Origin of the sequence: Enterobacter asburiae, from assembly GCA_011754535.1 — a bacterium.
Classification (GTDB): Bacteria; Pseudomonadota; Gammaproteobacteria; order Enterobacterales; family Enterobacteriaceae; genus Enterobacter; species Enterobacter cloacae_N.
Map to the genome: position 1 here is coordinate 1,554,341 of JAAQVN010000001.1, position 57,671 is coordinate 1,612,011.

Here is a 57,671-nt window from a genome sequence, read left to right on the forward strand (position 1 = left end):
GTCGCCGCAGATGGATGTGGAAAACGCCCGGGCGCAGCTGGGCAACCTCGAAGCGCAGTTACCGCAGTATCAGGCGCAGGAGCGCCAGGCGATGAACGGCCTGGCGATCCTGCTCGGCAAGCCGCCGGGAGCGCTGGATGCGGAACTGCAAAGCGTGCAGCCAATGCCCGCGCTGCCGGATATCGTGCAAACGGGTATTCCGTCCACGCTGGCGCGCCGCCGTCCGGACGTGCGCGAAGCGGAGGCGAACCTTCACGCCGCGACGGCGCAAATCGGCGTCTCGGTGGCGGAGCTTTTCCCGAGCTTTACGCTCTCCGGGCAGTTTGGCCTGCGCAACAGCGAAAGCAACTGGCTGACCGACTGGAGCAGCCACTTCTACAGCTTTGGGCCGCAGGTCTCCATTCCCATTTTCCAGGGCGGGCGGCTGGTCTCCAGCATCAAGGTGGCGCGCGCGCAGCAGGGGGCGGCGGTGCTGGACTATCGCCAGACGGTCCTGACCGCGCTCGGGGATGTCGAAAACGCGCTGGTGAGCTATCGCACCGACCAGCAGCGTGAAGCGGGTCTTGCAAAAACCATCGACGCCCTGAAAAACGCCTTTGATTTAGCGAGCGATAGCTACCGGCAGGGGATCGCCAGCTTTATCGACGTGCTGGACGCCCAGCGACAGCTGGCGCAGGCCGAGCAGCAGCGCGCTCAGGCGCAGGTGCAGAGTGCGCTCGATCTGGTGGCGCTCTACAAGGCGCTCGGCGGCGGCTGGGAGCCCTATCAGCAGGTGCAGCTCCCGGATTACAGCGTCTTTGGTGACGCCCCGCGCGGATAAATTCAGAGGATTGGGCAAGAAACGGACAGGAACGCCACATTCGCGATGACTGAGGGGCGGGTATAACTATCGGGTACCCAATCGACATGCGAGGATTAACTTATGCGTTATCAAAAACTGGGCAACACCGGACTGTTTGTTTCTGAACTGTGCCTCGGCACCATGACCTTCGGCGGTGAAGGCGGCATGTGGGGAAAAATTGGCCAGCTGCAGCAGAGCGAAGCCGAACAGCTGGTGGGGCGCGCGCTGGACGCGGGTATCAACTTTATCGATACCGCCGACGTCTATTCGGAAGGGCGCTCGGAGGCGATCCTCGGGCAGGCGCTGAAAAACCTCAACGTCCCGCGCGAGAATGTGGTGGTTGCCACCAAGGTGTTCGGCGAAACGGGCACCGCGGGGGTGAACTCGCGCGGCAGCTCGCGCTATCACATCATCAGCAGCGTGAAGGAGAGCCTGCGCCGCATGCAGCTGGATCATATCGATCTCTACCAGCTTCACGGCTTTGACCCCGCAACGCCGATTGAAGAGACGCTCTATGCGCTGGATAACCTGGTGCAGCACGGTCACGTGCGCTACATCGGCGTCTCGAACTGGGCGGCGTGGCAGATAGCCAAAGCGCTCGGGATTTCCGAGCGTCTGGGGCTGGCGCGTTTTGCGTCATTGCAGGCCTACTACACCATCGCCGGGCGCGATCTTGAGCGCGAGCTGGTACCGATGATGCAGAGCGAAGGCGTCGGGCTGATGGTCTGGAGCCCGCTGGCGGGTGGCCTGCTGAGCGGAAAATATGGCCGCGACGGGACGAGCGAAACCGGAGGCCGCCGTCTGGAGTTCGACTTCCCGCCGGTGAATAAAGACCGCGCCTTCGACTGCGTGGACGTGATGCGCACGATTGCCGAAAGCAAGGGCGTCTCCGTCGCGCAAATCGCCCTGGCGTGGCTGCTGCATCAGAAAGTCGTGACCAGCGTGATTATTGGTGCGAAACGTGTCGATCAGCTGGACGACAACATCGCCGCGACTGGGATCCGCTTAAGCGAAGACGAGCTTAAGCAGCTTGATGCGGTGAGCGCGCTGCCGCGCGAATACCCGGGCTGGATGCTGGAGCGCCAGGGCGAATATCGTCGTAACCAGCTCGCGCAGCAGTAACCTTCCTTTTCCCCGGTGACGCTTCGCTTACCGGGGCTTTTTTTCCGCATCGCTCACAAAAAATGATCCTCCTCTTTGATCGCCATTTTATCTTCGACTATATGACTAGTCATGAATATTTAAATGACTAGTCATATAGGGAGAGAGAGCATGAACAAATCGCTGCCGGCCAATTTTTTATGGGGCAACTCGGTATCCAGCATGCAGACGGAAGGGGCCTGGAACGAGGGCGGGAAGGGCATGTCGGTGTACGACATTCGCGAAGCCGGGGAAAACATCTCCGACTGGAAAGTGGCGACCGATTCGTACCATCGCTACCGGGAAGATTTTGACCTGATGCAGGATCTGGGCATGAACTGCTACCGCTTCCAGATCTCCTGGAGCCGCGTGTGTCCGCAGGGTGACGGCGCGTTCAACGACGAAGGCATCGCGTTTTACGACCGCTTTATTGACGATCTGATCGCCCGCGGCATCGAGCCGATGATCTGCCTGTACCACTTCGATATGCCGCTGGCGCTGGCGCAGGAGTACAACGGCTTCAACGACCGCCGCGTGATGGACGCCTTTATCCGCTACGGCAAAAAGATGATCGACTGCTTCGGCGACCGGGTGAAGTACTGGCTGACCTTCAACGAGCAGAACATCTTCCATATGCCGGAAGCCTTCCGCATTTCCGGCTACATGAAAGGCGAGAAAACCTTGCGCGAGCTCTACGAGTTGCAGCATCACACCATGGTGGCGCACATGGCGCTGACCGAGTATCTGCACCAGACCAAACCGGGCAAGCTAATGGGCGGCATGCTGGCGCACCAGCTGATCTACCCGGCCACCTGCAAACCGCGCGATATCTTCTGCGCCCAGCAGTACGACGAGTTCCTCAACCAGAACCTGCTGCGCGTCTTTGCCGGGCAGGGCTACAGCCCGGCGGTGATGGCGGTGGTGGAGCAGGAGGGTTTTGGTGATATCTATCGCGCCGAGGATTTAGCACTTCTCGCGCGTACCAGAAACGACTATATGGCCTTCAGCTACTACGCCAGCAAAACGCTGGACAGCGATGCGATCCCGGAAGGCACGCCGGTGAACTATTACCTCCTGCACGGCGAGAAAAACAACCCGTACCTGAAGGCCACCGAGTGGAACTGGCAGATCGATCCGCTGGGCTTTCGCACCATCATCACCCGCTACGCCAACGACTGGCGGATGCCGGTATTCCCGATCGAGAACGGTATCGGGGTGATTGAGTCCTGGGACGGCGTGAACCCGATCGAGGACACCTACCGCATCGACTACCACCGGGCGCATATCGACGCGATGAAGGCGGCGATGTTCGAGGACGGGGCGGAGGTGATCGGTTACCTCGGCTGGGGCTTAATCGACATTCTCAGCTCCCAGGGCGACATGCGTAAGCGCTACGGCGTGGTCTACGTCAACCGGGAAAACCACGACCTGAAAGACCTGAAACGCGTGCCGAAGAAGAGCTACGCGTGGTTAAAACAGGTTATTCATACCAACGGACGCGAGATGTAAGCCGTACGCTGCCGGGCCGTTTTTGTGACTGATTGATGGGAACTATCCGCTATGTCTGAAGCAAAAATAACACCGCACATGCAGTCCTTTGTCGATAAATTTGTTGAGTTCTCGGCGCGCCTGGCAAACCAGGTGCACCTGCGCTCCCTGCGCGACGCCTTCGCCACGGTGATGCCCATTTTCATCCTCGCCGGTCTGGCGGTGCTGGTGAACAACGTGGTGTTTCCGTGGATTTTTCACGGCGAGACGCTCGTGCAGTTTAAGGTGTGGGGCGAGGCGATTATCAACGGCACGCTGAACATCGCCGCGCTGCTGCTGGCCCCGATGATTGCCTGGTCGCTGGCGCGCAACAAAGATTTCGACAATCCGGTCTCGGCAGTGGTTATCGCCGTCAGCAGCTTCATCATCATGATGCCGATGCGCCTGCAGCTTACGCCCGTCGGTAGCGACGCCGTGGTGAACGTCACCCAGGTACTGACGTTCGCCAACATTGGCTCAACCGGGATTTTCGCCGGGGTGCTGATTGGGCTGCTCTCAACGGAACTGTTTATCGCTATTTCGCGCCTGAAGGCGTTGCACATTTCGCTGGGTGAGAACGTGCCGCCGGCGGTGAGCAAATCCTTTACCGCGCTGATCCCAACCATTCTTACATTGTCGGTGTTCGCCGTGCTGGCGGCGCTGCTGGCAAACGTTCTGCACACGGACCTGATCCATCTCATTACGACCTTTATCCAGCAGCCACTGCGGCTGATCAACACCAGCCTGCCGGGGACGATTTTCATCTACAGCTTCGGTAACTTTCTGTTCACCCTCGGTATTCATCAGTCAGTCGTTAACAGCGTGGTGCTGGAGCCGTTCCTGCTGATCAACACCAACGAGAACATGCTGGCCTTCGCCAACGGTCAACCCATCCCGCATATCATCAACAACATTTTCGTGCCGACGTTTGGCATGGTGGGCGGCACGGGCAGCACCATCTCGCTACTGATCGCCATCTTTATCTTCTCCCGACAAAAGTCGGCGAAGCAGGTGGCGCGTCTGTCGCTGGCACCGGGTCTGTTCAACATCAACGAGCCGGTGATTTTCGGCCTGCCGATCGTGTTTAACCTGCCGCTGATGATCCCGTTTGTGCTGCTGCCCGCCATCGGCATTTACTTCGCCTGGCTCTGTACCACGCTGGGATTAATGTCGCGCTGCGTGGTGATGATCCCGTGGACCACTCCGCCAATTCTCAGCGCCTGGCTGGCGACGGCGGGGGACTGGCGCGCAGTGGTGGTGCAGTTGGCAATCATCGTATTTGGTGTATTCTTCTACCTGCCTTTCCTCAAGATTGCCGAGAGAGTGGCGATGAAAAACAGCGGGATAGAAAACTAACTGAAAGGAAGGACGATGGCGGCGAAGTACATCACCATAGCGCGGGAAATTAAAAAACGCATCATCAGCCAGCAGTACGCCGCCAATGAACCGCTGCCGGACCAGTTTGCGCTGGCGGCGGAGTTCAGCACCAGCCGGATGACCATTCAGCAGGCGATGCGCCAGCTGATCGTCGAAGGTCTGGTCTATACCCGCCAGGGACAGGGAACGTTTATCCGCAAAAATTTCCTTCAACTCTCGCAGTGGGATCTCTCCGGCAGCGACTACTTCGGCGCCACCAAAACCTGGGAACATCTGGGGACGGTGACCAGCCAGGTGGTGCACTTCGAACTGCGCTTCCCGAACGAGAAAGAGCAGGCGTCGCTGATGATTAACGCCGATGCGCCTGTCTATGACTTTACCCGCCTGCGCTTACTAAACGGTGAACCCATGTCGCTGGATTCCACGGTAATGCCGATGAATCTGGTGCCCGGCCTGACGAAAAGCCATCTTGAAGGTTCGGTGTTCCAGTACGTTCAGGAGACGCTGGGGCTGAAAATTATGGGATCGTACCGGGTGGTGAGGGCGCTAAAGCCAAACGCGCTGGACAGAGAGCATCTGGTCTGCGAGCAGACCGATCCGGTGCTGGAAGTGGAGCAGGTGATTTATCTGGAGGACGGCACAGCGCTGGAGTATGCCCACTGCCACTATCGCTACGACCACGGCGGGATCGTGATCGTGAATAACGGGTAAAAAAAAGCGGGCATCGAAGCCCGCTTTTTTAATTTTTCTCTGTTAATTCAAACGAACCGGCATACCGGAGCGGTTTTGAATCGCCTGGTCGACGATGGTGGTTTCCACGTCAGGCTGAGAGGTCACGGACTGCACCGCGCTGTTCAGCGTAATCGGTACGATTTCGTTGTTATTAATCTGGTCTTCGCTGGTGGACAGCGGGTTGTGCACTTCAATGTAGCGGCTGCCGTCTGGCTCAGAGGTCGCTTTCACCGGTTCGTTGATGAACTGAACGCGCGTGCCGACCGGCACGTTTTCAAACAGGAACTTAATGTCGTCGTTACGCAGGCGCACGCAGCCGTGGCTTACGCGCAGGCCGATACCGAAGTTGGCGTTGGTGCCGTGGATAGCGTACAGGCGGCCAATGTACAGCGCGTACAGACCCATTGGGTTATCCGGGCCGGCTGGCACAACGGCGGGCAGCGGTTCGCCCGCAGCGATGTATTCCGCGTGCATTTTGGCGGTTGGGGTCCAGGTTGGGCCCGCTTTCTTACGCTCGACTTTGGTGGTCCAGTTCAGCGGGGTGTCTTTGCCCAGTTGGCCGATACCGATTGGCAGCACGATAACGGTGTTGGTGCCTTTCGGGTAGTAATACAGACGCATTTCGGCGCTGTTGATTACGATACCTTCATGAACGGTATCCGGCAGGATCAGCTGCTGAGGAATATTCAGCACGGTACCCGCTTTTGGCAGATACGGGTCAACGCCCGGGTTCGCTTCCAGCATGTTAGACAGGCCCAACTGGTACTGTGCGGCGAAATACTCCAGCGGCTGAGTGTTACCCTCAGGTACCGTCACTACCTGATTTTGACCCACCAGACGGCTTCCGTCGGTCGGCAGGGGATACGTTACCGCAGACGCGGTCTTACAAAAACCTACTACGGCTAACGCCGCCGCAAAAAGCGTTGTTAATTTCATGTTCATGTTGTGCGAGGTATCTAAGCCATTCTGGCGATGAGTTGATAAGTCTGAATCTGTGATGGGAGCGCATTATATGTGCATTCCCGCTAACAGGGAATTCAGATGTGTACGAAATCACATTTTTTTCGATTTTGTTAAAGTTTAGTGGATTGCCGCAACACGGGATCTCAATTCGGAATTGTGGCATAATGCCGTGTTTATCACACTTTTCGCAGGAATCTCCCCGTGTTAGTTACCAGCAACGTCACTATGCAGTTTGGCAGTAAGCCGCTGTTCGAAAACATTTCCGTCAAATTTGGCGGCGGCAACCGTTACGGCCTGATTGGCGCCAACGGTAGCGGAAAATCCACCTTCATGAAGATCCTCGGCGGCGATCTGGAGCCAACGCTCGGCAACGTGTCGCTCGACCCTAACGAGCGCATCGGTAAGCTGCGTCAGGATCAGTTCGCCTTTGAAGAGTTCACCGTGCTGGACACCGTGATCATGGGGCACGCGGAGCTGTGGGAAGTGAAGCAGGAGCGCGATCGCATCTACGCGCTGGCCGAAATGAGCGAAGAAGACGGCTATAAAGTGGCCGATCTGGAAACGCAGTACGGCGAAATGGACGGTTATTCTGCGGAAGCGCGTGCGGGCGAGCTGCTGCTGGGCGTAGGCATTCCGGTTGAACAGCATTACGGTCCGATGAGCGAAGTCGCCCCAGGCTGGAAGCTGCGCGTGCTGCTGGCACAGGCGCTGTTCTCTAACCCGGACATCCTGCTGCTCGACGAACCGACGAACAACCTGGACATCGACACCATCCGCTGGCTGGAGCAGACGCTGAACGACCGCGACAGCACTATGATCATCATCTCGCATGACCGTCACTTCCTGAACATGGTCTGTACGCACATGGCGGATCTGGACTACGGTGAGCTGCGCGTTTACCCGGGCAACTACGACGAGTACATGACGGCGGCCACCCAGGCGCGTGAGCGTCTGCTGGCGGACAACGCCAAGAAGAAAGCGCAGATTGCGGACCTGCAGTCCTTCGTCAGCCGCTTCAGTGCCAACGCCTCTAAGTCGCGTCAGGCGACCTCACGTGCGCGTCAGATTGATAAAATCAAGCTGGAAGAAGTTAAAGCCTCCAGTCGTCAGAACCCGTTCATCCGCTTCGAGCAGGACAAGAAGCTGTTCCGTAACGCGCTGGAAGTGGAAGCCCTTACCAAAGGCTTTGATGAAGGCCCGCTGTTTAAAAACTTCAACCTGCTGCTGGAAGTGGGCGAGAAGATTGCCATCCTCGGCGCCAACGGCGTGGGTAAATCCACACTGCTGAAAACCCTGGTCGGCGAACTGCAGCCGGACAACGGCACCGTGAAATGGTCCGAGAACGCGCAGATTGGCTACTACGCGCAGGACCATGAGTACGAGTTCGAAAACGACCTCACCGTCTTCGACTGGATGAGCCAGTGGAAGCAGGAAGGCGACGACGAGCAGGCGGTGCGCAGCATTCTGGGGCGTCTGCTGTTCAGCCAGGACGACATCAAAAAGCCGGCCAAAGTGCTCTCCGGTGGCGAGAAAGGCCGCATGCTGTTCGGCAAGCTGATGATGGAAAAACCGAATATCCTGGTGATGGACGAACCGACTAACCACCTGGATATGGAATCTATCGAATCGCTGAACATGGCGCTGGAGATGTATCAGGGCACCCTGATCTTCGTCTCTCACGACCGTGAGTTCGTCAGCTCGCTGGCGACCCGCGTGATCGAAATTACGCCAGAGCGCGTGGTGGACTTCACCGGTAATTACGAAGATTACCTGCGCAGTAAAGGTATCGAGAGTTAAAAAAATAGCCGGGTAGCGGCTTCGCCTTACCCGGCCTACGTTCTATTCCCTCTCCCTGTGGGAGAGGGTTAGGGTGAGGGCATCAGGCCGCACTACACCACCCACTCGCCCCCTTCAACCCCGTTCACGAGCAGCTTACGTTTTTCCCCTACAGGCAACGACACCTTCAGCGCTTTCCACGCCGGACGATAATCCCCGCGCGCGTTGATCTTCAGGTTGATGGTTGCGCCATCGCACACCATTTCCCATTCCACCCATAGCGCATTGCCGTTCTGATAGCCCCAGCTTTCGCCGTCGTCTTCAAACAGCAGCCCGGAGGTGGTGCCGACACCCTTCACCGGGAACAGCTGCAGCTCGCGGGTGCTGTCTTCATCCGCGCTCACGTGACGGATGCGCTCACTGAGCGACAGACCGGCCCCGGCGCGCACCAGCAGCGGCAGTTTTTCCAGCGGCGCGTCGAGAACGATCGACTGGCCGCCCGCATACCACGCGTGGGTGTAAAAATCGTACCAGCCGGTGGCGTTATCCGGGAGCCAGACGCGGCGCTCGCGCTGCCCGGCTTCGACCACGCTGGCGACCAGCAGATCGCGGCCCAGCAGGAAGTCATCGCACTCTACGAAGGTCTGCACATCGTGCTCGTGGTCGAGGAAGGTCGGGCGCAGCATCGGCTCGTCGTCGGCGTGCGCCTGCCAGAGCAGGGTGTAGAGGTACGGGAGCAGGCGGTAGCGCAGCTCAATCGCGCCGCGAATAGCAGGAGTCACGCCTGGATACATCCACGGCTCGTTCACCGTGTGGTCATCGTTCCATGAGTGAATGGTAAAGCGCGGATGCATCACGCCGTTCTGCACCCAGCGCACGAACAGTTCGGCGTCCGGCTTATCCCCGGAGAAACCACCCACGTCGTGGCCGACGTTGAACAGCCCGGACAGGCTCATGCCCAGCCCCATGCGGATGTTATAGCGCAGGGTGTCCCAGTTGGTGCGGTTATCGCCGCTCCAGGTCTGAACGTAGCGCTGCATCCCGGCGCAGCCGGAGCGGGAGATGAGATACGGACGTTTCTCCGGCGCAAAGCGCTGCTGCGCTTCCAGCGAGGCGCGCATCATCAGCAGCGGCATTACCGGGCGAATGTGCTTGATGGCGATCTCCTTGCCGAAGCCAAAGCAGCGCGCTTCCCCGTCCCACACTTCATATTCGTTGTTGTCGTTCCAGGTGGAGTCGATGCCCATCTCCAGCAGTTGGGTAGTGACGCCGTTCTGCCACCACTTCACCGTCTGCGGGTTGGTAAAGTCGAGGTGCGAGCCTTCGTCATCCCAGAAGCTTGAACGTTCTGGTGCATCAGTTTCTGAATCACGAATGAACAGGCCGCTCTCCGCCACTTCGTTATAGCGCGGATGGTCCTGCAGCAGGCACGGCTTGATGTTGGCCGCAAGCTTCAGCCCCGCGTCGTGGAAGGCCTGACTCATCACCTTCGGCTGCGGCACCTTGTCATAGTTCCAGTTGAAGACGTAGCGCTTGCCGTTGATGGAGGTATAGCCGGAGGAGAGCTGGAACGAGTCGCACGGAATGGCGTGCTCTTCGCACAGGCGGATAAAGTTCATCAGCTGGTTCTGGGCGTCCGGCGCGTCGGTGTAGTGCATGGTTGAGCCGCTGTAGCCCAGGCTCCATTTTGGCCCAAACAGCGTTTTCCCGGTCAGGCGCACGAAGGCTTTGGTGACGTCCAGCACGCGCCTGCCGGTAAAAATGTAGTAATCGATATCGCCCGCTTCCGCCTGCCAGCGGCGGTAGGCAGTGTGGTAGTTGTCGATCTCGTTGCCCAGATCCAGCCAGCAGCTGCTCAGGTTGTCGTAGAACAGGCCGTAGCTCACGTCGTCGCGGCGGGCGATAGTGAACGGAATATGCTTGTAGAGCGGGTCGGTGCTGGTCGCGTTGTACCCCATTGCATCGAGGTTGCGCATCTCATAGCGCTTGCCGTTGCGCTGCAGATCGCCCGCTTTCTCGCCCAGGCCGTAGAAACGCTCGTCCTTGCGACGGCTGAGGTAGTGCGCCACGCCGTCGCCGTGGGCGTTCAGCAGGTAGGCGCTGGTCGGACGGTCATTAACCAGCGGCTGCCATTCGCCCGCCTCATTGCGGTAGTGCCACTCCATCCATAGCGGCTGGTGGACGGTCACGCGCAGCTGCTCCGTTGCCACCGTAACGGCATCATCCTGCTGCGTCAGCGTCCAGGCCGGGCAGGAGAAACCGCTTATATCGTCACGACGACGGCCTTCCCACGGCACGTCTTTTTCCGGCGCGATGCTCCAGGTGCGGTCCAGCGCCAGCTCGCCTTTGCGCTTAATCAGCACGCGGAACAGGTTCTCTTCCAGAACATACAGGCACAGGCGGTGCTGGTTATCGACCAGCAATTCCAGATGGTTTGCCGACTGCTTATCTACGGTCCAGTTTTTCAGGGTTTTCATATGCAATACATCCACTATCAGGCGCGCTTGGCGCGACGTTCAGCAATAAATGCTACCAGGAAGACAGCGCCAATCAGGTCAAAGAAGCCCATGGCAATAAAGAGCGGGTTAAAGCCGATTTTGTCGGCGGTCACACCGATTAACAGCGAGAACAGGAAGCTGGCGATCCACGCCGCCGAGCCGCGCATGCCGTTGACGGTCGCCATCTGGCCTTTGTCGAACGACTCCACGACCAGGGCGCTCAGCATGCAGGAGATGATCTGGTGCCCGAAGCCGCCGATGGAGATCAGCACGATGGTGATATACGGGTCGCGGGTAATGGCGACGATGGCCAGCGAGATCATCAGGAACGCGCCGGTGACGGAGCTTGCCACCACCGAGTTTACGCGGGAGCAGCCGAACCAGCGGGTGTAGAGGCGCGTCAGGTAGCCGCTCGCCACGCTGCCGAGGTCAGCGGCGAGGAAGGGCAGCCAGGCAAACATCGCAATCTGCTTCAGATCCATGCCGTGCTCTTTGGCGAGGTACAGCGGCACCCAGAAGCTCAGCACGGCCCAGGCCGGTTCCGCCATAAAGGCCGGAATGGCGATACCGTAGAAGCGTTTGTTTTTCGAGACGGTTTTCAGCGCGGTCAGAAACGGCAGTTTCACCGCGGGCGGTTCGTTATCCTGCTTGATAAACGCCAGCTCGTCCTTGCTCAGGTTCGGGTGCTGCTCCGGGTTGTGGTAAAACGCCCACCACAGGATCACCCACAGCAGCGCCAGCACGCCGGTAAACATAAACGCGCCCTGCCAGCCGAACGAGGCGTGAGCAAAGTAGATGATAGGCGGAGCCAGCATCGCGCCGATGGAGAAGCCCACGCCCGCCCAGCCGGCGGCAACGGGGCGCTCTGATTTCGGGAACCATTCGCCGATGGTTTTGGCGTTCGCCGGGGTGGCGGCGGCCTCAGAGGCCCCCATAAAGAAGCGCAGAATCGCCAGGTGCAGCCAGCTTCCGGCGCCTGCGTGGAATATACACATCAGCGCCCAGATCCCGGCGCAGACCATAAAGCCAATCTTCAGGCCGATAACGTCAATCAGCCAGCCGCACAGGGGCTGGAAAATGGTGTAGGCGATCTGGAACGCGCCGACGATCCAGGAGTACTGCTCGGTGGTGATCCCCAGGCTCTCTTTCAGTTCCGGGGCGAGGATCCCGAGCGAGTTACGGGTGATGTAGTTAACGGTGACGCCAAGTAAGAACAGCACCAGTACGTACCAGCGCAGGTTCTTGATGACGCGACGGGTTTTGCTTGTCGCAACGGTGTTATTGATGTCCTGACTCATTTTACTCTCCACAAGACGGACGGTAGGGGGACGGAGGTTCAGGTGTCACACAGATTTTTATGCCTTTGATTTCTATCCGTTTAAACTGCTTAAGTTGCTATACAACTAGTATGGAAGTTGTGTGACAGGTTCACCTTAAGGGAGAAAATGAGAGGGCAAAAGTGGATTTTGTGCAAAATTTCTCATAACTAACGAAAACACTCTGGCATGATGGCGTTCATGGCAGTTTTTGCCTGACGGATACGCTATGAAAATTTTTTCATTTCGCAAATGGAGCCAGATCACAAAATGGACAAAAGGCTAAAAATCACCGAAATCGCGGCCCGCACGCAGCTCTCCATCAGCACGGTTTCCCGCGTGCTGGCGGGTAAAGCGAATACCAGCGAAAAGGCGCGCGCAAAGGTACTGGCGTGCGCGCGGGAGCTGGGGGTGATGGACGGCATGGCGGCAGGGCGTTTGCTGCTTAACAGCCTGGTGGTTTTTGCCCCGCAGCGGGCGTTTGACGAGCGGTCCGACATCTTTTATTACCGCGTGATCCAGAGCGTGAGCAAAGGGCTTGCCTCGCACGAGGTCCGGCTGCGCTACTGCGCGCTGGAGGAGAACGACAGCGACGCCCAGCTGTTTCTGGCGCGCATGAACGAGCCGGATACCCAGGCGGCCATTCTTCTCGGCATCGACGATCCGCATATTCACGACCTGGCGGTGGACGTGGGGAGACCCTGCGTGCTGATTAACTGCCGGGACCGCCGCATGCGCCTGCCTGCCGTCGCCCCGGATCACCGCACCATTGGTGAGCGGGCGGCGGAGTACCTGTTCGAGATGGGGCACCGCGAGGTGATGAACGTGCTGTGCCTGCGCCGCTACACCATGGAGCTGCGCCTGGCGGGGATCCGCGACGCGTGGCAGTCTCATAACCTGAAATTCAACGATAAACGCGATCTGCTGGTGGTGCCAAGCTTCAGCGCCAGAGAGACGGAGCAGCTGGTGAGCGAGTGGCTTAACCAGCAGAAGGGAAAAGACCTGCCGACGGCGTTTCTGGTCGGCGGCGACTTTATGGCGGCGGGCACCATCAGCGCATTACAAAACCACGGTCTGCGCGTGCCGCAGGACGTGTCGGTGATGAGCATCGACGGATTTAATCTGGCGGCAATCCAGGACGTGCCGCTGACGGCGGTGCATGTGCCCCGCGACGAGCTGGGAACCGAAGCGGTGCATATGCTCCAGCAGCGGCTGATGCGTCCGGACGCGCCGGTGGGAACGCTGTTGCTTAATGGAACCCTGACCGTGCGGGAATCGGTACGGCGGATACGTCAGGGGAAACGACGCACCGCCGTGGAGCGAGAAGGGCTTTACGACAGTTAAGCCATGCCCAGCGCGCGCTTGCCGTGGATGTTGAGATCGTTCACGGTAAAGCGGTCCTGCCAGCTTTTTTCATAATCCTCGCGCGGGAAGTCTCCCGGCGACGCGCCGGTTTCCAGCGCTTCCTTGACCTTTTTCGCGTAAGCGAGGTTTTTCTCGCACATCGGCGCGGCAGGGATGTACATCACGTTGCCCCAGCCCTGCTGATTTTCCACCGGCGCGACGGAGTGGATCACATCGCAGTGCCACCATACGGAATCGCCCGCCTCGAGTGCCGGAATGCTGCTTAATGCCTCGATGAGCAGCGGGTGCCACTTCTCGGAAACCGGCAGCACGCGCCCTGGTGCCACGCCGCACAGCTCGTCTTCCGGCACGTCGTCCAGCAGTGGACGCAGCAGAATGTACGCCATCGCCTCCGGAATTGGCACCACGTGCAGCAGTCCCTGACCGGGGATCATGTCCGACAGCGCCGTCCAGCCCTGGAAGGTGCGGAACACCGAGCATTTGGTGGTGTTATCGACGGTGTACTCTTCCACTTCGGTACGGTGCGCGGCGTTCCACGGATCGTACTTATCGACGTTGCCGTCAAACACGCGGGCAAACACCTGTTGATAAGCCGGAAGCAGCCAGCGCTCCAGCGCGCCGGAGTCGGTATGCGCGCCCAGCCCTTTCGAGGTGGTTCCCGGCGGACGGCGGCGAATACGGTCCGGGTAAATCACGCTCACGTCCGGGTCGAACCACTGCTTGCCGTTGCTCTCGAAAGTCCATAAACGGTTCAGGAACGACTGCACCTGCGCCATCTCTTCGCTCTGGCGCGCCTGCATCTGCGCCTGCGACCAGTAAATCGGGTAAATCTCCGGGCGGGAGGCCGTTAAGGTGCCGAAGAAGTTATCGCCTGGCCCTTTGTACACGTCGTCAAATTTGTTCAGATCGAGATAGTCGAGCATCGACCGATCCCACGCCAGCGCCTGCTCGCGCGGGAAATGACCTTTAATCACCGCGCAGCCGCGGCGCTTAACGGCCTCGCGCTGTGCGTCGGTAATCGTGCCGTTTTTCACGTCCGCAAACGGGATCTCCGGCCAGACGGTTTCGCCTTTGTTCTTAAGGGCGTTGATCTCCGCCACGCGGGTGGCAATTTTATCGCTGAGCTTATTAAACACCGCCTGCACGTCGCCGATCTGCGCGCGCAGCTCACGTTTCAACTGACGGATTGCCGCTTTGTGATCCGCCGGCAAAGTTTCACTGGTAAAGGTCATAACCGCCTCGCATCTTTCATTCGAAAGTAAAAATATCTACAAGTGATACTTTAAGTTAAAAATAAGTTAATGCAAGTTTAAAAACTTGACGCAAGCCACAGGACGGAAAAAGAGTGAGAGGCCGGAGCGAGGCTCCGGCGAGGAGAGGATCAGGCGTCGAACGGGGAATGGTTGTCGAGCACGGCCTGAATGACGTTCAGCGCGCCCTGAAGGTTGTTGTCGTCGGTGCTGTAGCGGCTGATTTCTTTGATGCTCTCTGCCGCGTTGCCCATCGCAAAAGAGTATTTCACCAGCTTCAGCATCTCGGCATCGTTGCCGCTGTCGCCAATGCCGACGCACTCCTGCGGGGAGATTTTCCAGCGTTTCAGCAGGCGGCTGATGCCGTTGGCCTTGTGCAGGCCGGGGATAATCAAATCCACAAAGCCAAAGCCGCTGGTGACCGGCTTCATAATGCCGTCCAGGGAGACGTGCAGTTTATCCACCAGAGTTGGGATATCGCTGTCCGGCAGGTTCAGGGAGAATTTAAACAGCACGTCGTCAATTTCGCGGTAATCGCTGATGCGCTTTAAGCGGTGGTAGTGCTTTGACATCAGCGCCACGAAGGCGTCCGGGGCCTGATCGCTGACGTAGGCGCTCTCCAGACCGCAGGCCACGAAGTTCAGCCCTTTGTCTTTCAGTAGTTCGCCAATGACGATCTGCGACTCATGGCGGGTCAGTTCGCCGTGGAAAACCTGTTCGCCGTGGTCGAACACCAGCGCGCCGTTTTCCGCCACGAAGGAGATCTGGTCTTTCAGTTCGGGGAAGAAGGAGATGAGCTGGTAATACTGATTGCCGCTGGCGACAACGAATTCGATGTCGCGGGATTTAAGCTGCTCAAACTGTGCCTGGAAGCGGTCACGATCGTACTGCTTGGCATCATCAAGGAAAGTTCCGTCCATATCGGTGACGATAACTTTAACGGTCATACTGTGCTCCTGGGTCACTGCGTTTTGAAACATTCTAATAACAAGGTGACGGGGAGCACAAATTTAATTTCATTCGAAAGTAAAAGCAAAACGGCAACCAGGATTGCCGTTTTGAGTGTTTTCTCCCTCTCCCCGTGGGAGAGGGGCGGGGTGAGGGCACCAGCGTGCGCATTTCCCCTTAAGGGATACACCGTTACAGCGTATGCTCAGTACGCGCAATAATATCGTCCTGCGCATCCGGCGACAGGGCGGTGAAGAATGCCGAGTAGCCCGCGACGCGCACCACCAGATCACGATACTGGTCCGGGTGTTTCTTCGCTTCCAGCAGCGTTTCGCGCGAGACGATGTTGTACTGAATATGCCAGCCCTTATGCACCTCGAAGAAGGTGCGCAGCAGCACCATTAGCTTCTGGCGATCGCTGTCGTTTTCCAGCGTCGACGGGTTCAGTTTCTGGTTCAGCAGTACGCCGCCAAGAATCGCTTCCGTCGGCAGTTTACCCACCGAGCCGATCACCGCCGTCGGGCCGAGGTGGTCCGTACCGGAAGCCGGGCTTGCCCCTTCCGCCAGCGGGGTGTGCGCCTTACGTCCGTCCGGGGTCGCCATCGTTGCCGCGCCAAACGGCACGTTGGCGGAGATGGACGACGTTCCCGCGTAGTAGTTACCGCCAATCGGGCCGCGGCCATGGCGCGGGTTGTGGTACTGCTTCAGCTCTTCGATGTAGGTCTGATAGGCGCGCGTCAGCAGCATGTCCACGCTGTCGTCGTCGTTGCCGTATTTCGGCGCGCCGTTGATCAGGCGCTGGCGCAGCTGCTCGTGAGTCAGCCCGTCGAAGTCATCCGCCAGGGCGGCCGCCAGCTGCTGCTGACCGATAGTGCCCTGTTCGAACACCAGCTTCTTGACCGCTGCCAGGCTGTTGCCGAGGTTGGCGATGCCCACCTGCAGGCCGGAAACCCAGTCATACTTCGCGCCGCCCTGCTTGATGCTTTTCGCGCGCTCGATGCAGTCGTCCACCAGCGCCGAGCAGAGAATATCGTGGACGTTCTCTTCCAGCATGGTGTCCACCACGTACTCAATCTCGATGGATTTGCGGGTGTAGTAGCGGATCTGGTTGTCCCATGCCGCCATCACCTCCTCGAAGTTGTCGAAGTTACCGGCGGAGAGCGCTTTCTCCTGCGGCAGGAACACCTTGCCGCTGGTGGCGTCGCGGCCGCCTTCCAGCGCGGCGAGCATCACGCGGGCGAAGTTGATAAAGCTCATGCCGGTGCAGCGGTAGCCCCACTTGCCGCCCACCGCGGTTTCGATGCAGCCGATGGCCGCGTAGTCGTAGGCGTCGTCGCGTTCAACGCCGAGCTTGATGAATTCCGGGATTACGATTTCATCGTTGTTGAACGCCGGCATCCCGAAGCCGCAGCGGATCACCTGCACGCAGGCGTCGAGGAAGTCGTTGCTCATCCCCGCGTGGTAGCGCACGCTCAGGTTAGGCTGGGTGGAGCGCAGGCGACCGCAGGATTCCAGAATCGCGTAGGAGAGCGGGTTGACCGCGTCCATCGGCTCACCGTTGACCAGCTTCTGGCCGCCAATGGTGACGTTCTGGTACAGCGGGCTACCGGCGGAAGCTTTCGAGTGCGAGCCGGAGCGGATTTTGTTCACTTCCAGCAGCTTCAGCCAGCAGCTGTGCAGCAGCTCGATGGCGTGCTCGCGGTCCAGGCTCTGGTCCAGCTCCACGTCGCGGCGGTAGTACGGATAGAGATATTGATCCATTCGGGCAAATGACACCGAGTGACCGTTAGATTCAATCTGCAGGATCAGCTGAATGAAGTAGCACAGCTGCAGCGCCTGCCAGAAGGTTTTTGGCGGCTCGTGAGAAATCACGTCGCAGTTTTCCGCCATCGCCAGTAGCTCGTCGCGGCGGCTTTCGCTGGTTTCCGCAGACGCCATCTCACGCGCCAGATCGGCGAAGCGTTTGATGTGCAGGCTGACGGCTTCCAGCACGATATCAATCGCCTTCAGGAACTGGTCGCCGTGCAGGTCTTCCAGCACCGTCAGGTTGATGCGCGAGCGGCGCTCAGCCACTTTGGCGCGCAGGCCGTCGAGACCTTTTTCCAGCACCAGCGGGAAGTTCACCGCCAGGTGCGCGTCGCCGGAGGTCATGTTGCCTTCGGCTTTGATAATGCCGGTTTCCAGCAGGCCTTTCTGCTCGTCGGTGAACATGCCGTAGCAGCGATCCTGCACCGTCTGGCCGCGCCACCACGGGCAGATTTCATGCAGTACGCGCTTGTTCTCTTCGCTCACTGCAAAGCCCGCGCCCGGGCGGTCCGCCAGATCGTCAATCTCTTTCTCAATCCAGGAGACGGTGTATTCCGGGAAAATAGGCGCGGCGCGCACTTCGCTTGCCTGGTTACCGATAATCAGCTCATCGTGTTTGATCCAGATGGTGCGTTCAGCCAGGTGATGCGCCAGCGCGAGGGCGCGGCGTACCGGGATCGGCTTGTCCATGTGCTGCTGGTACATCTCGGTGTAATGCTGTGCGCGCTCGGTGCAGACCGGCGGCTTAACGATATGCACCAGCGCCATTTTATGCGCTTTAATGCGCTCGCTGAGGGTGTTGAGATTCAGGGTGGTCATAGTTTTATCCTCGTAAGGTCGCGGTTAACCCTTTCTGGCAGGCGTACTGCTGCGCGAAGTCCAGCAGGGCAGGGTTATCCAGCGGTTTGTCAGGGGCAGAGTAGGGTTGGCCGAGCAGGCTGTATTTGTTCATGCCCAGCGTGTGATACGGCAGAAAATGAATATCTTCGACGCCAAGTTCATCGGCGGCGAAATTGGTAATGGCGGTAATGGACGCTTCATCCGCGTTGAAGCCCTGGATCAGCGGCACGCGAATGGTGATCTTTTTCCCGGCAGCCGCGAGGCGCTTCAGGTTATCCAGGATCCGTTTGGCCGAGCCGTCGGTCCACTGTTTAAACACTTCGCTATCCACATGCTTCAGGTCGGCGAGGAACAGATCGACGTACGGTAATGACGGCTCAATATAGTGCCACGGCACGTGAAGGCAGGTTTCGACAGCGGTGTGGATACCCTGTTCGTGGCTGGCCTTAAACAGGGCGTGCGCCAGCTCCGGGTTCATAAATGGTTCGCCGCCGGAGAGGGTGATCCCGCCGCCGCTGCGGTCGTAGAAAGGCTTATCGCGCAGTACGGTCGCCATGATCTCCTCGACCTGCTGTTCTTCACCGCAGACGGTCAGCGCCTGCGTCGGGCAGCAGTCGGTAAGGGCGTTGAGTGTGGCGTCATCAAGCTTTTCGCGATGGATGACCAGCCCGTTCAGCGCGCGTTCGATGCAGCCCGGTGCCGCCTGCTGGCACAGGTCGCAGCCTTCCAGGCACAGACGCGAATCAAATAGCACGTCCCGGCTGCGGGAGCGGCTTTCCGGGTTCTGGCACCAGCGACAGCCCAGCGAGCAGCCTTTCAGGAACACCACGGTTCGAATACCGGGGCCGTCGTGGGTAGAGTAACGCTGAATATTGAAGATCATGATTTCGCCTCTCATCTTGCATATGAAGATTAAATGACTTTCGAATGAAAGTTATCTTGATGCAGGTCAACTCTTGAGCAGGTTTTGTCGTGATAGGGTAAGTGCAGGCTAATTTTGAGGGTGACACCATGGAACTTTATCTCGACACATCTGACGTTGCGGCAGTCAAAAAGCTGGCGCGTATCTTCCCGCTGGCGGGCGTGACCACCAACCCAAGCATTGTGGCGGCAGGTAAAACGCCGCTCGACGAGCTGCTGCCCGCGCTGCATGACGCGCTGGGTGGTAAAGGGCGCCTGTTCGCCCAAGTGATGGCGACCACCGCCGAAGGGATGGTGGAGGACGCGCGCAAGCTGCGGGCCATCATTAACGACCTGGTGGTGAAAGTGCCGGTGACCGCGGAAGGGCTGGCGGCGATCAAGATGCTGAAAGCGGAAGGGATCCCGACGCTGGGCACCGCGGTATACGGCGCCGCGCAGGGAATGATGTCCGCGCTGGCGGGGGCGGAGTATGTGGCCCCTTACGTCAACCGCGTGGACGCGCAGGGCGGGGATGGGATCCAGACGGTGATTGAGCTGCAGCAGCTGCTGACGCTGCACGCCCCGCAGTCAAAGGTGCTGGCCGCGAGCTTCAAAACGCCGCGTCAGGCGCTGGACTGCCTGCTGGCAGGGTGTGAGTCCATCACGCTGCCGCTGGACGTGGCGCAGCAGTTTATTACGTCTCCGGCTGTGGATGCGGCGATTGTGAAGTTTGAGCAGGACTGGCAGGGGGCGTTTGGACGGACATCGATCTGACGCGGCTGCCGGGTGGCGCTGACGCTTACCCGGCCTACGTTCGAGCCGTTGTAGGTCGGGTAAGGCGAAGCCGCCACCCGACTTTTTTACTGGCTACACACCTCACACCCCGGGTTACGCATCAGCTTCATCTCGCGGAACTGGCAGGTCATCGCGTCATACATCACGATTTTCCCCGCGGCAGGCGTGCCGTAGCGCGCCAGCACTTTGATCGCTTCCATTGCCTGCAGCGAACCAATAACGCCAACGAGCGGCGCCATCACGCCCGCCTCGACGCAGGTTAGCGCGTTCTCACCGAACAGACGGCTCAGGCAGCGGTAGCAGGGTTCACCTTCGGCGTACGTGAAGACGCTGATTTGCCCCTCCATACGGATGGCCGCGCCGGAAACCAGCGGTGTTTTATGGGCAAAACAGCCCGCATTCAGCTGGTTACGAATAGCCACGTTGTCGGTGCAGTCCAGCACCAGATCGTGCTGCGCAATCTGCGCCGACAGTGCATCGTCATCCAGCATTGCGTCAATCAGGGTGAATTCACATTTAGGGTTAATGCGCGCCAGCGCCGCTCTGGCGGATTCCACTTTCGGCTGGCCCACCGTCGCGTCGCTGTGCAGCGTCTGGCGCTGCAGGTTGGACACCGACACGGTATCGAAATCCAGCAGCGTCATCCTGCCAACGCCCGCTGCGGCAAGGTACTGCGCGGCGGCGCAGCCCAGCCCGCCGAGACCGACGACCAGCACATTGGCTGCCTTGAGCGCTTCCTGGCCCTCAAAGTCAAACCCGCGCAGCACGATCTGGCGGTTGTAGCGCATCATCTCCTGGTCGCTCAGCTCCACCGTCATGTCAGCCTCCGAACAGGTGGTTAAAGCGCTCGACCTCGACCCATTCGCCGGCTTCCACGTTGCCGCGTTCGCGCTCCAGCACGATGAAGCAGTTGCCCAGACTGAAGGAGCTAAAAATGTGCGAGCCCTGATGTCCGGTTGTGCTCACTTCAAGCTCACCGTCCGCGTTGCGCGTCAGAATGCCGCGCTGGAAATCGAGACGGCCCGGCGATTTTTTCAGACGCGTGGCGGCACGCACGCGCAGGCGTTCCGGCAGCGGGCTGGCTTTGTTGCCGGAAAGCTTCGCCAGCAGCGGGATCGCCAACTGGTAGAAGGTCAGCGCGGCAGAGACCGGGTTACCCGGCAGGCCGCAGAACCAGCTGTGCGGAAGCTTGCCAAAGGCGAACGGTTTGCCCGGCTTGATCGCCAGCTTCCAGAAGGCGATTTCGCCCAGCTCTTCAAGAAGGGTTTTAGTGTAATCCGCTTCGCCAACCGATACGCCGCCGGAGCTGATGACCACATCGGCGGCGTTATCCGCCTCGATAAACGCGGCGCGCAGTTTTTCCGGATCGTCAGGAATAATGCCGAGGTTAATCACCTCGCAGCCCAGCTGCTCCAGCATCAGGTGCACCGCCAGACGGTTGGTATCGTAAATCTGACCGTCCTGCAGCGGCTGGCCCGGAAGCTGCAGCTCGTCGCCGGTAGAGAAAACGGCAACGCGCACTTTCCGGACAACGTCAATTTCCGCGATGCCGAGCGACGCCAGCACCGGCAGTTCACCTGCCGTCAGCTTCTGCCCCTCGGCAAAGACCGTTGCGCCAAGGGTGATGTCCTCGCCGGTACGGCGGATGTTCTGTCCCGCTTTGACGCTCGCGGTAAAACGCACCCCGTCGTCGGTCTGCTCGGTCTCTTCCTGCATCACCACGGCGTCGCAGCCAGCCGGAACCGGCGCGCCGGTCATGATGCGTACGCAGGTGCCCGCAGGCCACTCACCGCTAAACGGCTGGCCCGCAAAGGCTTTACCCGCCACCGGCAGGGCGTTACCCGTCCGGAGATCCGCCATGCGTACCGCGTAACCGTCCATCGCGGAGTTATCGAACCCCGGTACGTTAAGCGGAGAGACGATATCGCGCGCGGCAATGCGGCCAAAACAGTGCACAAGCGGCAGCGTTTCGACATCGTGCAGGGGAGTAATGCGGTCAAGCATCTGCGTGAGTGCCGTCTCAAGCGGCATCAGTCCGGCGGTAAAATCCATGGTGGGCTCCTGCGGAGTAACAACGAAAGCGCTCATTATGGCAGAAAAGTGCGGCTAACTGTATGACCCGATGGGTGTACGCTTTACATCACTGTTGCGTCTTTCTATATTCAAAAATCATCTGAAGTTTCATCGACGATAATGATATTTATAGAAAAAGCCGCAAATCAGGCTAACGGGTGATGCGAATGGTTAATGCGGTAATCGCAATTCATGGTGGCGCCGGGGCAATCACCCGTGCACAGCTCAGCCCCGAGCAGGAAAAGCGCTACATTGACGCGCTGTACGCCATTGTGGAAACGGGCCAGCAAATGCTGGAAGCGGGCGAGAGCGCGCTGGATGTGGTCACCGAGGCGGTGCGCCTGCTGGAAGAGTGTCCGCTCTTTAATGCCGGAATCGGTTCGGTCTTTACCCGGGATGAAACCCACGAGCTGGATGCCTGCGTGATGGACGGCGTCACCCTGAAGGCGGGCGCCGTGGCGGGTGTGAGCCATCTGCGAAATCCGGTGCTGGCGGCGCGACTGGTGATGGAGGAGAGCCCGCACGTTTTGCTGGCGGGCGCCGGGGCGGAGAAATTTGCCTTTGAGCACGGCATGGAACCGGTATCGCCGGATCTGTTTTCCACGGAAGAACGCTATCAGCAGCTGCTGGAAGCCCGAACGGCGGGCATGACGCAGCTTGACCATAGTGCGCCGCTTGATGAAACAACCAAAATGGGCACGGTCGGCGCGGTGGCGCTGGATAAGGCCGGAAACCTCGCGGCGGCGACGTCAACGGGCGGGATGACCAATAAGCTGCCCGGACGCGTCGGCGACAGCCCGCTGCCGGGCGCCGGCTGCTATGCCAATAACGCCACGGCGGCGGTGTCGTGTACCGGCACCGGGGATGTGTTTATTCGCGCCCTGGCGGCCTACGACATCACCGCGCTGATGGATTACGGCGGCTTAAGCCTGAGCGAAGCCTGCGAGCGCGTGGTGATGGAGAAACTGCCTGCCCTGGGCGGCGTCGGCGGGCTCATTGCCGTGGATCGTGAGGGCAACGTGGCTCTGCCGTTTAACAGCGAAGGGATGTATCGCGCCTGGGGTTACGCCGGTGATGAGCCGAGCACGGGCATCTATCGTGAATAAGGGGGCAGCGCGTGCCGCACAGTGAAGAGTTGGACAATCGTCAGGTACTGGCTGTCCATCAGCTGAATATTGCGTTTCAGGAGGAGCGGCAGTTCATCCCCGCAGTACAGAATTTATCGTTTTCGCTGAATCGCGGCGAAACGCTGGCGATTGTCGGCGAGTCTGGTTCCGGTAAGTCGGTTACCGCACTGGCATTGATGCGCCTGCTGGAGCAAACGGGCGGGCAAATATCCAGCGAAAAGCTACTCCTGCGCCGCCGCAATCGTCAGGTTATTGACTTAAACGATCTGAGCGCCTCACAGATGCAGGGCGTGCGCGGGGCGGATATCGCCATGATCTTCCAGGAGCCAATGACCTCGCTCAACCCGGTTTTCCCGGTCGGGGAGCAAATTGCCGAGTCCATCCGGCTGCATCAGGGTCTGAGCGGCGATGAGGCGCTGAAAGAGGCCCGACGGATGCTGGAGCTGGTGCGCATTCCGGAGGCGCAGGCCATTCTGGGGCGCTACCCACATCAGCTCTCCGGCGGCATGCGCCAGCGGGTGATGATTGCCATGGCGCTCTCCTGCCGTCCGGCGGTGCTGATTGCCGATGAACCGACGACGGCGCTGGACGTGACGATTCAGGCGCAGATCCTGCAGCTCATCAAAGTGCTGCAGCAGGAGATGGAGATGGGGGTGATCTTTATCACTCACGATATGGGCGTGGTCGCCGATATTGCCGATCGGGTGCTGGTCATGCACAAGGGCAGCGCGGTGGAAACCGGCCCGGTCGAGCAGATCTTTCACGCGCCGGTTCATCCTTATACCAAAGCGCTGCTGGCGGCGGTACCGCGCCTGGGGGCGATGAACGGCAGCGATTTGCCGCGCCGCTTCCCCCTGATTTCTCTCGAGGCGTCTGAGCCGCAGGAGGATGAGCGCGAGCAGGACACCGTGGTGCCGGGCAAGCCGATACTCGAAGTGCGCGATCTGGTGACCCGCTTTCCGCTGCGCAGCGGCGTGTTGAACCGCGTAAAGCGCGAAGTGCACGCGGTGGAAAACGTCAGTTTCGATCTCTGGCCGGGCGAAACGCTGGCGCTGGTGGGGGAGTCCGGCTGCGGGAAATCCACCACCGGGCGGGCGCTGCTCAGGCTCGTGGAGACGCAGGAGGGGACGATAACCTTTAACGGTGAACGTATCGACACCCTGCCAGATAACAAATTACAGGCAGTCCGCCGGGATATTCAGTTTATCTTCCAGGATCCGTATGCCTCTCTCGACCCGCGCCATACGGTGGGCTATTCGATCATGGAGCCGCTGCGGGTACATAACCTGCTCGACGGCGAGGCGGCACAGCGCCGCGTGGCCTGGCTGCTGGAGCGCGTCGGCCTGAAGCCGGAACACGCCTGGCGTTATCCGCACGAGTTTTCCGGCGGACAGCGGCAGCGTATCTGCATCGCCCGCGCGCTGGCGCTGAACCCGAAGGTGGTGATTGCCGATGAGTCCGTCTCGGCGCTGGATGTTTCCATTAGGGCGCAAATTATCAACCTGTTGCTGGATTTACAGCGGGATATGGGAATTGCCTTCCTGTTTATCTCGCACGATATGGCGGTGGTAGAACGCATCAGCCACCGTGTGGCGGTGATGTTTATGGGGCAAATAGTCGAGATTGGGCCGCGAAGGGCGGTGTTTGAAAACCCGCAGCATCCGTATACCCGCAAGCTTATCGCGGCGGTCCCGGTTGCCGATCCGGCGCACCGTCACGGCCAGCGCGTGCTGCTGCAGGATGAAATGCCGAGCAACATACGTAAACGCGGCGAGGCCGTGGAGCGCGTGACGCTGCGCGAGGTCGGTTCTGGCCACTTCGTGGCTCCCCCGCGTCAGGACAATGCATTTTCGCGGTTATAACTTACAACAGGCAGGAGAACACAATGGTTACTTTTGTAGCGCGTAGATGGTTGTTAGCCGCGAGCGTGACGGCAGCCCTGGCCGCTGCCCCCGCGTTCGCCGCCAAAGATGTGGTGGTCGCCGTCGGCTCCAACTTCACCACGCTCGATCCGTACGACGCCAACGACACGCTCTCTCAGGCGGTGGCAAAATCGTTCTATCAGGGCCTGTTTGGCCTGGATAAAGAGATGAAGCTTAAAAACGTGCTGGCGGAGGGATACACCGTGTCCGAAGACGGGCTGGTTTATACCATCAAGCTCAGAACCGGCGTGAAGTTCCAGGACGGGACAGATTTCAATGCGGAGGCGGTGAAGGTTAACCTCGATCGCGCCAGCAATCCGGAAAATAGCCTCAAGCGCTATAACCTGTATAAAAATATCGCCAGCACCGAGGTGGTCGACCCGGCGACGGTAAAAATCACCCTGAAAGAGCCGTTCTCCGCGTTTATCAATATTCTGGCGCATCCGGCAACGGCGATGATTTCCCCTGCCGCGCTGAAAAAATACGGCAAGGAGATCGGCTTCCATCCTGTTGGCACTGGTCCTTACGAATTGCTCACCTGGAACCAGACCGATTTTGTGAAGGTGAAGAAATTCGCGGGATACTGGCAGAAAGGGCTGCCGAAGCTGGACACCATCACCTGGCGTCCGGTGGTGGACAACAACACCCGCGCGGCGATGCTGCAAACCGGCGAGGCGCAGTTTGCCTTCCCGATCCCGTACGAGCAGGCCGCCATTCTGCAGAAAAACAGCAAGCTGGAGCTGGTTGCCAGCCCGTCGATCATGCAGCGCTACATCAGCATGAACGTCACGCAAAAGCCATTCGATAATCCGAAGGTGCGTGAGGCCATCAACTATGCCATTAACCGGCAGGCGCTGGTGAAGGTCGCTTTTGCCGGCTATGCCACCCCGGCGACCGGCGTGCTGCCGCCGGCTATCGCCTATGCGCAAAGCTATCAGCCGTGGCCGTACGATCCGGCAAAAGCGCGCGAGTTGCTGAAAGAGGCGGGCTTCCCGAACGGTTTCAGCACCACGCTGTGGTCGTCGCATAATCACAGTACTGCCCAGAAGGTGCTGCAGTTTACCCAGCAGCAGCTGGCGCAGGTGGGGATTAAGGCGCAGGTCACCGCGATGGATGCCGGGCAGCGTGCGGCAGAAGTGGAGGGGAAAGGGCAGAAAGAGAGCGGCGTGCGGATGTTCTACACCGGCTGGTCAGCCTCGACCGGTGAAGCCGACTGGGCGCTGTCGCCGCTGTTTGCCTCGCAGAACTGGCCGCCAACCTTGTTCAACACCGCGTTTTACAGCAATCCGCAGGTGGACAAAGACCTGGCCGATGCCCTGAAAACCACCAAACCGGAAGAGAAAGCGCGCCTCTACAAAGACGCGCAGGATATTATCTGGAAAGAGTCGCCGTGGGTGCCGCTGGTGGTGGAGAAACTGGTGTCAGCTCATAACAAAGCGTTGACCGGGTTCTACATCATGCCGGACACGGGCTTTAGCTTTGACGATGCGGATTTAAAATAAACCTCATGCTGAACTATGTTTGTAAACGCCTGCTGGGGCTTATCCCGACGCTGCTGATTGTGGCGGTGCTGGTGTTTCTGTTTGTCCATATGCTGCCGGGCGATCCGGCGCGTCTGGTTGCCGGGCCTGAAGCGGATGCCACCGTCATTGACCTGGTGCGTAAACAGCTTGGCCTCGACCAGCCGCTGTATATGCAGTTCATCCATTATATCTGCAACGTTCTGCAGGGCGATTTTGGTATCTCGATGGTGTCGCGCCGTCCGGTGTCGGAGGAGATTGCCAGCCGCTTTATGCCGACGTTCTGGTTAACGATAGCCAGCATGAGCTGGGCGGTGGTGTTTGGGCTTGGCGCCGGGATTGTCGCGGCCGTCTGGCGCAACCGCTGGCCGGACAAGCTCGGCATGGCGCTGGCGGTGACCGGCATCTCCTTCCCGGCGTTCGCGCTGGGGATGCTGCTGATGCAGATCTTCTCCGTCGAGTTGGGCTGGCTACCGACCGTCGGGGCCGATACCTGGAAGCATTATATTCTGCCCTCCATGACGCTGGGCGCGGCCGTGTCGGCAGTGATGGCCCGCTTTACCCGCGCCTCGTTCGTGGACGTGCTTAGCGAAGATTATATTCGCACTGCGAGGGCGAAAGGGGTCAGCGAGAAGTGGGTCATTCTCAAGCACGGGTTCCGCAATGCGATGATCCCGGTGGTGACGATGATGGGGCTGCAGTTTGGCTTCCTGCTGGGTGGCTCTATCGTCGTGGAAAAGGTCTTCAACTGGCCGGGGCTGGGACGTCTGCTGGTCGATTCCGTCGAGATGCGCGACTACCCGGTGATTCAGGCGGAAGTCCTGCTTTTCTCGCTGGAGTTTATTCTTATCAACTTAGTGGTGGACGTGCTCTACGCCGCCATTAACCCGGCCATCAGGTACAAGTAAGATGCGATTGTTGAACTGGCGGCGTCAGGCCGTTTTGAGCGCGATGCCGGGGCTGAAACCGGAGCATGTCCGCACGCCGTGGTCCGAATTCTGGCGGCGTTTTCGCCGTCAGCCGGTCGCGATGGCGGCGGGGCTGTTTGTGCTGCTGCTGATTGCGGTGGCGATCGTTGCGCCCTGGGTGGCGCCGTTTGATGCGGAGAACTATTTTGACTACGACCGTCTGAACGACGGCCCCTCGATGCTGCACTGGTTCGGCGTGGACTCCCTCGGTCGCGATATCTTCAGCCGCGTGCTGGTGGGGGCGCAGATTTCTCTCGCCGCCGGAGTGTTCGCGGTGCTGATCGGCGCGGCCATCGGGACCGTGCTGGGGCTTGTCGCCGGGTATTACGAAGGCTGGTGGGACCGCATCATCATGCGCATCTGCGACGTGCTGTTTGCCTTCCCCGGCATTCTGCTGGCGATTGCCGTGGTGGCTATCATGGGCAGTGGTATGGCGAACGTGATTATCGCCGTCGCGGTCTTTTCGATACCGGCCTTTGCCCGCCTGGTGCGCGGCAACACGCTGGTGCTGAAACAGCAAACCTTTATCGAATCCGCCCGCAGCATGGGGGCAAGCGACGCTACCATCCTCTTTAGCCATATTCTGCCGGGCACGGTATCGTCCATCGTGGTCTATTTCACCATGCGTATCGGGGTGTCGATTATCTCGGCGGCCAGCCTGTCGTTTTTAGGGTTAGGGGCTCAGCCACCGACGCCGGAGTGGGGCGCGATGCTGAACGAGGCGAGGGCGGATATGGTGATTGCGCCGCACGTGGCGATCTTCCCGAGTCTGGCGATTTTCCTGACCGTGCTGGCGTTTAATCTGCTGGGGGACGGGCTGCGCGACGCGCTGGATCCGAGGATTAAGGGGTAGTGCAGTAAAATGTGCCGGGTGGCGGCTACGCCTTACCCGGCCTACAACAGAGGGAGGGAGATTAAACCCGGCTACCCCACAGGTCATACTCATCCGCGTTTTCAACCTTCACGCGAATAATATCGCCCGGCTTAACGTTGGTTTCGCCATTCAGGTACACCGCGCCGTCGATTTCAGGGGCGTCCGCCATGCTGCGGCCAATCGCGCCTTCTTCGTCCACTTCGTCGATGATGACCATAATTTCGCGGCCCACTTTTTCCTGCAGACGCTCGGCAGAGATCTGCTGTTGCAGCTGCATGAAGCGGTTCCAGCGCTCTTCTTTCACCTCTTCCGGCACCTGGTCCGCCAGCTCGTTGGCGGTTGCGCCTTCTACCGGGCTGTATTTGAAGCAGCCGACGCGGTCAAGACGCGCTTCTTTCAGGAAGTCGAGCAGCATCTGGAAGTCTTCTTCGGTTTCACCCGGGAAGCCGACGATGAAGGTGGAGCGCAGGGTCAATTCCGGGCAGATTTCACGCCACTGCTTGATGCGCGCCAGCTGGCGGTCAACCGAGCCAGGGCGCTTCATCAGCTTCAGGATACGCGGACTGGCGTGCTGCAGCGGGATATCCAGGTATGGCAGGATTTTGCCTTCCGCCATCAGCGGGATCACGTCGTCAACGTGCGGGTACGGGTAGACGTAGTGCAGACGCGTCCAGATACCCAGTTTAGACAGCTGCTCGCACAGGCCCACCATGCTGGTTTTCACCGGCTCGCCGTTGTGGAACCCGGAGCGGTGCTTAACGTCCACGCCGTACGCGGAGGTGTCCTGGGAAATCACCAGCAGCTCCTTCACGCCCGCGTCGGCCAGGCGTTTCGCTTCCGCCAGCACTTCGCCAATCGGACGGCTCACCAGATCGCCACGCATGGACGGGATAATGCAGAAGGTGCAGCGATGGTTGCAGCCTTCGGAAATTTTTAAGTAAGCGTAGTGGCGCGGCGTCAGCTTCACGCCCTGTTCCGGCACCAGGCTCAGGAACGGGTTGTGCTTGGGTTTTGGCACGTAGTGATGAACATGTTGCAGCACCTGCTCGTAGCTGTGCGGGCCGGTGATCTCCAGCACCTTCGGGTGCACTTCGCGGATCTGGTCTTCTTTCGCACCCAGACAGCCGGTCACGATCACTTTGCCGTTTTCGGTCAGGGCTTCACCGATGGCTTCCAGTGACTCCTGCACCGCGCTGTCGATAAAGCCACAGGTGTTCACGATCACCATATCGGCGTTGTCGTAGCTTGGCACCACGTCATAGCCTTCGGTGCGCAGTTCGGTCAGGATGCGTTCGGAATCCACCAGGTTTTTCGGGCAGCCCAGGGAGACGAAGCCGATTTTCGGCTGGTGCGTAACATTACTCATAGGTTAAAAATTCATCAATTATGGAGTTATCAGGGCGGGATTTTACAGCGTATCGCGTGGGATTTATACACTCTTTGCAAGCGGGATGGGCCGGGTAGAGGTTGTAACATTGTAAATAATGTTAATTGGTTAAGAATAATTGATCTCAGGCATTAAACTGTACAAAAAATGAACTTATTCTGAATATGCAACATGGCTGACAGAGGAGGAAATAGCATGTCCGTTGACAGACTGAAACGCGATCTGCTTAACAAGCTGATCAACGCCCGAATCGACCTGGCCGCCTATCTGCAGCTCAGGAAGGCAAAGGGCTATATGTCAGTCAGCGAAAGCGAACATCTGCGTGATAACCTGTTTGAACTGTGTAATTTCATGCGTGAAAAAGCACCGACCCTGAAGGCGGAATACGATGAATGCGAGCTAATGGCGCTGCGCCGTGCCGCTGAGGTGCTCTCCATTGCAGGGGTATGTTTGATGAACGGACGCCACGACTGCCCGAATTTTATTGCTGTTAACGCGGAGAAGCTTGAAAACTGCCTGACAACGCTCTCTCTTTGCATCATGTGCCTGAATAAGCACGAGACGCTTTCACAGCACTGAGCCCGGGGGGAGACAACTCCCCCCATCTGATTAAGCTTTTGTAAAAGTGGTAACGCGCCCGGAGGTAATGGCTAATCTTTATGCCATATGCCGAAAAAGGAGCGCGTTATGCCTCGATCCTCGTTGATTTTCCTGCCTGCGTTATTCATTCCGTTTTCGCTTATTGCCGCGCCAGAGGCGGTGAAGGTTGAGGTGCTGCAAAACCGACTCGATCACCCGTGGTCGATGGCGTTCCTGCCGGGCAATAACGGTTTACTGGTCACCCTTAAGGGCGGGCAGCTCAAGCGCTGGCAGGCCGGGAAAGGGCTTTCCGATCCCATTGTCGGCGTGCCGAAGGTGTGGGCGAACGGCCAGGGAGGACTGCTGGACGTGGTGCTGGCGCCGGATTTTGAAAAGTCGCGTCGCGTCTGGCTGAGCTATGCCGAAGCCGGGCAGGACGGCAAGGCCGGAACGGCGGTGGGCTATGGCCGCCTGAGCGACGATTTTTCCCGCATCGAGGGATTTCAGGTGGTGTTCCGCCAGATGCCGAAACTCTCTACCGGAAACCATTTTGGCGGGCGACTGGTGTTCGACGGAAAAGGGTATCTCTTTATCGGACTCGGCGAGAACAACCAGCGCCCGACGGCGCAGGATCTGGACAAGCTGCAGGGTAAAGTGGTGCGCCTCACCGAAGACGGCAAAGTGCCGCCGGATAACCCGTTTGTGAATACCTCCGGCGCGCGGCCTGAAATCTGGTCTTATGGTATTCGCAACCCGCAGGGAATGGCGATGAACCCGTGGAGCGACACGCTGTGGCTGAACGAGCACGGCCCGCGCGGCGGGGATGAAATCAACATCCCGGAGAAGGGCAAAAATTACGGCTGGCCGCTGGCGACGCACGGCATCAACTACAGCGGGCTGAAAATCCCGGAGGCCAAAGGCGAGCACGTTGAGGGCGCGGAGAAGCCACTGTTTGTCTGGAAAGTGTCACCCGCCGTCAGCGGCATGGCGTTCTACAACAGCGACGTGTTCCCGCAGTGGAAAAACAAGCTGTTTATCGGCGCACTGAAGGAGAAGGACGTTATCGTGCTGAGCGTAGACGGCAACAGGGTCACGGAGGACGGTCGGATCCTGGGCGACCGGGATAAGCGTATTCGCGATGTGCGGGTGGGGCCGGACGGGTATCTGTATGTACTGACGGATGAAACGGACGGGCAGCTGTTGAAAGTCAGCCCGTCCGGAGCGTAATCAGGTGACCGGGATCATCACCACGTTACGGTATGCCGGGCGATCGCTCAGCTGTTTAAGCCAGCGCTCAAGGTGCGGGCGCGGGGTCCACTTCAGACCGAGGTTGGTCAGGTTCCACACGAACGGCGCAACGGCAATATCACCCACGCCGAACGCCTCACCGGAGAACCAGGCGTGGTTCGCCAGTTCGTCATCCATCATGGCAAACAGGTTTTCGCAGGCATCCTGCGCGGCATGAATAGCAGGGTAGTCGCGCTCGGCTTCAGGGGTCCTCACCAGCCCCATCAGGATCACGCGGTGAACGGGGGAGAGCGTCTGGTTTGCCCAGTCCATCCACTTCTCACCCTGGGCGCGCTGCGCCGGGTTTTCAACCCACAGGCGGCCAAGACCGTACTGGGCGGCGAGGTAACGCACAATGGTGTTGGACTCCCAAAGCGTCGCGTCTGTTTCGTCATCCCGCAGCAGCGGCACCAGGCCGTTCGGGTTCATGGCCAGATAGTCGGCCTCTTTGTTCACGCCGAACGACATGCCAGCCATGATTTGATTAAACGGTAAATCCAGCTCTTCCAGCGTCCAGAGCACTTTCTTAACGTTGGTCGAATTGTTCCTGCCCCACAGCGTAATCATATTTTCTCCTGATGAGATGTGAATCCGGGTCGGCTTTTCGCCATGGTGAGATAAACCTAACAATTACGCAACAGAAGACAAAAAAATCGCCTGAATCAAAGCGTAAATGAATGTTATTGCATAAACTTTAATAACTTTACCCTCGTTGGGTTTCTTTAACCGTTTTAGTGCGCTATTACTCATCGCTTCTTGCGACACGGTGATGTGACGTAATTTTTGAATGGACACTCGGGTGGCATTTATGACGCGAAAAATGACTTCTCTGCGCAGCCTGGCGGCAGGCTCTGCGCTCCTTTTCCTGTTTGCACCAACGCTCTACGCGGCTGAACAGGCTGCGCCCGAAGCGCCGCCTGTGGACGCGCGCGCCTGGATCCTGATGGACTACTCCAGCGGTAAAGTGCTGGCGGAAGGCAATGCCGATGAGAAACTCGATCCGGCGAGCCTGACCAAAATCATGACCAGCTATGTCGTCGGGCAGGCGTTAAAAGCGGGCAAGATCAAGCTGGACGATATGGTTACCATCGGGAAGGATGCCTGGGCGACCGGTAACCCGGCGCTGCGCGGCTCGTCGGTGATGTTCCTGAAGCCTGGCGATCAGGTCTCCGTCTCCGATCTGAATAAAGGGGTAATCATTCAGTCGGGAAATGATGCGTGCATCGCGCTGGCCGATTACGTTGCCGGCAGCCAGGATTCTTTCATTGGTTTGATGAATGGCTACGCGCAGAAGCTCGGCTTAACCAACACCACCTTCAAAACGGTTCACGGTCTGGATGCGCCGGGACAATTCAGTACCGCGCGCGACATGGCGCTGCTGGGGAAAGCGCTGATCCACGACGTGCCGGATGAATATGCCATCCACAAAGAGAAAGAGTTTACCTTCAACAAAATTCGCCAGCCGAACCGCAACCGTCTGCTGTGGAGCAGCAACGTCAACGTGGACGGAATGAAGACCGGCACTACGGCCGGTGCGGGCTATAACCTGGTGGCCTCCGCGACGCAGGGCGATATGCGTCTGATCTCGGTGGTGCTGGGCACCAAAACCGACCGCATCCGCTTTAATGAATCAGAAAAACTGCTGACCTGGGGCTTCCGCTTCTATGAAACCGTGACGCCGATTAAACCGGATGCCACGTTCGTCAGCCAGCGCGTCTGGTTTGGTGACAAGAGCGAGGTGAATCTGGGGGCAGGTGAGGCCGGTTCCGTGACCATTCCGCGCGGCCAGCTGAAAAACCTGAAGGCCAGCTATACCCTGACTGACCCGCAGCTCACCGCGCCGCTGAAAAAAGGCCAGGTGGTCGGGACGATTGATTTCCAGCTAAACGGCAAGTCGATTGAACAGCGTCCGCTGATTGTGATGGAAGCGGTAGAAGAGGGCGGTTTCTTTAGCCGGATGTGGGATTTCGTGATGATGAAATTCCACGGGTGGTTTGGCAGCTGGTTTAGTTAAATCTTGTGGGTTTTCTCCCTCTCCCTTTGGGAGAGGGCCGGGGTGAGGGCGTCAGGCCGCACCCCTCTTAATACATCAACTTCACCTGCTGCGCCTTTGCATGGGCTACAATCTCGTCGTCCGGGCGGCAATCGCTGACGATGGCGTCAAACTGCGCCAGCTCGCCCATTCTTGCCGAACGCACCTTGCCAAACTTACTGTGATCGACCACCAGCACATGGTACTGCGCGGCGCTTAACGCCCAGTGCTTCACCGGCAGCTCTTCCAGATTAAAGCAGGTTGCACCCTGGCGCACGTTCACGCCTGCGGCAGAATAAAACGCGATGTCCGGGCATAAATTGCTGAGCGTGTCCTGCAGGTTAAGCGGCTTGAAGATGGCGTTGCTGGCGTGAAACTCGCCGCCGCAGAGGATTACCCTGCACTCGGGTTTCTCCTGAAGCGCCAGAAAGGTGTTGAGGGAGTAGCACACGGCGGTAAAAGGAATGCTGCTGTCGATGGCTTCGATAATCCACGGCGTGGTCGTTCCGCAGTCAAAAAACAGCGTCTGGTGCGGCTGTACCAGCGTGGCCGCAAGGCGCGCGGCTTTGCGTTTCTCGTCCACCAGCCGCGTCTTCTGGTCGCTGATCAGATAATGGCTGGCGCTACGCGGCTCAAGCACAATATACCCGCCCAGCAGCACCACGGGAGCGCTGTCGCTGTTCAGATCCCGACGAATGGTCATCTCTGAGACGCCGAGGAGGTTGGCGGCTTCCTTAAGATGCAGCTTATCGCTGCGCTTCAGCGCCTGTAGCAGCTGAGCAATGCGGTCATCGCGACGTGTTTCCATAGTTCCTCGGGATAAAAAAAGTGAACCCCCGCAGGGCGGGGGTTCAAGTGTAACCTGTCAGGTTGGGGTTAGTCACGTATCCAGCCTTTGCGGATCGGGATAGCGAAAATGGCACGATAGAGTGAAGACAGCGTGCGGTAGAGCGCTTCACCGAAGAGGCTCCACAGGATAGCCGCGCTCACGCAGCCAATCAGCCCGACCAGGAAACCGCCCACCATATCGAGCGGCCAGTGAACGCCCAGGTAAACGCGAGACCAGGCGATTGCCAGGGCCGCCACCATCAGGACTGCACCAGACCACAGGCGATGCCAGAACAGGAAAGCCAGCGCGAAGGTGAAGATAACCGTACCGTGATCGCTCGGGAAGGAGTCATCCGGCGCGTGGTGCAGGAAGGTATAGCCGATGCGATCGACAAACGGACGATCGTGCGGGAACGCGTGGCCGAGAATATAGCTGACCAGTACGCTTACTCCGAGTGCCATCGCCACTTTAATCACCAGCTGGCGCTGCGCCTTGACCTGGCTGCGGGGCCCCCACAGCCAGAGAATGGCTGCCAGCGCAGGCACAATACTGATAAGGTCTTTCGCCAGAAAGGTGGCAAAATCGATCATCCACTCTGGCGAGGCCGGGGTGGCGTTGATCAGATAAAACAGCTGATAATTCAGATTCTCTAGCATAGCGTTATCACTCTTTTGCAAACCGGGTGGAAACCAGCCCGTAGACTGCCACCTGGGAAAACCAGACCCACCACCCGGCCCACAGGTTGTGAGAGAAAAAATGTGCCCCGCGCATGACCTGGCCGAAGCCCATCGCCAGACCGAGCAGCACGCCGAGGGCAACAAAACTCCAGGCGAGACGCGGACGCTTGCGCCAGAAGGCAAAAAACAGCCCCATCACCATAAAGCCGCTGGAGGAATGACCTCCTGGGAAACAGCGCCCCGGACCGCTGTCTGCCGGAACGGAACTGAACAGAGGATAAGACACGGCCTTACCGCCATATTCCACCAGATCCCACGGACAGCTATGGTGGCTCATGCTTTTCAGCACGCCGACCACCAGCGCGCCAAGCCCCATCAGCAGCGCAGCGGTGACCAGCCTTGCATTACGTTTATAAGCGCCGTAAAACAGCGCCATGGCGCCTAAGGCGATCGCAATGTACTTCGCCAGACGATGGTTCAGCAGATCCAGCAGGTGGTCTTTTTGCAGCGGGAAAGTCTGTGTCGCCGCGTCATACCAAAAGCCGGTGATCCATCTGTCGAACGCTTCATTGCGCGATAGCCACGTAAACACCACGGCAAGGACTATCAGCACTAAAAGCTGATAACCATAAAAGCGGGGCGGTAAGCGGTAAAGTCGTTTTGTCTTATTTGTCTGTAAGTTAGACAATTCTGAACGGCTGGAGGTGAGTGCCATAATATGAGGTCGTTGACGAATAATCGGGCTATCATAAATCTGTCAACTTAAGGAAACCTTAAACGAAGACGATATGTGCTTTATTTCTGTTTATCCTCGATAAATTACTATCTCGGGCTGCGGCATTTCATTACACTCGTCGCGATTTTGTCATCATAAAGAGATTGCATGTTAAACCGTTCTACTTCTGGTTCACGTCTGGGTCGTCAGGCGTTGCTTTTCCCCCTGTGTCTGGTGCTCTACGAATTCTCTACCTATATCGGCAACGATATGATCCAGCCCGGTATGCTGGCCGTTGTGGAGCAGTACAACGCGGGAATTGAGTGGGTGCCGACCTCCATGACCGCCTACCTGGCCGGCGGCATGTTTTTACAGTGGCTGTTAGGCCCGCTGTCGGATCGTATTGGCCGCCGCCCGGTCATGCTGACGGGTGTGGTGTGGTTTATCGTCACCTGTCTTGCTACGCTGCTGGCACAAAACATTGAGCAATTTACCCTGCTGCGCTTCCTGCAGGGGGTCAGCCTGTGCTTTATCGGCGCCGTGGGGTATGCCGCCATTCAGGAGTCGTTTGAAGAGGCGGTGTGTATCAAAATTACCGCGCTGATGGCGAACGTGGCGCTGATCGCCCCCTTACTCGGGCCGCTGGTGGGGGCCGCATGGGTGCACGTTGCACCGTGGGAAGGGATGTTTGTGCTCTTTGCCGTTCTCGCCGCTATTGCGTTCTTCGGCCTGCACCGTGCGATGCCGGAAACGGCTACCCGTCTGGGCGAAAAACTCTCGCTGAAAGAGCTGGGCCGGGATTACAAAGCAGTGCTGAAAAATGGCCGCTTTGTGGCGGGGGCGCTGGCGACCGGATTCGTTAGCCTGCCGCTGCTGGCGTGGATCGCGCAGTCACCGGTGATAATCATCAGCGGTGAAAAACTCAGCAGTTACGAGTACGGCCTGCTGCAGGTGCCGATCTTTGGCGCGCTGATTATCGGTAACCTGGTACTGGCCCGTCTAACGTCTCGCCGCACCGTGCGTTCCCTGATTATTATGGGCGGCTGGCCGATTGCGGCAGGTCTGATTCTTGCTGCGGTGGCGACCGTCGCGTCATCCCACGCGTACTTGTGGATGACGGCGGGGCTGAGTATTTATGCTTTCGGGATTGGCGTGGCGAACGCCGGCCTGGTGCGCCTGACGCTGTTTGCGAGCGAGATGAGTAAAGGCACGGTGTCCGCGGCGATGGGGATGCTGCAGATGCTGATTTTTACCGTCGGTATCGAAGTGAGCAAGCATGCCTACGCCCTGGGCGGCAACGGTCTGTTCAGCCTGTTTAACCTCGCCAACGGCGCGCTGTGGGTTGGCCTGATGGTGGTGTTCCTGAAAGACAAACGCGTCGGAAACGCCCTGCAACCTTAATTCTTATTCCCTTTCCCTGTGTGAGTGCACGGAACAGTCCCCTCTCCCTGTGGGAGAGGGCTAGGGTGAGGGCACCAGACCGCACGGTATCAATTAAACGGTGCCTCCCCGTTCAGCACCTTCTCAATCACGTTTAAAACGCCTTCATCGTTATTGTGTGGCGCTTCAAAACGCGCCGCCGCTTTAATATGCGGTCTGGCATTCGCCATCGCAAAGCTGAACCCGGACTGGCGCAGCATCTCCACGTCGTTGCCGCTGTCGCCGAAGGCAACCACTTCGCTATCGTCTATGCCCCAGCGCTTTTGCAGGATCCGCAGACCGTTGGCTTTATGCACGCCGGGGATAATCAGGTCAATGCTGCCGTGACCGGTGGTGACGGGCACCATAATGTCGCTCAGCTTTTCATGCAGCAGCGCCTGAATGCGCGGAATTTCATCATCGGAAACGTTGAGCCCGAACTTGAAGAAGATGTCGTTCAGGTTGTCGAAATCCTGCACCCTTTCGAGGCGGTGATAATATTTTGACGCGATATCAATGAAGGCATCGTCATAGGCCTTAAGGGTGTAGGCGCTGCCTTTCCCGCAGGCGATAATCTCAATGCCGGGGACATCATTCAACACGGTGGCCACGGTGCTGAAATGCGCTTTTGTCAGCTCGCCGTTGAATACATCTTCCCCGGCATCGACCACCCAGCCGCCGTTTTCAGCGACGAACGCAATTTCATGCGCGATCTCCGGGAAAAAGGAGATCAGCTGGTAATACTGGTTACCGCTGGCGACCACGAAGCGAATGCCTTGCGCCTTCATGCGCGCATACTGCCCCAGAAAGCGCGGGCGGTTATAGGTCTTGGCATCACTCAGGAATGTGCCATCCATGTCGACGGCGATCAGTTTAACGCTCATATCCCTTCTCCAGTGTCGTTTGATTCGTTTCCGGCTTTGCCACCGCGCGCGCCACCAGCGCCGCGATGATGACCAACCCTAATACCACCAGCATGGCGCTGCGCAGCCCGTAGTGCTCGCCGAGGAAGCCGAGCAGCGGTGGCCCGACCAGGAAGGCAAGATAGCCCGTGGTCGCCACCACGCTGACGCGCGTCGGGGCATCCGGGCCGGTATCGCTGGCGGCTGAAATGGTCAGCGGGAAGCCGAGCGACGCGCCCAGACCCCAGAGGATCACCGAGACCCCGGCAATCCAGTCCACGTCCACAAAGACGATCATCGCAATACCCAGGCCGCCCAGCAGGGCGCTGGCGCGCACCACCGCCACGCGGCTGTAGCGGTCGATAAACCAGCCGCCGGTGAAGCGCCCGACGGTCATCCCCAGCGTAAACCCGGCGTAAATCAGCGAACCGGAGGTCGGGCTAAAGCCGTGACCGTCCACCATCAGCAACGGCAGCCAGTCGTTGGCGGAACCTTCCGCGAAAGCCATCGCCAGCACCACCACGCCGATGAGCATCAGTTGGAAATCGCGGTAGAAGGGTAGCCCTTTTTCCGCCGAATGCTGTTCTTCAGCGGAATTCTTGCCGGTACCGTTCGGGATCGCCCGGATGCCGGTCAGGATCGGAATGATGCACACCAGCGCCGCCAGCAGAATATGCAGATTCGCGCTCACGCCGGTGGCCGTCAGCGCCATCCCCACGCCCGCGCCGGCGAGCGTGCCGAGGCTGTAAAAACCGTGCATCATCGGCAGCACGGTTTTGTTCATCTCGCGCTCGACCGCCGCCCCTTCAACGTTGATGGCAACCTCAGCCGAACCGAAGCTGCCGCCAAATACCGTCAGCCCCAGGGCAAACAGCACCGGCGAGGCAAACCACAGCGCCACGCTTAATATCACCATCCCGAACACCGCGAAGCACATGGTGGTGCGGATCACCGCCCGCGTACCGAAGCGCTTCACCAGCCAGGCAGAGCAGAGAATGCCGCTCATGGAGCCTATCGACAGGCCGAACAGGACGATGCCCATCTCAGCGGTAGAAACGGACAAAATATCGCGAATGGCGGGGGTGCGCGTGGCCCAGGAGGCCATCAGCAGGCCGGGAATGAAGAAGAACATAAACAGCGCCCACATGCGGAGCTGCAGGGCTTTACGGGGAGAGGTCAGCGTCATTGGGGAGCACCAGAAGTACAACGATAGCGACAACACTAGCAAGTTTGTGTACATTTGTACATAAACCACGTGAGGAATTTATGAGCAGACCACCGAACGATCCGCATCGCCGGGAGAAGATCCTGCAGGCCACGCTCGATACCATTGCCGAGCACGGGATTCACGCCGTCACGCACCGTAAAATCGCCACCTGCGCGGGCGTGCCGCTGGGGTCGATGACCTATTATTTCGACGGTATGGAGCCGCTGCTGGAGGAGGCCTTCACATGGTTTACCCGACAGATGTCGCAGCAATACCGGGATTTCTTCTCGGGCGTCACCGGGCCGGAAATGGCGTGCGAATCCATCACCACGCTGATCCACAGCTCGCAGGTGACCACGCCGCACAACATGGCGCTGATGTATCAGCTCTACGCCTTTATGCACCGCAGCGCGGCGCTCAAAACGGTGATGCAGGACTGGATGAAGATGAGCCAGACCACGCTGGAGCAGTGGTTCGACCCGGTCACCACTCGCGCGCTGGACGCGTTTATCGAAGGGATGACGCTGCACTATGTCACCGACCGGGCGCCGTTAACCCGCGAAGAGATCCGGGCGATGGTGGGGAGAATTGCGGGCGAGGGGAACCCTTAGGCATCACTCGCCCTGCCAGTTTTACCTGGGTTCGATTTTGTTCCCGCTGGCGTCCACGACGGCTTCACCATCCTCTTTGGTAAACGCCCCTTTCTGCGCCTCCGGCAGAATGTCGAGCACGACTTCAGACGGGCGGCACAGGCGGGTACCAAGCGGCGTCACCACGATTGGACGGTTAATCAGGATCGGGTATTGCAGCATAAAATCGATAAGCTGGTCGTCGGTGAAGGTATCTTCAGCAAGGCCGAGCTGTTCATACGGCTCCACGTTTTTACGCAGCAGATCCCGCACCGAAATGCCCATGTCGGCAATCAGGGTGGTCAGCTTCTCGCGCGACGGCGGGGTTTCCAGATAGAGGATAATCTCCGGCTCCGTGCCGCTGTTGCGGATCATCTCCAGCGTATTGCGCGACGTGCCGCAGGCGGGGTTGTGATAAATGGTGATGTGGCTCATATCAGTGGCTCATTACAGTGTGAAGGAGAGACGTAGCGCCAGCGCGGCGAGCGTCACAAACAGGACCGGCAGCGTCATGATGATGCCCGTCCGGAAATAGTAGCCCCAGGTAATCGTCATGTTTTTCTGCGCCAGCACGTGGAGCCAGAGCAGGGTGGCGAGGCTACCGATAGGCGTGATTTTCGGCCCCAGATCGCAGCCAATTACGTTGGCGTAAATCATCGCGTCCTTGATCAATCCCGTCGCCGTACTGCCCTCAATGGAGAGCGCGCCAATCAGCACCGTGGGCATATTGTTCATTATGGATGACAGAAACGCGGTGATGAACCCGGTCCCCAGCGTGGTGGCCCACAGTCCGTGTCCGGCCAGGCTATTCAGTACACCTGTGAGAGAGTCCGTCAGCCCGGCATTGCGCAGGCCATACACCACCAGATACATCCCCAGCGAGAAGATAACAATTTGCCACGGTGCGCCGCGCAGCACTTTTCCGGTGTTTATCGCATGCCCGCGTTTTGCAACGGTAAACAAAATCAGCGCGCCGACGGTGGCGATGGCGCTGACCGGAATGCCGAGAGGTTCAAGCACAAAGAAGCCGACGAGCAGAAGCAGCAGCACGATCCAGCCCGTTCTGAACGTCGGGAGATCGTGAATGGCCCGCGCGGGCTCCTGAAGTTTCGCCAGGTCATATTCCGGGGGAATTTCCTTGCGGAAGAAGAGATGCAGCATCACCAGCGTTGCGGCAATCGCGGCGATATCTACCGGGATCATCACCGAGGCGTATTCGCTGAACCCCAGCTTAAAGAAGTCTGCCGACACGATGTTGACCAGATTGGATACAATCAGCGGCAGGCTTGCGGTATCGGCGATAAAACCTGCCGCCATCACAAACGCCAGCGTGGCCTGCTTGCTGAAGCCCAGCGCCAGCAGCATGGCGATAACGATAGGCGTGAGGATCAGCGCCGCACCGTCATTGGCAAACAGCGCCGCCACGGCCGCACCCAGCAGTACGATATAAGTAAACAGCAATCGACCGCGACCGTTTCCCCAGCGGGCAACGTGCAGCGCCGCCCATTCGAAAAAGCCGGACTCATCCAGCAGCAGGCTGATGATGATGACGGCGATAAACGTTGCCGTAGCGTTCCAGACGATATTCCACACCACAGGTATATCGTTAATGTGGATCACTCCGCTTGCCAGTGCCAGCAGAGCGCCAATGGTCGCGCTCCAGCCGATACTGAGCCCCTTTGGCTGCCAAATGACCAGCACCAGCGTAAACAGAAAAATAGCCCCTGCCAGAAACATCTTTTACTCCGTTATATCTGTTTTTGTGAATGTATTGTTATCAGCACGAGCCCGGAAGCCGGTTTTTAAGCTTCATGCGCGTCTCTTCCCGCAGGCAGTTCCAGCTGTTGTCGATAACGGTTGCCGCCCATGCAGGCATGTTGGGAGAGAGACGGTAATGGACCCATTTGCCCTCGCGACGGTCGATCACCAGCCCGGACTCGCGCAGCAGCGCCATGTGGCGGGAGACCTTCGGCTGAGATTCGGCGGTCGCGGCGCAGAGATCGCAGACGCACAGCTCGCCCGCTTCACGAAGCAGCATGACGATGGCGAGCCGCGTTTCGTCGGAGAGGGTTTTGAAGAGCTGGAGGGGGTGGAGCATGCGGATTCCTGCTAGCGGATTAACTCATATGTGTTTAATCATATATGTTTTGATGGTAAGAGAGAAGGTTAGATTAGAGGAAGGGGAATTTCAGGCAACAAAAAACCCATCAACCTTGAACCAAAACGGCGGGGTTGATGGGCTCCACAAATTGGGGACATCAAAGAAAAGCAGTGGCACTAGTTATGACTGCCCCCTGCAAAAAAAGTTCTGCGCGTAACAAAAATTTTTTCATTACGCGCAAACTTAGGAGTTATCCGAGTCCCGGCCAGATGATGATAATCAGCGTACCCGCCAGCGTCAGCAGCACGTTAGCGATAGCGTAGGTGCCTGCATACCCCAGCGCCGGGATGTTGCTGCGCGCGGTATCGCTGATGATTTCCATAGCAGGCGCACAGGTACGCGCCCCCATCATCGCCCCGAAGAGCAGGGCGCGGTTCATGCGCAGCACGTAGGCGCCGAACAGGAAGCAGATCACCACCGGCACCAGGCTGACGATAAGGCCGGAAACCAGCATCTGCCAGCCGACGGCGCCCAGGCTGTGGCCGATGCCGCTGCCCGCGCTTAAGCCGACGCCTGCCATAAACACCATCAGACCGAACTCTTTCACCATGTTCAGCGCGCCCTGCGGAATGTAGCCGAAGGTCGGGTGGTTGGCTCGCAGGAAGCCCAGCATGATCCCGGCGAACAGCAGCCCGGCGGCGTTACCGATGCCGAAGCTGAAGTTGCTGAACTGGAAGGTGATCATCCCGATCATCAGCCCGACGATAAAGAAGGCGCAAAAGGCCAGCAGGTCGGTGACCTGGCTGTGAATGGAGATAAAACCGATGCGGTCGGCAACGGTTTTTACGCGTCGCGCGTCGCCGCTGACCTGCAGAACGTCGCCTTTGTTGAGCACGACGTTATCGTCGATGGGCATCTCAATCTGGCTGCGGATCACGCGGTTGAGGAAGCAGCCGTGGTCGGTCAGCTTCAGCTGCGCCAGGCGACGGCCCACGGCGTTGTGGTTTTTCACCACGATCTCTTCGGTGACGATGCGCATATCGAGCAGGTCGCGGTCGAACACCTCTTTGCCGTTACGGAAGCTCGGGTCGAGACGGGCATGGGCGTCCGGGTAACCCACCAGCGCGATGTCGTCGCCCATCTGCAGCACCGCGTCGCCGTCCGGGTTCGCCAGAATGCCGTTGCGGCGGATGCGTTCGATGTAGCAGCCCGTCTGGCGGTAAATCCCCAGCTCGCGCAGGTTTTTGCCGTCTGCCCATGCCACCAGCTCCGGCCCGACGCGATAGGCGCGGATAACCGGAAGATAGACTTTACGTTTGGAATCGGTATCCAGGCCGCGCTCGCGGGCGATTTGCTGGGCGCTGGTCTGCAGATCCTGGTGCTGCAGTTTTGGCAGGTAGCGTGCACCAACGATCAGGCTCACCAGACCAATCAGATAGGTCAGGGCATAGCCGAGGCTCAGGTGGTCGAGGGCGGTAGAGAGCTGCGCGCCCGCCATGCCGGAATGGCGCAGGGTATCACCGGCACCCACGAGCACGGGGGTGGAAGTCATGGAGCCTGCCAGCATACCGGCCGTAAGCCCGATATCCCAGCCAAACAGTTTACCCAGCCCTAACGCGATCAGCAGCGCGCTGCCGACCATCACCAGCGCCAGCATCAGATAATTTTTGCCGTCGCGGAAGAAAATTGAAAAAAAGTTAGGTCCCGCTTCTACGCCAACGCAAAAAATAAACAGCATAAAACCTAAGTTCAGCGCGTCCGTGTTAATGCTGAAGTGCTGCTGGCCTAATAATAAGGAGACGACTAAAACGCCAATGGAATTACCGAGTTGAACCGAACCCAGGCGCAATTTACCCAGGCAAAGACCCAGCGCCAGTACCACAAATAATAACAGGATGTAATTCCCATTTAACAAGTCTGCGACGTTTATATTCACGGAGGCTAACTTCTTGTTTACCAGTAAGTTGTTGAATGAAAGGACTTTTTGGGCTACTGTTTTCTGGGTCAGGGAAAGGCGTTAACGCTCCCTGTTTCCTGCTTTATTCCCTAAAACATTAGCTGGCGTGTAGTTTAATCGCATTAGCTACTGACAGCTACTGATTATCGCATCACCCTGTGCGTACTTTGGCATGGATTGCCGCACTGCTTTATCTGACTGGGCGTCTACCCGACGAATGTGTATTTGATAGAGATAAGTCAGGAGGATAGTTTGAATATGAAACGAAACTGGGCGGGGGTGATCAGCTGTTTTTTGCTGTTCACGGTCGTGTGCATGTCGCTCGCATTTAATGTGAAGGGCGCGTTCAGGGCGTCCGGGCATCCTGAGCTGGGGTTGCTCTTCTTCACGCTGCCGGGGGCTGCCGCCAGTTTTCTCTCCCGCAAAGGGGAGGTGGTGAAACCGCTTCTCGGTGCCATACTCGCAGCGCCGCTGTGTCTGCTGATGATGCGCCTGCTGTATATTTCAACGCGGAGTTTCTGGCAGGAGCTGGCGTGGCTGCTGAGCGCGGTGTTCTGGTGCGCTCTTGGCGCGCTCTGCTACCTGTTTGTGCGCAGTTTGGTTCAGCACCGACGGCACCACAAATAAAAACGCCCTCACGGTGAGGGCGCCTTTTCATTACTGAGCGGCAAACAGGCCCAGATGTTCTTTGGCGTAGGCTTCAAAGTCGGTGCAACCGCCGATGTGTTTCTGATCGAGGAAGATCTGCGGTACGGTTTCAACCGGCTTACCGACGGTTTTTTCCAGATCGGCTTTGGTGATGCCTTCCGCGTGGATGTCCACATAACGGAAGTTGAAGTCATCGCGCTCTTCGGTCAGTTTCTCAGCCAGCTCTTTCGCGCGAACACAGTAAGGGCACCCTGGACGACCAAAAATTACTGCAAACATTTCTCTCTCCTCAAAAAACAAGCCTGACGGCGAATAGCACGTATAGTGCCCGATAACCTGTCGTCATTAAAGAAGGTTTCGCCTGTCGTTATAATATCTATGAGCTATGTTTCGCCAATTACACCGCGCATATCATTGCCTATACTGGCTGCCATACGTATTAAGCACGACAAAGAGAGACAAGATGACGCCAACCATAGACCTGCTCCTTTCCCACCGTTCCATTCGCCACTTCACCGATGAGCCGATTACCGAGGCGCAGCGCGAAGCGATTATTAACAGCGCAAGAGCGACCTCCAGCTCCAGCTTCCTGCAGTGCAGCTCGATTATCCGCATTACCGACCCGGCCATGCGTGAACAGCTTGTCACGCTGACCGGCGGGCAGAAGCATGTGGCCCAGGCGGCAGAGTTCTGGGTGTTCTGCGCCGACTTTAACCGCCACCTGCAGATCTGCCCTGAGGCCGAGCTGGGGCTGGCCGAACAGCTGCTGCTGGGCGTGGTGGATACCGCGCTGATGGCGCAAAACGCCTTTACGGCGGCGGAGTCGCTGGGATTAGGCGGTGTTTATATTGGCGGGCTGCGTAACAACATTCAAAGCGTGACCGATCTGCTGAAGCTGCCAAAACACGTGCTGCCGCTGTTTGGCCTGTGCCTCGGCTGGCCTGCGGATAACCCGGATCTGAAGCCGCGCATTCCTGCCGCGATGCTGGTGCACGAAAACCACTACCAGCCGGTCGATCAGAACGTCCTGAATCAATATGATGAAGAGCTGGCCAACTATTACATGACGCGCGGCAGCAATAACCGTCGCGACACCTGGACTGATCATATTCGCCGCACCATCATCAAAGAAAACCGCCCGTTTATTCTTGATTACCTCCACAAACAGGGGTGGGCGACGCGATAGTCCATTCCTCCTGCGCCTGCCTGCGTATATGATATGCAGGCTTTTTCCATGTCTTCAGAGAGGTGCAGGGTGAAAATTGCCATATTGTCCCGGGATGGAACGCTCTATTCATGTAAGCGCCTGCGAGAAGCGGCGGCGAAACGCGGGCATCAGGTTGAGATCCTCGACCCGATGTCCTGCTATATGAACATCGACCCGGCCGCCTCGTCGATTCACTACAAAGGCCGCAAGCTGCCGCATTTTGATGCGGTGATCCCCCGCATCGGCTCCCAGATCACCTATTACGGCACCGCCGCGCTGCGCCAGTTCGAGATGCTGGGCAGCTACCCGCTCAACGAGTCCGTCGCCATTTCCCGCGCCCGCGACAAGCTGCGCTCGTTGCAGCTGCTCGCCCGCCAGGGAATCGATCTTCCCGTCACCGGGATTGCCCATTCCCCGGACGACACCAGCGATCTTATCGATATGGTGGGCGGCGCGCCTTTGGTGATCAAGCTGGTGGAAGGCACACAGGGCATTGGCGTGGTGCTGGCGGAGACCCGTCAGGCGGCGGAGAGCGTGATTGACGCCTTTCGCGGTCTGAATGCGCATATTCTGGTGCAGGAGTACATCGAAGAGGCGAAAGGGCGCGATATTCGCTGCTTTGTGGTAGGTAACGAGGTCGTGGCGGCTATCGAGCGTCAGGCCAAAGAGGGCGATTTCCGCTCTAACCTCCACCGCGGCGGCGTGGCGCGGGTGGCTGATATCAGCGACCGCGAGCGGGAAATTGCCGTCAAAGCGGCGCAAACCCTCGGGCTGGACGTGGCAGGCGTGGACCTTCTGCGGGCGACGCGCGGGCCGCTGGTCATGGAGGTGAATGCCTCGCCGGGGCTGGAGGGCGTGGAAAAAACCACAGGGGTCGATATTGCAGGTAAAATGATCGCATGGATCGAACGTCATGCGACGCCGGGCTACTGTCTTAAAACGGGTGGTTAAATGGATTACCGCGCGCTTTTTGAGTACCCTATGCGAAGTTTTTATTAAAGAGGCTGCACAGCGATGGATTTACAGGTCGTTCCTACACTGGATACGTTACGTCAATGGCTTGATGATGCCGGGATCACGTTCTTTGAATGCGATTCCTGCCAGGCGCTGCATCTGCCTCACATGCAGAATTTCGATGGCATTTTCGATGCCAAAATCGATCTGATTAACGACGTGATCCTATTTTCCGCGCTGGCCGAAGTGAAGCCGTCCGCGCTGCTGGCGCTGGCCTCCGATCTCTCGGCGATCAACGCCAGTTCTTTGACGGTGAAAGCATTTCTCGATATACAGGATGATAATCTGCCGAAACTGGTGGTTTGCCAGTCTTTATTCTCCGGTGCCGGGCTGTCGTTCAAGCAGTTCGCCTGGTTTATGCGCTTGAGTGAAGAGCAAATTTCCATGGTAATGATGGAAGCCAATGCACACCATCTGCTGTATAGCGCGGAAGATGATGCAGAGAATAATGATGCATCTCCCAATTTTCTTCACTAAGCCTGTCTGACTTTTGCGCAGTCGCTGCCAGAGCGGCTGCATAAGGCCATTTTTTCTGCTGCTTTTAACCTTTCTTTAAAGAATATTTCACCTCCTCAAAGGCCGTTTCGGCTTATCACGTAGACTTAACCTGCATAAAAAATTGATAAAAGGCGTTTTTTCGTCTGGGCTATAGCCGGAGACACGGGCTACAGTTATTCTTGCGATGCTTAAAAAAGCGAGCGGAAGCTGCCGGGTAAAGAGGTTTCTTTTTATTTTGAGCAGAGCGACAAACTATGCATGATTTTTGCATATATCCAGATTGCACAGTTTTAGTTCGTTTGTTAACGAGCTTTCAGAAGGAATAACACTATGATCGCCTTGAATAAAAAATGGTTATCGGGTCTGGTTGCGGGTGCTCTGATGGCCGTCTCTGCCGGCACGCTCGCTGCGGAACAAAAAACGCTGCACGTTTACAACTGGTCTGACTATATTGCGCCGGACACGGTGGCAAATTTTGAAAAAGAGACCGGCATTAAGGTGGTTTACGACGTTTTCGATTCCAACGAAGTGCTGGAAGGAAAGCTGATGGCGGGCAGCACCGGGTTTGACCTGGTCGTGCCTTCCGCGAGCTTCCTGGAGCGTCAGCTGACGGCGGGTGTGTTCCAGCCGCTGGATAAAAGCAAATTATCGAACTGGAAAAACCTCGATCCGGAAGTGCTGAAGCTGGTCGCCAAGCATGACCCGGATAACAAATACGCCATGCCTTACCTGTGGGCGACCACCGGTATCGGCTACAACGTGGATAAAGTCAAAGCCGCGCTGGGCCCGGACGTCAAGCTGGACAGCTGGGACGTGGTGCTGAAGCCGGAAAACCTCGAGAAGCTGAAAAGCTGCGGCGTCTCCTTCCTCGATGCGCCGGAAGAGATTTTTGCCACCGTGCTGAACTACCTGGGCAAAGATCCGAACAGCAACAAGGCGGATGACTACACCGGCCCGGCGACCGATCTGCTGCTGAAGCTGCGTCCAAACATCCGTTACTTCCATTCGTCTCAGTACATCAACGACCTGGCGAACGGCGACATCTGCGTGGCGATCGGCTGGGCAGGGGACGTGTGGCAGGCGGCTAACCGCGCGAAAGAGGCGAAAAACGGCGTGAACGTGTCTTACTTCATTCCGAAAGAGGGTGCCCTGGCCTTCTTCGACGTCTTCGCGATGCCGGCTGATGCGAAAAACAAAGACGAAGCGTATCAGTTCCTTAACTACCTGATGCGTCCTGAGGTGATCGCCCACATCAGCGACCACGTGTACTACGCCAACGGTAACAAGGCCTCCGTGCCGCTGGTAAGCGAAGCGATCCGCAGTAACCCGGCAATCTATCCGCCGGCGGACGTGTTCGCCAAGCTGTTTACCCTGAAGGTTCAGGATCCAAAAATTGACCGCGTCCGTACCCGTGCGTGGACTAAGGTGAAAAGCGGTAAATAATTTACCGTGAGTCGTAGGCCGGGCAAGCGCACCGCCCCCGGCAACGGGCGCACCGTTCTGGTGCGCCTGCACCATGATTTGATTTATGCCGGAGAGCACCCCGTGAATGACGCGATCCCCCGCCCGCAGGCGAAAGTCCGTAAAGCGCTGACCCCGCTTCTTGAAATTCGTAACCTCACCAAATCTTTTGATGGCCAGCATGCCGTGGACGACGTCAGCCTGACTATCTATAAAGGCGAAATATTCGCGCTATTGGGCGCCTCGGGCTGCGGTAAATCGACCCTGCTGCGTATGCTGGCCGGTTTTGAACAGCCCACCGCCGGGCAGATTATGCTCGATGGCGTGGATCTCTCCAGCGTGCCGCCGTACCAGCGCCCGATTAACATGATGTTCCAGTCCTACGCGCTGTTTCCGCACATGACGGTGGAGCAAAACATCGCCTTTGGCCTGAAGCAGGACAAGCTGCCGAAAGCCGAAATCACCGCGCGCGTGGCAGAAATGCTAAGCCTCGTTCACATGCAGGAGTTCGCGAAGCGTAAGCCGCACCAGCTTTCCGGCGGCCAGCGTCAGCGCGTGGCCCTGGCGAGAAGCCTGGCGAAACGCCCGAAGCTGCTGCTGCTCGACGAGCCGATGGGTGCCCTGGACAAAAAGCTGCGCGACCGCATGCAGCTGGAAGTGGTGGATATTCTCGAGCGCGTGGGCGTGACCTGCGTGATGGTCACCCATGACCAGGAAGAGGCCATGACCATGGCCGGTCGTATCGCGATCATGAACCGCGGTAAGTTCGTGCAGATTGGCGAGCCGGAAGAGATTTACGAGCATCCGACCACCCGCTACAGCGCGGAGTTCATCGGCTCGGTCAACGTCTTCGAAGGACTGCTGAAGGATCGTCAGGAGGATGGTCTGGTCATCGAATCGCCGGGGCTGCAGCATCCGCTTAAGGTCGATCCTGACAGCTCGGTAGTGGACAACGTGCCGGTCTACGTGGCGCTGCGCCCGGAGAAGATCATGCTCTGTGACGATCCGCCTGCCGACGGTTACAACTTTGCCGTCGGCGAAGTGGTGCACATTGCCTATCTGGGCGATCTGTCCATCTACCACGTGCGCCTGAAAAGCGGACAGATGCTCAGCGCCCAGCTGCAGAACGAACATCGCTACCGGAAGGGCCAGCCGACCTGGGGCGACGAAGTGCGCCTGTGCTGGGACGCGGACAGCTGCGTTGTGCTGACGGTATAAGGAGCGATCATGAGCACACTTGAACCTCCAGCCCGTGCAGCCAAACCGGGCGGCTTTGCCCACTGGCTGACGCGCCTTAAGATGAACCACGGCCGCAAGCTGGTAATCGCCATGCCGTACGTGTGGCTGATCCTGCTGTTCCTGCTGCCGTTCCTGATCGTGTTTAAGATCAGCCTGGCGGAGATGGCCCGGGCGATCCCGCCGTATACCGATCTGTGGGAGTGGGCCGACGGACAGCTGACGCTGACCTTGAACCTGGGTAACTTCCTGCAGCTCACCGAGGATCCGCTCTATTTCGAAGCGTATCTGCAGTCGCTGCAGGTGGCGGCGATCTCGACGCTCTGCTGTCTGGCGATGGGCTACCCGCTGGCGTGGGCGGTGGCGCACAGCAAGCCATCGACGCGCAATATCCTGCTGCTGCTGGTGATCCTGCCGTCGTGGACCTCGTTCCTGATCCGCGTTTACGCGTGGATGGGGATCCTGAAAAACAACGGCGTGCTGAATAACTTCCTGATGTGGCTCGGGGTTATCGATCAGCCGCTAACGATCCTGCACACTAACCTTGCGGTCTATATCGGCATTGTGTACGCCTATCTGCCGTTTATGGTGCTGCCGATCTATACGGCCCTGACGCGGATTGATTACTCGCTGGTGGAAGCGTCGCTCGATCTCGGCGCCCGTCCGCTGAAAACCTTCTTCAGCGTCATTGTCCCGCTGACCAAAGGCGGCATTATCGCCGGGTCGATGCTGGTCTTTATTCCGGCGGTCGGGGAGTTTGTGATCCCGGAACTGCTCGGTGGGCCGGACAGCATCATGATTGGCCGCGTGCTGTGGCAGGAATTCTTCAATAACCGCGACTGGCCGGTGGCGTCGGCGGTGGCGATTATCATGCTCCTGCTGCTGATCGTCCCGATCATGTGGTTCCACAAGCATCAGCAGAAACAGATGGGAGATCGCGGATGAACAACCTACCGGTAGTACGCTCCCCGTGGCGAATTCTGATCCTCATTATCGGCTTTACCTTCCTGTATGCGCCGATGCTGATGCTGGTGATCTACTCGTTCAACAGCTCTAAGCTGGTGACGGTCTGGGCGGGCTGGTCGACGCGCTGGTACAGCGAGCTGTTCCACGACGACGCGATGATGAGCGCGGTGGGGCTGAGCCTGACCATTGCTGCCCTGGCGGCCACGATGGCCTGCGTTCTGGGCACCATCGCCGCGCTGGTGATGGTGCGCTTCGGGCGTTTTCGCGGGTCGAACGGGTTTGCCTTCATGATCACCGCCCCGCTGGTGATGCCGGACGTGATAACCGGCCTGTCGCTGCTGCTGCTGTTCGTGGCGCTGGCGCACGCCATCGGCTGGCCGGCGGATCGCGGTATGCTCACCATCTGGCTGGCGCACGTGACTTTCTGTACCGCGTATGTCGCGGTGGTGATCTCTTCGCGCCTGCGCGAGCTGGATCGCTCCATCGAAGAGGCGGCGATGGATCTCGGCGCCACGCCGCTGAAGGTCTTCTTCATCATCACGCTGCCGATGATCATGCCGGCGGTGATCTCCGGCTGGCTGCTGGCGTTCACGCTGTCGCTGGACGATCTGGTTATCGCCAGCTTTGTCTCCGGCCCGGGCGCGACGACGCTGCCGATGCTGGTTTTCTCCAGCGTGCGCATGGGAGTCAACCCGGAGATCAACGCCCTGGCCTCTATCATCCTCGGCGTGGTCGGAATTGTCGGATTTATCGCCTGGTATTTGATGGCACGCGCGGAAAAACAGCGCGTGCGCGATATCCAGCGTGCAAGACGCGGCTGAAGCATTTAAAATTTCCAGTGATGTGCCGCGCATGACGCGGCACTGTTTTTCAGGGAAGTAAAACATTGGGATTATTAAAAAAATCACGTCTTACGCACGCCCGTCCTAACGTTCCTGCGCTGGTGCAGGTGGCGGCGCTCGCCATTATTATGATCCGCTGCCTGGACGTGCTGATGATTCTGAATACCCTGGGCGTGCGCGGCATCGGGGAATTCATTCACCGCAGCGTGCAGACGTGGAACCTGACGCTGGTCTTTTTGAGCAGCCTGGTGCTGGTGTTTATCGAGATCTACTGCGCGTTTTCGCTGGTTAAAGGGCGCAACTGGGCGCGCTGGGTCTATCTGCTCACGCAAATTACCGCCGCCAGCTATCTGTGGGCCGCCTCGCTGGGCTATGGCTACCCGGAGCTGTTCAGCATTGCCGGTGGCTCAAAGCGCGAGATTTTCCATGCGCTGGTCCTGCAGAAGCTGCCGGATATGCTGGTGCTCTGCCTGCTTTATATTCCTGCCTCCAGTCGGCGGTTCTTCCGTCTGCAATAATGTGTATAATCGCAGCCCTCGTTTTCCTTAAGGTTTTCATATGCAGTGCGCACTCTATGACGCCGGACGCTGTCGCTCCTGTCAGTGGATAGAACAGCCGGTCTCTCAACAACTCACCGCCAAAATGGCCGACCTGCAACAGCTGCTGGCAGAACGCGCGGTGGGCGAGTGGTGCGCACCCGTCAGCGGCCCTGAGCAGGGCTTTCGCAACAAAGCCAAAATGGTGGTCAGCGGCAGCGTTGAAAAACCATTGCTGGGGATGCTGCACCGCGACGGCACGCCGGAAGACTTAACCCACTGCCCGCTGTATCCCGCCTCGTTTGAGCCGGTTTTTGCCGCACTGAAGCCGTTTATCGCTCGCGCGGGGTTAACGCCTTATAACGTCGCCCGCAGGCGCGGCGAGCTGAAGTACCTTCTCCTGACCGAAAGCCAGAAAGACGGCGGGATGATGCTGCGCTTCGTGCTGCGTTCGGAAGCCAAGCTGGAGCAGCTGCGCGCGGCGCTGCCTTGGTTGCAGGAACAGCTTCCCCAGTTAAAGGTGATTACCGCAAATATTCAGCCGGTGCATATGGCAATCATGGAAGGGGAGAAAGAGATTTTCTTCACCGACCAGCACGCGCTGGCGGAGAGCTTCAACGGCGTGCCGCTGTGGATCCGCCCGCAAAGCTTCTTCCAGACCAACCCGACCGTGGCAAGCAGCTTGTACGCCACCGCCCGCGACTGGGTGCGCGCGTTAAACATCAAGCATATGTGGGATCTGTTTTGCGGCGTGGGCGGTTTTGGTCTGCACTGCGCCACGCCTGAGATGAAGCTCACCGGAATTGAGATCTCTGCCGAGGCGATTGCCTGCGCGAAACAGTCCGCCGCTGAACTGGGGTTAACCAATCTGCACTTCCAGGCGCTGGACTCCACGCAGTTTGCCACCGGTCAGGGCAACGTGCCGGAGCTGGTGCTGGTCAATCCGCCGCGCCGTGGCATTGGAAATGCGCTGTGCGACTACCTGAGCCAGATGGCGCCCGATTTTATCGTCTACTCCAGCTGCAACGCGCAGACCATGGCGAAAGACATCGCCAGCCTGCCGGGCTACCGCATTGAGCGGGTACAGCTTTTTGATATGTTCCCGCACACCGCGCATTATGAAGTGCTGACGTTGCTCGTGAAATCTTAAACAAAATGTGAACTCTGCCGGCCCACAAAATCAGGTAAGCTTACGTCATAAGAGATGAATAAAGGCTTACCCATGAAGCAGATCCTGCTGGTGGAAGATGACCACGATATCGCGGCGCTTCTGCGACTCAATTTAGAAGACGAAGGCTACGCCATTACCCACGAGCCCGACGGGGGCAACGCCCTGCAGCGCCTTGAAAAACAGCCGTGGGATGCGGTGATCCTCGACCTGATGCTGCCCAACGTTGACGGCCTGGAAATTTGCCGCCGCATCCGTCAGATGACCCGCTACCTGCCGGTGATCATCATCAGCGCCCGCAGCAGCGAAACCGACCGCATCACCGGGCTGGAAACCGGCGCCGATGACTACCTCGCCAAACCCTTTTCGGTGCAGGAGCTGATCGCCCGCATCAAAGCGCTGTTCCGCCGCCAGCAGGCGATGGGGCAGGCGCAGGCTGACGGGCAAATTCAGGCCCACGGCCTGACGATCGATCCGCTGGCGCGCAGCGTGCTGCTTCACGGCCAGGCGGTGGATCTCACCCCGCGCGAATTCGAACTGCTGTACTTCTTCGCCCGCCATCCCGGCGAGGTGTTTTCCCGTCTGGCGCTGCTGGAGCAGGTGTGGGGCTATCAGCACGAAGGCTATGAGCACACCGTCAACACCCATATCAACCGCCTGCGCATCAAGATTGAGAAGGACGCCGCCGAGCCGGAGATTATTCGCACCGTCTGGGGCAAGGGCTATAAATTTGCGGAGCCAAACCATCATGCGCCGCTTTAGCCTGAGCCAGCGCCTGACGCTGCTGTTTGTCCTGCTGATGATGCTCTGCGCCACCGTCGCCTGCGCGGTACAGCTCTACAGCAGTATGCAGTACGGCAATGCGATGGTGCAGCGGTTGTCGGGCGGCCTGGCGCAGCAGATCGTCCAGCGGGAACCGATTCTGGACGGGCAGGGCAGGGTCGACCGCAGCGCACTGAAACCGCTGTTTGACCGGCTGATGACCTTTAATCCGAGCGTTGAGCTGTACGTCGTCTCCCCGGATGGTGATATTCTGGCCGACGCCGCACCGCCGGGCCATATTCAGCGGCAAAAAATCGACCTGGCACCGGTTCAGACCTTCCTGAGCGGTACCGCCATACCGGTACTGGGCGACGATCCGCGCAGTCAAAATAAAAAAGTGTTCAGCGCCACGCCGCTGCGACAGGACGGCGAGCTTAAGGGCTACCTGTACATTATTTTGCAGGGCGAGGAGTCGAACGCGCTGGCGGAAATGGCCTGGCATAAGGCGCTCTGGAGCACGGTACTCTGGTCATTGCTGTGGGTCGCGTTGTTTGGCCTGCTGGCGGGACTGCTGGTCTGGTACTGGGTGACGCGACCGGTTAAGCGCCTGACGGAGGAGGTCACCGGCCTGGAGCAGGACAGCATTAGCGCAATCAGGTTGCTGGCAGCACAGCCGCCGGACGCCGCGGCCAATGACGAAGTGGCCCTCCTGCGCAACAGTTTTATCGAGCTGGCGCGGAAAATCACCCGCCAGTGGGACCAGCTGGCCGACAGCGATCGCCAGCGCAGGGAGTTTATCGCCAATATTTCGCACGATCTCCGCACGCCGCTCACCTCGCTGCTGGGCTATCTGGAAACCCTGTCGCTCAAATCCGCCACCCTGACGCCGCAGGAGCACCAGCAGTATCTCGCCACCGCGCTGCGTCAGGGACAAAAGGTACGTCATCTTTCGCAGCAGCTGTTCGAGCTGGCGCGCCTTGAGCACGGCGGCATTAAGCCTCAGCGCGAGCGTTTCGCGATGGGAGAGCTGATTTCCGATGTGGCGCAGAAGTTTGAGCTCACCGCCCGCACGCGCGAGGTCAATCTGCATATTGACGTGCCTGGGCCCCTGCCGCTGGTCAATGCCGATGTGTCGATGATCGAGCGCGTGGTGACCAACCTGCTGGATAACGCGATGCGTCATACGCCCACCGGCGGGGAAATTCGTCTGGCGGTCTGGCAGGAGAATGAACAGCTTCAGGTCGAAGTAGCCGACACCGGAACGGGGGTGGATGCCTCGCTGCGCGACGATCTGTTCCAGCGGCCGTCGGCGCTGAATACCCAGGCAGCGCGGGAGAACCGCGGTGGGTTAGGGCTGTTAATCGTTAAGCGTATGCTGGAGCTGCACGGCGGCGGGATCAGGCTGATGGAGTCGGTGAGCGGGGCGCGGTTCAGGTTCTTTGTACCGCTGTGAGAGAGTGCCGGGTACGGCGAAGCCGCCACCCGGCAAAAGAGATTACTGCGGGAACCACTGGTCGCTGATTTTCTGATACGTGCCGTCCGCTTTAATTGCCTTCAGCGCGCCGTTCAGTTTTTCCAGCAGGGCCTTGTTATCCGGACGCACCGCGATGCCGAGGCCCGTGCCGAAGTACTGCGGGTCGGTGACTTTCTCGGTCGCCGTACCCAGCTGCGGATTGGTTTTCAGCCATTCGTTCACCACGGCGGTGTCGCCGAATACGCCATCAATACGGCCGTTTTTCAGGTCGATAATCGCGTTCTGGTAGCTGTCATAGGCCACGGTCTTCACTTCAGGATGCTTGTCCTGCAGGTATTTCTGGTGCGTGGTGCCGTTTTCCATCCCGATGCGTTTGCCTTTCAGCTCTTCGAAGGACTTGTACGCCCCTTTCTTCGCAATCACTACCGCCGAGTTGGCGTAGTACGGGTCGGTAAATGCCACCTGCTTGCTGCGCTCCGGCGTGATGTCCATCCCGGAGATCACCGCATCGTATTTTTTGAATTTCAGCGACGGGATCAGGCTGTCAAATGCGTGGTTGGTAAAGGTGCAGTCGGCCTGCATCTGCTTGCACAGCGCTTTCGCCAGGTCGATATCGAAACCGACGATCTGGTTGCTGGCATCCAGCGATTCAAACGGCGGATAAGTCGCCGAAACGCCAAAATTGATTTTATCAGCAGCGGATGCGCCAGCGGCGAAGGTTGCCAGTAGTGCGGCCAGAACTAACTTTTTCATTGTAATGCTCCCGTCTGTCTTATTTATGCGCCGTGTCTGCGGCATGGATGTACAATGCCATTTAATGAATTTATATGCAATAAAAATGATTAAATATTATTTTCATGGCAAAAAAAGCGGATAACCCATCAGGTTACCCGCTCTGTGAATATCGTTTTATGCACTCGTGTGGTTAATTTCTGCGCTCAAATGCTAACGCTTTACGCTCAATCAGACGCATCATCAGCGTCAGCAGGCCGTTTACCACCAGATAGACCACGCCGGCCGCGCCGAACACCATCACGTCATAGGTGCGCCCGTACAGCAGCTGCCCGTGGCCCATAACTTCCATCAGGGTGATGGTGTAGGCCAGAGAGGTACTCTTGAACACCAGCACCACTTCGTTGGAGTAGGAGGAGAGTGCGCGCTTAAAGGCGTACGGCAGCAGGATTGCCAGCGTGTCTTTCTTGCTCATGCCCAGCGCCCCGCAGGACTGCCATTGTCCTTCCGGGATGGCGCGGATCGCACCAAAGAACAGCTGCGTGGTATAGGCCGCACTGTTCAACGAAAGGGCAATCAGGGCGCACAGCCACGGCTCAGAGAGCAGGTGCCAGATAACCGGATACTCCTGCAGCGACGGGAACTGGCCCGGGCCGTAGTAAATCAGGAAGATCTGCACCAGCAGCGGCGTACCGGTAAACAGGGTGATATAGCCGCGCACGATCCACACCAGCACCGGCGTTTTCAGCGTCAGGACGATGGTGAAGATAAGGGCCAGGATCAGCGCCACGATAATGGACGCCACGGTCAGCGTCAGGCTGGTGTGCAGCCCTTTCATCAGCTCGGGG

At 58.5% G+C, this 57,671-nt stretch carries 53 protein-coding genes (2 of these 53 running past the window's edge); 30 read left to right on the plus strand and 23 right to left on the minus strand.

Going from position 1 to position 57,671, the window contains the following annotated elements:
• The 5 genes from HBM95_07270 to HBM95_07290 form a co-directional block, all read left to right on the plus strand.
• Positions 1–820 carry the 3' portion of an efflux transporter outer membrane subunit gene (locus tag HBM95_07270; GenBank protein ID NIH42729.1) on the plus strand. It extends 704 nt beyond the left edge of the window, so the window shows 820 of its 1,524 coding nt (coding positions 705–1,524); its start codon lies beyond the left edge, outside the window; its stop codon occupies positions 818–820.
• A gap of 102 nt (positions 821–922) precedes the next feature.
• Positions 923–1,963, plus strand: a complete 1,041-nt coding sequence (locus HBM95_07275) for an aldo/keto reductase (protein NIH42730.1) — start codon at positions 923–925, stop codon at positions 1,961–1,963.
• A gap of 150 nt (positions 1,964–2,113) precedes the next feature.
• Positions 2,114–3,490 (plus strand): glycoside hydrolase family 1 protein, encoded by a 1,377-nt coding sequence (locus tag HBM95_07280; protein NIH42731.1) that lies wholly within the window; start codon positions 2,114–2,116, stop codon positions 3,488–3,490.
• A 51-nt stretch (positions 3,491–3,541) separates the two neighbouring features.
• Positions 3,542–4,864: a PTS sugar transporter subunit IIC gene (locus tag HBM95_07285; GenBank protein ID NIH42732.1), complete on the plus strand. Its 1,323-nt coding sequence runs from the start codon at positions 3,542–3,544 to the stop codon at positions 4,862–4,864.
• Positions 4,865–4,879: 15 nt separating this feature from the next.
• Positions 4,880–5,596 carry a GntR family transcriptional regulator gene (locus HBM95_07290; GenBank protein ID NIH42733.1) on the plus strand — a complete coding sequence of 239 codons (717 nt, stop codon included), beginning with the start codon at positions 4,880–4,882 and terminating at the stop codon, positions 5,594–5,596.
• Between the two features lie 42 nt (positions 5,597–5,638).
• Here the strand turns inward: HBM95_07290 and ldtB are convergent, their stop codons facing one another.
• On the minus strand, positions 5,639–6,559 hold the full coding sequence (gene ldtB, locus HBM95_07295) for a L,D-transpeptidase (protein ID NIH42734.1): 921 nt from the start codon (positions 6,557–6,559) through the stop codon (positions 5,639–5,641).
• Positions 6,560–6,781: 222 nt separating this feature from the next.
• Between ldtB and HBM95_07300 the strand changes: the two genes are divergently transcribed.
• Complete coding sequence (locus tag HBM95_07300) at positions 6,782–8,377, plus strand: ABC-F family ATPase (GenBank protein NIH42735.1); 1,596 nt, start codon at positions 6,782–6,784, stop codon at positions 8,375–8,377.
• 92 nt (positions 8,378–8,469) lie between these two features.
• Here the strand turns inward: HBM95_07300 and HBM95_07305 are convergent, their stop codons facing one another.
• The gene (locus HBM95_07305; GenBank protein ID NIH42736.1) at positions 8,470–10,833 is read right to left on the minus strand and encodes a glycoside hydrolase family 31 protein; all 2,364 of its coding nucleotides are present in this window, start codon (positions 10,831–10,833) and stop codon (positions 8,470–8,472) included.
• Between the two features lie 17 nt (positions 10,834–10,850).
• Positions 10,851–12,152 (minus strand): MFS transporter, encoded by a 1,302-nt coding sequence (locus HBM95_07310; GenBank protein NIH42737.1) that lies wholly within the window; start codon positions 12,150–12,152, stop codon positions 10,851–10,853.
• Between the two features lie 288 nt (positions 12,153–12,440).
• Between HBM95_07310 and HBM95_07315 the strand changes: the two genes are divergently transcribed.
• Positions 12,441–13,514 carry a LacI family transcriptional regulator gene (locus tag HBM95_07315; protein NIH42738.1) on the plus strand — a complete coding sequence of 358 codons (1,074 nt, stop codon included), beginning with the start codon at positions 12,441–12,443 and terminating at the stop codon, positions 13,512–13,514.
• On the opposite strand, the gene HBM95_07320 is transcribed toward HBM95_07315, so the two are convergent.
• The 4 genes from HBM95_07320 to HBM95_07335 form a co-directional block, all read right to left on the minus strand.
• The gene (locus HBM95_07320; GenBank protein ID NIH42739.1) at positions 13,511–14,767 is read right to left on the minus strand and encodes a DUF1479 domain-containing protein; all 1,257 of its coding nucleotides are present in this window, start codon (positions 14,765–14,767) and stop codon (positions 13,511–13,513) included. The two genes, HBM95_07315 and HBM95_07320, sit on opposite strands and share 4 nt — an antisense overlap.
• A 149-nt stretch (positions 14,768–14,916) precedes the next feature.
• Complete coding sequence (locus tag HBM95_07325) at positions 14,917–15,732, minus strand: HAD family hydrolase (protein NIH42740.1); 816 nt, start codon at positions 15,730–15,732, stop codon at positions 14,917–14,919.
• A gap of 193 nt (positions 15,733–15,925) precedes the next feature.
• Positions 15,926–18,358 (minus strand): formate C-acetyltransferase/glycerol dehydratase family glycyl radical enzyme, encoded by a 2,433-nt coding sequence (locus HBM95_07330; protein NIH42741.1) that lies wholly within the window; start codon positions 18,356–18,358, stop codon positions 15,926–15,928.
• 4 nt (positions 18,359–18,362) lie between these two features.
• Positions 18,363–19,262 (minus strand): glycyl-radical enzyme activating protein, encoded by a 900-nt coding sequence (locus tag HBM95_07335; GenBank protein ID NIH42742.1) that lies wholly within the window; start codon positions 19,260–19,262, stop codon positions 18,363–18,365.
• Between the two features lie 128 nt (positions 19,263–19,390).
• Between HBM95_07335 and fsa the strand changes: the two genes are divergently transcribed.
• On the plus strand, positions 19,391–20,053 hold the full coding sequence (fsa, locus tag HBM95_07340; GenBank protein ID NIH42743.1) for a fructose-6-phosphate aldolase: 663 nt from the start codon (positions 19,391–19,393) through the stop codon (positions 20,051–20,053).
• Positions 20,054–20,139: 86 nt separating this feature from the next.
• On the opposite strand, the gene moeB is transcribed toward fsa, so the two are convergent.
• Entirely contained in the window at positions 20,140–20,892 is a 753-nt protein-coding gene (gene moeB, locus HBM95_07345; protein NIH42744.1) for a molybdopterin-synthase adenylyltransferase MoeB, read from the minus strand.
• A gap of 1 nt (position 20,893) precedes the next feature.
• On the minus strand, positions 20,894–22,126 hold the full coding sequence (gene moeA / locus HBM95_07350; GenBank protein NIH42745.1) for a molybdopterin molybdotransferase MoeA: 1,233 nt from the start codon (positions 22,124–22,126) through the stop codon (positions 20,894–20,896).
• A gap of 188 nt (positions 22,127–22,314) precedes the next feature.
• Between moeA and iaaA the strand changes: the two genes are divergently transcribed.
• Genes iaaA through gsiD form a run of 5 tightly spaced genes read left to right on the plus strand, consistent with a single transcriptional unit; the run spans position 22,315 to position 28,537 of the window.
• Complete coding sequence (iaaA, locus tag HBM95_07355) at positions 22,315–23,253, plus strand: beta-aspartyl-peptidase (protein ID NIH42746.1); 939 nt, start codon at positions 22,315–22,317, stop codon at positions 23,251–23,253.
• An 11-nt stretch (positions 23,254–23,264) separates the two neighbouring features.
• Positions 23,265–25,136, plus strand: coding sequence for a glutathione ABC transporter ATP-binding protein GsiA (gene gsiA / locus HBM95_07360; protein ID NIH42747.1), 1,872 nt, complete (start codon positions 23,265–23,267; stop codon positions 25,134–25,136).
• A 23-nt stretch (positions 25,137–25,159) separates the two neighbouring features.
• Positions 25,160–26,698, plus strand: coding sequence for a glutathione ABC transporter substrate-binding protein GsiB (gsiB, locus tag HBM95_07365; GenBank protein NIH42748.1), 1,539 nt, complete (start codon positions 25,160–25,162; stop codon positions 26,696–26,698).
• A gap of 5 nt (positions 26,699–26,703) precedes the next feature.
• Entirely contained in the window at positions 26,704–27,624 is a 921-nt protein-coding gene (gene gsiC / locus HBM95_07370; GenBank protein NIH42749.1) for a glutathione ABC transporter permease GsiC, read from the plus strand.
• Between the two features lies 1 nt (position 27,625).
• Positions 27,626–28,537: a glutathione ABC transporter permease GsiD gene (gene gsiD / locus HBM95_07375; protein ID NIH42750.1), complete on the plus strand. Its 912-nt coding sequence runs from the start codon at positions 27,626–27,628 to the stop codon at positions 28,535–28,537.
• A gap of 61 nt (positions 28,538–28,598) precedes the next feature.
• Here the strand turns inward: gsiD and rimO are convergent, their stop codons facing one another.
• On the minus strand, positions 28,599–29,924 hold the full coding sequence (rimO, locus tag HBM95_07380) for a 30S ribosomal protein S12 methylthiotransferase RimO (protein NIH42751.1): 1,326 nt from the start codon (positions 29,922–29,924) through the stop codon (positions 28,599–28,601).
• 216 nt (positions 29,925–30,140) lie between these two features.
• Between rimO and bssR the strand changes: the two genes are divergently transcribed.
• Complete coding sequence (gene bssR, locus HBM95_07385) at positions 30,141–30,524, plus strand: biofilm formation regulator BssR (GenBank protein ID NIH42752.1); 384 nt, start codon at positions 30,141–30,143, stop codon at positions 30,522–30,524.
• A gap of 108 nt (positions 30,525–30,632) precedes the next feature.
• Positions 30,633–31,751, plus strand: coding sequence for a PQQ-dependent sugar dehydrogenase (locus tag HBM95_07390; protein ID NIH42753.1), 1,119 nt, complete (start codon positions 30,633–30,635; stop codon positions 31,749–31,751).
• Here HBM95_07390 and HBM95_07395 read toward each other — a convergent pair whose 3' ends face one another.
• Positions 31,752–32,378: a glutathione S-transferase family protein gene (locus HBM95_07395; GenBank protein ID NIH42754.1), complete on the minus strand. Its 627-nt coding sequence runs from the start codon at positions 32,376–32,378 to the stop codon at positions 31,752–31,754.
• Positions 32,379–32,619: 241 nt separating this feature from the next.
• Here HBM95_07395 and dacC point away from each other — a divergent pair, with 241 nt between their 5' ends.
• The gene (gene dacC / locus HBM95_07400) at positions 32,620–33,825 is read left to right on the plus strand and encodes a serine-type D-Ala-D-Ala carboxypeptidase (GenBank protein NIH42755.1); all 1,206 of its coding nucleotides are present in this window, start codon (positions 32,620–32,622) and stop codon (positions 33,823–33,825) included.
• Positions 33,826–33,892: 67 nt separating this feature from the next.
• Here dacC and deoR read toward each other — a convergent pair whose 3' ends face one another.
• From deoR to HBM95_07415, 3 genes are all read right to left on the minus strand, one after another.
• Entirely contained in the window at positions 33,893–34,651 is a 759-nt protein-coding gene (gene deoR / locus HBM95_07405) for a DNA-binding transcriptional repressor DeoR (GenBank protein NIH42756.1), read from the minus strand.
• Positions 34,652–34,719: 68 nt separating this feature from the next.
• Complete coding sequence (ybjG, locus tag HBM95_07410; GenBank protein NIH42757.1) at positions 34,720–35,328, minus strand: undecaprenyl-diphosphate phosphatase; 609 nt, start codon at positions 35,326–35,328, stop codon at positions 34,720–34,722.
• 7 nt (positions 35,329–35,335) lie between these two features.
• Complete coding sequence (locus HBM95_07415) at positions 35,336–36,064, minus strand: phosphatase PAP2 family protein (GenBank protein NIH42758.1); 729 nt, start codon at positions 36,062–36,064, stop codon at positions 35,336–35,338.
• A 168-nt stretch (positions 36,065–36,232) separates the two neighbouring features.
• On the opposite strand from HBM95_07415, the gene HBM95_07420 reads away from it, so the two are divergent.
• On the plus strand, positions 36,233–37,465 hold the full coding sequence (locus HBM95_07420; protein ID NIH42759.1) for an MFS transporter: 1,233 nt from the start codon (positions 36,233–36,235) through the stop codon (positions 37,463–37,465).
• An 89-nt stretch (positions 37,466–37,554) separates the two neighbouring features.
• Here HBM95_07420 and HBM95_07425 read toward each other — a convergent pair whose 3' ends face one another.
• The gene (locus HBM95_07425) at positions 37,555–38,367 is read right to left on the minus strand and encodes an HAD family hydrolase (GenBank protein ID NIH42760.1); all 813 of its coding nucleotides are present in this window, start codon (positions 38,365–38,367) and stop codon (positions 37,555–37,557) included.
• Positions 38,357–39,571 carry an MFS transporter gene (locus HBM95_07430; GenBank protein NIH42761.1) on the minus strand — a complete coding sequence of 405 codons (1,215 nt, stop codon included), beginning with the start codon at positions 39,569–39,571 and terminating at the stop codon, positions 38,357–38,359. Before HBM95_07430 ends, HBM95_07425 begins: the two co-directional genes overlap by 11 nt.
• 80 nt (positions 39,572–39,651) lie before the next feature.
• On the opposite strand from HBM95_07430, the gene HBM95_07435 reads away from it, so the two are divergent.
• Entirely contained in the window at positions 39,652–40,203 is a 552-nt protein-coding gene (locus tag HBM95_07435; GenBank protein NIH42762.1) for a TetR family transcriptional regulator, read from the plus strand.
• Between the two features lie 21 nt (positions 40,204–40,224).
• Here HBM95_07435 and arsC read toward each other — a convergent pair whose 3' ends face one another.
• The 4 genes from arsC to HBM95_07455 all read right to left on the minus strand — a co-directional run bounded on the left by arsC (position 40,225) and on the right by HBM95_07455 (position 44,258).
• Positions 40,225–40,656, minus strand: coding sequence for a glutaredoxin-dependent arsenate reductase (gene arsC / locus HBM95_07440; protein NIH42763.1), 432 nt, complete (start codon positions 40,654–40,656; stop codon positions 40,225–40,227).
• 12 nt (positions 40,657–40,668) lie between these two features.
• Positions 40,669–41,958: an arsenic transporter gene (locus HBM95_07445; protein NIH42764.1), complete on the minus strand. Its 1,290-nt coding sequence runs from the start codon at positions 41,956–41,958 to the stop codon at positions 40,669–40,671.
• 40 nt (positions 41,959–41,998) lie between these two features.
• The gene (locus HBM95_07450) at positions 41,999–42,319 is read right to left on the minus strand and encodes a metalloregulator ArsR/SmtB family transcription factor (GenBank protein NIH42765.1); all 321 of its coding nucleotides are present in this window, start codon (positions 42,317–42,319) and stop codon (positions 41,999–42,001) included.
• A gap of 253 nt (positions 42,320–42,572) precedes the next feature.
• Positions 42,573–44,258: an aspartate:alanine antiporter gene (locus tag HBM95_07455; GenBank protein ID NIH42766.1), complete on the minus strand. Its 1,686-nt coding sequence runs from the start codon at positions 44,256–44,258 to the stop codon at positions 42,573–42,575.
• Positions 44,259–44,537: 279 nt separating this feature from the next.
• Between HBM95_07455 and HBM95_07460 the strand changes: the two genes are divergently transcribed.
• A complete protein-coding gene (locus HBM95_07460; protein NIH42767.1) occupies positions 44,538–44,906 on the plus strand; it encodes a hypothetical protein in 369 nt (122 codons plus the stop codon).
• 30 nt (positions 44,907–44,936) lie between these two features.
• On the opposite strand, the gene HBM95_07465 is transcribed toward HBM95_07460, so the two are convergent.
• Positions 44,937–45,206: a GrxA family glutaredoxin gene (locus HBM95_07465; GenBank protein NIH42768.1), complete on the minus strand. Its 270-nt coding sequence runs from the start codon at positions 45,204–45,206 to the stop codon at positions 44,937–44,939.
• A gap of 184 nt (positions 45,207–45,390) precedes the next feature.
• Here HBM95_07465 and nfsA point away from each other — a divergent pair, with 184 nt between their 5' ends.
• The 11 genes from nfsA (at position 45,391) to HBM95_07520 (ending at position 56,070) form a co-directional block, all read left to right on the plus strand.
• On the plus strand, positions 45,391–46,113 hold the full coding sequence (gene nfsA, locus HBM95_07470) for a nitroreductase NfsA (GenBank protein ID NIH42769.1): 723 nt from the start codon (positions 45,391–45,393) through the stop codon (positions 46,111–46,113).
• Positions 46,114–46,182: 69 nt separating this feature from the next.
• A complete protein-coding gene (rimK, locus tag HBM95_07475) occupies positions 46,183–47,085 on the plus strand; it encodes a 30S ribosomal protein S6--L-glutamate ligase (GenBank protein ID NIH42770.1) in 903 nt (300 codons plus the stop codon).
• Between the two features lie 63 nt (positions 47,086–47,148).
• Positions 47,149–47,625, plus strand: coding sequence for a YbjN domain-containing protein (locus tag HBM95_07480; protein ID NIH42771.1), 477 nt, complete (start codon positions 47,149–47,151; stop codon positions 47,623–47,625).
• Positions 47,626–47,976: 351 nt separating this feature from the next.
• On the plus strand, positions 47,977–49,089 hold the full coding sequence (potF, locus tag HBM95_07485; protein ID NIH42772.1) for a spermidine/putrescine ABC transporter substrate-binding protein PotF: 1,113 nt from the start codon (positions 47,977–47,979) through the stop codon (positions 49,087–49,089).
• A gap of 102 nt (positions 49,090–49,191) precedes the next feature.
• The gene (gene potG / locus HBM95_07490) at positions 49,192–50,325 is read left to right on the plus strand and encodes a putrescine ABC transporter ATP-binding subunit PotG (protein ID NIH42773.1); all 1,134 of its coding nucleotides are present in this window, start codon (positions 49,192–49,194) and stop codon (positions 50,323–50,325) included.
• A gap of 9 nt (positions 50,326–50,334) precedes the next feature.
• Complete coding sequence (gene potH / locus HBM95_07495; GenBank protein NIH42774.1) at positions 50,335–51,288, plus strand: putrescine ABC transporter permease PotH; 954 nt, start codon at positions 50,335–50,337, stop codon at positions 51,286–51,288.
• On the plus strand, positions 51,285–52,130 hold the full coding sequence (gene potI, locus HBM95_07500; GenBank protein ID NIH42775.1) for a putrescine ABC transporter permease PotI: 846 nt from the start codon (positions 51,285–51,287) through the stop codon (positions 52,128–52,130). The genes potH and potI overlap by 4 nt, the downstream gene beginning before the upstream one ends.
• Before the next feature lie 65 nt (positions 52,131–52,195).
• Positions 52,196–52,669 (plus strand): YbjO family protein, encoded by a 474-nt coding sequence (locus HBM95_07505; GenBank protein NIH42776.1) that lies wholly within the window; start codon positions 52,196–52,198, stop codon positions 52,667–52,669.
• A gap of 40 nt (positions 52,670–52,709) precedes the next feature.
• Entirely contained in the window at positions 52,710–53,837 is a 1,128-nt protein-coding gene (rlmC, locus tag HBM95_07510; GenBank protein NIH42777.1) for a 23S rRNA (uracil(747)-C(5))-methyltransferase RlmC, read from the plus strand.
• Positions 53,838–53,909: 72 nt separating this feature from the next.
• On the plus strand, positions 53,910–54,617 hold the full coding sequence (locus HBM95_07515; GenBank protein NIH42778.1) for a response regulator transcription factor: 708 nt from the start codon (positions 53,910–53,912) through the stop codon (positions 54,615–54,617).
• A complete protein-coding gene (locus HBM95_07520) occupies positions 54,601–56,070 on the plus strand; it encodes a two-component sensor histidine kinase (GenBank protein ID NIH42779.1) in 1,470 nt (489 codons plus the stop codon). The genes HBM95_07515 and HBM95_07520 overlap by 17 nt, the downstream gene beginning before the upstream one ends.
• A 42-nt stretch (positions 56,071–56,112) precedes the next feature.
• Here HBM95_07520 and artJ read toward each other — a convergent pair whose 3' ends face one another.
• Both artJ and artM read right to left on the minus strand, forming a co-directional pair.
• On the minus strand, positions 56,113–56,844 hold the full coding sequence (gene artJ / locus HBM95_07525) for an arginine ABC transporter substrate-binding protein (protein NIH42780.1): 732 nt from the start codon (positions 56,842–56,844) through the stop codon (positions 56,113–56,115).
• Positions 56,845–57,016: 172 nt separating this feature from the next.
• Positions 57,017–57,671: the 3' portion of an arginine ABC transporter permease ArtM gene (artM, locus tag HBM95_07530; protein NIH42781.1), read on the minus strand. It continues 14 nt past the right edge of the window; the window shows 655 of its 669 coding nt (coding positions 15–669); its start codon lies off the right edge, out of view; it ends in the stop codon at positions 57,017–57,019.

What these genes read in the sequence shown, in the direction of transcription:
- HBM95_07275 (NIH42730.1), top strand. Translation starts at nt 923, where the DNA reads ATGCGTTATCAAAAACTGGGCAACACCGGACTGTTTGTTTCTGAACTG.
- HBM95_07515 (NIH42778.1), top strand. Translation starts at nt 53,910, where the DNA reads ATGAAGCAGATCCTGCTGGTGGAAGATGACCACGATATCGCGGCGCTT.
- HBM95_07285 (NIH42732.1), top strand. Translation starts at nt 3,542, where the DNA reads ATGTCTGAAGCAAAAATAACACCGCACATGCAGTCCTTTGTCGATAAA.
- HBM95_07435 (NIH42762.1), top strand. Translation starts at nt 39,652, where the DNA reads ATGAGCAGACCACCGAACGATCCGCATCGCCGGGAGAAGATCCTGCAG.
- HBM95_07425 (NIH42760.1), bottom strand. Translation starts at nt 38,367, where the DNA reads ATGAGCGTTAAACTGATCGCCGTCGACATGGATGGCACATTCCTGAGT.
- HBM95_07460 (NIH42767.1), top strand. Translation starts at nt 44,538, where the DNA reads ATGAAACGAAACTGGGCGGGGGTGATCAGCTGTTTTTTGCTGTTCACG.
- moeB (NIH42744.1), bottom strand. Translation starts at nt 20,892, where the DNA reads ATGACGGTGGAGCTGAGCGACCAGGAGATGATGCGCTACAACCGCCAG.
- potH (NIH42774.1), top strand. Translation starts at nt 50,335, where the DNA reads ATGAGCACACTTGAACCTCCAGCCCGTGCAGCCAAACCGGGCGGCTTT.
- HBM95_07390 (NIH42753.1), top strand. Translation starts at nt 30,633, where the DNA reads ATGCCTCGATCCTCGTTGATTTTCCTGCCTGCGTTATTCATTCCGTTT.
- rimO (NIH42751.1), bottom strand. Translation starts at nt 29,924, where the DNA reads ATGAGTAATGTTACGCACCAGCCGAAAATCGGCTTCGTCTCCCTGGGC.
- HBM95_07310 (NIH42737.1), bottom strand. Translation starts at nt 12,152, where the DNA reads ATGAGTCAGGACATCAATAACACCGTTGCGACAAGCAAAACCCGTCGC.
- HBM95_07450 (NIH42765.1), bottom strand. Translation starts at nt 42,319, where the DNA reads ATGCTCCACCCCCTCCAGCTCTTCAAAACCCTCTCCGACGAAACGCGG.
- HBM95_07395 (NIH42754.1), bottom strand. Translation starts at nt 32,378, where the DNA reads ATGATTACGCTGTGGGGCAGGAACAATTCGACCAACGTTAAGAAAGTG.
- HBM95_07315 (NIH42738.1), top strand. Translation starts at nt 12,441, where the DNA reads ATGGACAAAAGGCTAAAAATCACCGAAATCGCGGCCCGCACGCAGCTC.
- moeA (NIH42745.1), bottom strand. Translation starts at nt 22,126, where the DNA reads ATGGATTTTACCGCCGGACTGATGCCGCTTGAGACGGCACTCACGCAG.
- gsiD (NIH42750.1), top strand. Translation starts at nt 27,626, where the DNA reads ATGCGATTGTTGAACTGGCGGCGTCAGGCCGTTTTGAGCGCGATGCCG.
- HBM95_07415 (NIH42758.1), bottom strand. Translation starts at nt 36,064, where the DNA reads ATGGCACTCACCTCCAGCCGTTCAGAATTGTCTAACTTACAGACAAAT.
- HBM95_07430 (NIH42761.1), bottom strand. Translation starts at nt 39,571, where the DNA reads ATGACGCTGACCTCTCCCCGTAAAGCCCTGCAGCTCCGCATGTGGGCG.
- HBM95_07480 (NIH42771.1), top strand. Translation starts at nt 47,149, where the DNA reads ATGGATTTACAGGTCGTTCCTACACTGGATACGTTACGTCAATGGCTT.
- HBM95_07325 (NIH42740.1), bottom strand. Translation starts at nt 15,732, where the DNA reads ATGACCGTTAAAGTTATCGTCACCGATATGGACGGAACTTTCCTTGAT.
- HBM95_07320 (NIH42739.1), bottom strand. Translation starts at nt 14,767, where the DNA reads ATGACCTTTACCAGTGAAACTTTGCCGGCGGATCACAAAGCGGCAATC.
- HBM95_07335 (NIH42742.1), bottom strand. Translation starts at nt 19,262, where the DNA reads ATGATCTTCAATATTCAGCGTTACTCTACCCACGACGGCCCCGGTATT.
- rlmC (NIH42777.1), top strand. Translation starts at nt 52,710, where the DNA reads ATGCAGTGCGCACTCTATGACGCCGGACGCTGTCGCTCCTGTCAGTGG.
- artJ (NIH42780.1), bottom strand. Translation starts at nt 56,844, where the DNA reads ATGAAAAAGTTAGTTCTGGCCGCACTACTGGCAACCTTCGCCGCTGGC.
- HBM95_07465 (NIH42768.1), bottom strand. Translation starts at nt 45,206, where the DNA reads ATGTTTGCAGTAATTTTTGGTCGTCCAGGGTGCCCTTACTGTGTTCGC.
- HBM95_07290 (NIH42733.1), top strand. Translation starts at nt 4,880, where the DNA reads ATGGCGGCGAAGTACATCACCATAGCGCGGGAAATTAAAAAACGCATC.
- ybjG (NIH42757.1), bottom strand. Translation starts at nt 35,328, where the DNA reads ATGCTAGAGAATCTGAATTATCAGCTGTTTTATCTGATCAACGCCACC.
- HBM95_07280 (NIH42731.1), top strand. Translation starts at nt 2,114, where the DNA reads ATGAACAAATCGCTGCCGGCCAATTTTTTATGGGGCAACTCGGTATCC.
- HBM95_07330 (NIH42741.1), bottom strand. Translation starts at nt 18,358, where the DNA reads ATGACCACCCTGAATCTCAACACCCTCAGCGAGCGCATTAAAGCGCAT.
- nfsA (NIH42769.1), top strand. Translation starts at nt 45,391, where the DNA reads ATGACGCCAACCATAGACCTGCTCCTTTCCCACCGTTCCATTCGCCAC.
- bssR (NIH42752.1), top strand. Translation starts at nt 30,141, where the DNA reads ATGTCCGTTGACAGACTGAAACGCGATCTGCTTAACAAGCTGATCAAC.
- HBM95_07420 (NIH42759.1), top strand. Translation starts at nt 36,233, where the DNA reads ATGTTAAACCGTTCTACTTCTGGTTCACGTCTGGGTCGTCAGGCGTTG.
- HBM95_07305 (NIH42736.1), bottom strand. Translation starts at nt 10,833, where the DNA reads ATGAAAACCCTGAAAAACTGGACCGTAGATAAGCAGTCGGCAAACCAT.
- potF (NIH42772.1), top strand. Translation starts at nt 47,977, where the DNA reads ATGATCGCCTTGAATAAAAAATGGTTATCGGGTCTGGTTGCGGGTGCT.
- iaaA (NIH42746.1), top strand. Translation starts at nt 22,315, where the DNA reads ATGGTTAATGCGGTAATCGCAATTCATGGTGGCGCCGGGGCAATCACC.
- potI (NIH42775.1), top strand. Translation starts at nt 51,285, where the DNA reads ATGAACAACCTACCGGTAGTACGCTCCCCGTGGCGAATTCTGATCCTC.
- fsa (NIH42743.1), top strand. Translation starts at nt 19,391, where the DNA reads ATGGAACTTTATCTCGACACATCTGACGTTGCGGCAGTCAAAAAGCTG.
- gsiC (NIH42749.1), top strand. Translation starts at nt 26,704, where the DNA reads ATGCTGAACTATGTTTGTAAACGCCTGCTGGGGCTTATCCCGACGCTG.
- gsiB (NIH42748.1), top strand. Translation starts at nt 25,160, where the DNA reads ATGGTTACTTTTGTAGCGCGTAGATGGTTGTTAGCCGCGAGCGTGACG.
- deoR (NIH42756.1), bottom strand. Translation starts at nt 34,651, where the DNA reads ATGGAAACACGTCGCGATGACCGCATTGCTCAGCTGCTACAGGCGCTG.
- HBM95_07445 (NIH42764.1), bottom strand. Translation starts at nt 41,958, where the DNA reads ATGTTTCTGGCAGGGGCTATTTTTCTGTTTACGCTGGTGCTGGTCATT.
- ldtB (NIH42734.1), bottom strand. Translation starts at nt 6,559, where the DNA reads ATGAACATGAAATTAACAACGCTTTTTGCGGCGGCGTTAGCCGTAGTA.
- arsC (NIH42763.1), bottom strand. Translation starts at nt 40,656, where the DNA reads ATGAGCCACATCACCATTTATCACAACCCCGCCTGCGGCACGTCGCGC.
- dacC (NIH42755.1), top strand. Translation starts at nt 32,620, where the DNA reads ATGACGCGAAAAATGACTTCTCTGCGCAGCCTGGCGGCAGGCTCTGCG.